At 43.8% G+C, this 57,671-nt stretch carries 36 protein-coding genes and 1 pseudogene (2 of these 37 running past the window's edge); 34 read left to right on the forward strand and 3 right to left on the reverse strand.

The genetic code is table 11. The annotated features are described in order from the left end of the window. A protein-coding gene (locus tag U0035_RS19440) for a CusA/CzcA family heavy metal efflux RND transporter (RefSeq protein ID WP_114790604.1) crosses the window boundary here: on the reverse strand, positions 1–2,481 show its 5' portion. 1,836 nt of this gene lie to the left of the window's left edge; the window shows 2,481 of its 4,317 coding nt (coding positions 1–2,481); the start codon lies at positions 2,479–2,481; the stop codon falls past the left edge of the window. Positions 2,482–2,628: 147 nt separating this feature from the next. Beyond that, positions 2,629–2,961 (reverse strand): DUF6660 family protein, encoded by a 333-nt coding sequence (locus U0035_RS19445; protein WP_114790605.1) that lies wholly within the window; start codon positions 2,959–2,961, stop codon positions 2,629–2,631. A gap of 144 nt (positions 2,962–3,105) precedes the next feature. Between U0035_RS19445 and U0035_RS19450 the strand changes: the two genes are divergently transcribed. The 6 genes and pseudogenes from U0035_RS19450 (at position 3,106) to U0035_RS19475 (ending at position 9,688) form a co-directional block, all read left to right on the forward strand. Then, positions 3,106–3,414 carry a DUF6660 family protein gene (locus U0035_RS19450; protein ID WP_162817834.1) on the forward strand — a complete coding sequence of 103 codons (309 nt, stop codon included), beginning with the start codon at positions 3,106–3,108 and terminating at the stop codon, positions 3,412–3,414. Between the two features lie 45 nt (positions 3,415–3,459). Then, the gene (locus U0035_RS19455; RefSeq protein WP_114790606.1) at positions 3,460–5,622 is read left to right on the forward strand and encodes a TonB-dependent receptor; all 2,163 of its coding nucleotides are present in this window, start codon (positions 3,460–3,462) and stop codon (positions 5,620–5,622) included. A 229-nt stretch (positions 5,623–5,851) separates the two neighbouring features. Then, positions 5,852–7,195: a hypothetical protein gene (locus U0035_RS19460; protein WP_162817835.1), complete on the forward strand. Its 1,344-nt coding sequence runs from the start codon at positions 5,852–5,854 to the stop codon at positions 7,193–7,195. Between the two features lies 1 nt (position 7,196). Further along, positions 7,197–8,972: a WG repeat-containing protein gene (locus tag U0035_RS19465; protein WP_162817836.1), complete on the forward strand. Its 1,776-nt coding sequence runs from the start codon at positions 7,197–7,199 to the stop codon at positions 8,970–8,972. A gap of 164 nt (positions 8,973–9,136) precedes the next feature. Then, positions 9,137–9,235, forward strand: a pseudogene (locus tag U0035_RS19470) (NUDIX hydrolase N-terminal domain-containing protein); the annotation flags it as partial. Positions 9,236–9,241: 6 nt separating this feature from the next. After that, positions 9,242–9,688, forward strand: coding sequence for an NUDIX domain-containing protein (locus U0035_RS19475; protein WP_262510884.1), 447 nt, complete (start codon positions 9,242–9,244; stop codon positions 9,686–9,688). Between the two features lie 89 nt (positions 9,689–9,777). On the opposite strand, the gene U0035_RS19480 is transcribed toward U0035_RS19475, so the two are convergent. Beyond that, positions 9,778–11,073 carry a glucuronyl esterase domain-containing protein gene (locus U0035_RS19480; protein WP_114790608.1) on the reverse strand — a complete coding sequence of 432 codons (1,296 nt, stop codon included), beginning with the start codon at positions 11,071–11,073 and terminating at the stop codon, positions 9,778–9,780. Positions 11,074–11,525: 452 nt separating this feature from the next. Between U0035_RS19480 and U0035_RS19485 the strand changes: the two genes are divergently transcribed. From U0035_RS19485 to U0035_RS19620, 28 genes are all read left to right on the forward strand, one after another. Beyond that, positions 11,526–13,754: a fasciclin domain-containing protein gene (locus U0035_RS19485; RefSeq protein ID WP_162817837.1), complete on the forward strand. Its 2,229-nt coding sequence runs from the start codon at positions 11,526–11,528 to the stop codon at positions 13,752–13,754. Between the two features lie 82 nt (positions 13,755–13,836). Next, on the forward strand, positions 13,837–17,103 hold the full coding sequence (locus U0035_RS19490; RefSeq protein WP_114790961.1) for a SusC/RagA family TonB-linked outer membrane protein: 3,267 nt from the start codon (positions 13,837–13,839) through the stop codon (positions 17,101–17,103). Positions 17,104–17,136: 33 nt separating this feature from the next. Beyond that, positions 17,137–18,639 carry a RagB/SusD family nutrient uptake outer membrane protein gene (locus U0035_RS19495; RefSeq protein WP_114790610.1) on the forward strand — a complete coding sequence of 501 codons (1,503 nt, stop codon included), beginning with the start codon at positions 17,137–17,139 and terminating at the stop codon, positions 18,637–18,639. Between the two features lie 160 nt (positions 18,640–18,799). After that, entirely contained in the window at positions 18,800–20,473 is a 1,674-nt protein-coding gene (locus U0035_RS19500; protein ID WP_114790611.1) for a fasciclin domain-containing protein, read from the forward strand. 38 nt (positions 20,474–20,511) lie between these two features. Beyond that, positions 20,512–21,867, forward strand: a complete 1,356-nt coding sequence (locus U0035_RS19505) for a fasciclin domain-containing protein (protein ID WP_114790612.1) — start codon at positions 20,512–20,514, stop codon at positions 21,865–21,867. A 25-nt stretch (positions 21,868–21,892) separates the two neighbouring features. Then, the gene (locus U0035_RS19510; RefSeq protein ID WP_114790613.1) at positions 21,893–25,072 is read left to right on the forward strand and encodes a SusC/RagA family TonB-linked outer membrane protein; all 3,180 of its coding nucleotides are present in this window, start codon (positions 21,893–21,895) and stop codon (positions 25,070–25,072) included. A 233-nt stretch (positions 25,073–25,305) separates the two neighbouring features. Beyond that, positions 25,306–27,090 carry a RagB/SusD family protein gene (locus tag U0035_RS19515; RefSeq protein WP_114790614.1) on the forward strand — a complete coding sequence of 595 codons (1,785 nt, stop codon included), beginning with the start codon at positions 25,306–25,308 and terminating at the stop codon, positions 27,088–27,090. 133 nt (positions 27,091–27,223) lie between these two features. After that, entirely contained in the window at positions 27,224–28,549 is a 1,326-nt protein-coding gene (locus U0035_RS19520) for a rhamnogalacturonidase (RefSeq protein WP_211316413.1), read from the forward strand. A 294-nt stretch (positions 28,550–28,843) separates the two neighbouring features. Next, positions 28,844–29,701, forward strand: coding sequence for a methylated-DNA--[protein]-cysteine S-methyltransferase (locus U0035_RS19525; protein WP_114790615.1), 858 nt, complete (start codon positions 28,844–28,846; stop codon positions 29,699–29,701). Next, a complete protein-coding gene (locus tag U0035_RS19530; RefSeq protein ID WP_114790616.1) occupies positions 29,698–30,411 on the forward strand; it encodes a 2OG-Fe(II) oxygenase in 714 nt (237 codons plus the stop codon). The genes U0035_RS19525 and U0035_RS19530 overlap by 4 nt, the downstream gene beginning before the upstream one ends. A gap of 3 nt (positions 30,412–30,414) precedes the next feature. Beyond that, positions 30,415–30,660, forward strand: coding sequence for an Ada metal-binding domain-containing protein (locus U0035_RS19535; RefSeq protein ID WP_114790617.1), 246 nt, complete (start codon positions 30,415–30,417; stop codon positions 30,658–30,660). Then, entirely contained in the window at positions 30,647–31,261 is a 615-nt protein-coding gene (locus tag U0035_RS19540; RefSeq protein WP_114790618.1) for an alpha-ketoglutarate-dependent dioxygenase AlkB family protein, read from the forward strand. The genes U0035_RS19535 and U0035_RS19540 overlap by 14 nt, the downstream gene beginning before the upstream one ends. A gap of 86 nt (positions 31,262–31,347) precedes the next feature. Beyond that, the gene (locus U0035_RS19545) at positions 31,348–32,157 is read left to right on the forward strand and encodes an alpha/beta hydrolase (protein WP_114790619.1); all 810 of its coding nucleotides are present in this window, start codon (positions 31,348–31,350) and stop codon (positions 32,155–32,157) included. 557 nt (positions 32,158–32,714) lie between these two features. Then, positions 32,715–35,717 (forward strand): glycoside hydrolase family 2 protein, encoded by a 3,003-nt coding sequence (locus tag U0035_RS19550; protein ID WP_245957694.1) that lies wholly within the window; start codon positions 32,715–32,717, stop codon positions 35,715–35,717. Between the two features lie 16 nt (positions 35,718–35,733). Further along, on the forward strand, positions 35,734–38,103 hold the full coding sequence (locus tag U0035_RS19555) for a glycosyl hydrolase 115 family protein (protein WP_114790621.1): 2,370 nt from the start codon (positions 35,734–35,736) through the stop codon (positions 38,101–38,103). Between the two features lie 256 nt (positions 38,104–38,359). Continuing rightward, the gene (locus tag U0035_RS19560; protein ID WP_114790622.1) at positions 38,360–39,349 is read left to right on the forward strand and encodes a Gfo/Idh/MocA family protein; all 990 of its coding nucleotides are present in this window, start codon (positions 38,360–38,362) and stop codon (positions 39,347–39,349) included. A gap of 30 nt (positions 39,350–39,379) precedes the next feature. After that, on the forward strand, positions 39,380–41,794 hold the full coding sequence (locus tag U0035_RS19565) for a glycoside hydrolase family 2 TIM barrel-domain containing protein (protein ID WP_114790623.1): 2,415 nt from the start codon (positions 39,380–39,382) through the stop codon (positions 41,792–41,794). 26 nt (positions 41,795–41,820) lie between these two features. Next, on the forward strand, positions 41,821–42,972 hold the full coding sequence (locus U0035_RS19570; protein ID WP_114790624.1) for a glycoside hydrolase family 27 protein: 1,152 nt from the start codon (positions 41,821–41,823) through the stop codon (positions 42,970–42,972). A 20-nt stretch (positions 42,973–42,992) separates the two neighbouring features. After that, positions 42,993–45,212 carry an alpha-L-rhamnosidase-related protein gene (locus tag U0035_RS19575; RefSeq protein WP_211316414.1) on the forward strand — a complete coding sequence of 740 codons (2,220 nt, stop codon included), beginning with the start codon at positions 42,993–42,995 and terminating at the stop codon, positions 45,210–45,212. Between the two features lie 47 nt (positions 45,213–45,259). Beyond that, positions 45,260–46,315 (forward strand): polysaccharide deacetylase family protein, encoded by a 1,056-nt coding sequence (locus tag U0035_RS19580; protein WP_245957695.1) that lies wholly within the window; start codon positions 45,260–45,262, stop codon positions 46,313–46,315. Between the two features lie 358 nt (positions 46,316–46,673). After that, on the forward strand, positions 46,674–49,427 hold the full coding sequence (locus tag U0035_RS19585) for a glycosyl hydrolase (protein WP_114790625.1): 2,754 nt from the start codon (positions 46,674–46,676) through the stop codon (positions 49,425–49,427). A 150-nt stretch (positions 49,428–49,577) separates the two neighbouring features. Further along, the gene (locus U0035_RS19590; protein ID WP_114790626.1) at positions 49,578–51,011 is read left to right on the forward strand and encodes an alpha-L-fucosidase; all 1,434 of its coding nucleotides are present in this window, start codon (positions 49,578–49,580) and stop codon (positions 51,009–51,011) included. 1 nt (position 51,012) lies between these two features. Next, on the forward strand, positions 51,013–51,936 hold the full coding sequence (locus tag U0035_RS19595) for an alpha/beta hydrolase (RefSeq protein WP_211316415.1): 924 nt from the start codon (positions 51,013–51,015) through the stop codon (positions 51,934–51,936). Between the two features lie 30 nt (positions 51,937–51,966). Then, positions 51,967–53,136 (forward strand): mannonate dehydratase, encoded by a 1,170-nt coding sequence (gene uxuA / locus U0035_RS19600; RefSeq protein WP_114790627.1) that lies wholly within the window; start codon positions 51,967–51,969, stop codon positions 53,134–53,136. A gap of 1 nt (position 53,137) precedes the next feature. Continuing rightward, positions 53,138–53,908: a sialate O-acetylesterase gene (locus U0035_RS19605; RefSeq protein WP_114790628.1), complete on the forward strand. Its 771-nt coding sequence runs from the start codon at positions 53,138–53,140 to the stop codon at positions 53,906–53,908. Positions 53,909–53,997: 89 nt separating this feature from the next. Further along, positions 53,998–54,942: an aldo/keto reductase gene (locus tag U0035_RS19610; RefSeq protein WP_114790629.1), complete on the forward strand. Its 945-nt coding sequence runs from the start codon at positions 53,998–54,000 to the stop codon at positions 54,940–54,942. Positions 54,943–55,202: 260 nt separating this feature from the next. Further along, the gene (locus tag U0035_RS19615; RefSeq protein ID WP_114790631.1) at positions 55,203–56,747 is read left to right on the forward strand and encodes an alpha-N-arabinofuranosidase; all 1,545 of its coding nucleotides are present in this window, start codon (positions 55,203–55,205) and stop codon (positions 56,745–56,747) included. A 117-nt stretch (positions 56,748–56,864) separates the two neighbouring features. Then, positions 56,865–57,671: the 5' portion of a metallophosphoesterase gene (locus tag U0035_RS19620; RefSeq protein WP_114790632.1), read on the forward strand. The gene runs 249 nt beyond the window's last position; 807 of the gene's 1,056 nt are visible here — the first part of the coding sequence; it begins with the start codon at positions 56,865–56,867; its stop codon lies off the right edge, out of view.

Here is a 57,671-nt window from a genome sequence, read left to right on the forward strand (position 1 = left end):
AAAGCCGACTACAATACGGCGTTTGCTTTCTTCACGGCTGATCTGTGCTGCTCCAAGCTTATAGCTAACTGTAGCCACCTGTGACAGAGGCACCTGTATACCTGTATTAGTGGGTACCATTAAATTACTGACATCATCAATACTGCTACGATAGGCGCTGTCCAGCCGAACCACCAGGTCAAACCGGCGCTCATTCTCATAAATTTCCCCGGCGCTTTTTCCAGCAAAAGCAGTACTCACAATATCGTTAACACCTTGTACGGTCAATCCGTAGTTGGCAATGCGGGTACGATCATATTCAATGTTGATCTGCGGCAAACCTCCTACCTTTTCCACCTGCGGAGGGGTAGCGCCTTTCACAGTCCGGATCACTTCAGCTGTTTCTTTAGCCAGCAGGGCAAGGGTATCCATGTTCTCTCCAAAAATTTTTACGGCCACATCCTGTCTTACGCCGGTCATCAGTTCGTTAAAACGCATTTGTATGGGTTGATTTTTTTCAAAAAATACACCAGGAATTACTTCCAGCTTTTCCATGATCGCGTCTGCGAGTTCGGTATAGCTTCTACCGGATTTCCATTCTTTAACCGGCTTTAAAATAATCACCAGGTCAGATGCTTCCGGTGGCATGGGATCGGTTGGGACTTCGGCTGCTCCCGTTTTACCTACCACCATTTTCACTTCTTCAAATTGCTTAATGATGCGCGATGCCTGCATAGAAGTCACTACACTTTGATTGAGCGAGCTGCCCTGGGGAAGAATGCAATGAAAGGCAAAATCGCCCTCCTGGAGTTGTGGGATAAACTCTCCTCCCATCCTGTTGAATAAGAAGATACATAGTATGAAGACCGCAACGGTAGCGCCTGTTAGCCAATACTTGATCTGAATGGCTTTTTTTAATAATGGCTGGTACCAGCTTTGTAAGCGGTCCATCATTTTGTCGCTGAAGGTCTTTTTAAGAGTTACCTTTTTGGGAAGGAACTGTGCACACATCATAGGGATATAGGTAAGTGATAGGATCAATGCACCCAGGATAGCGAAGCCTACTGTTTGCGCCATGGGGCGAAACATTTTCCCCTCTATGCCTGCCAGTGTCAATATCGGTATATAGACAATCAGGATAATGATCTCGCCAAAAGCTGCGCTGCTCCTTATTTTGGAGGCAGATTCAAATACTTCATCATCCATTTCCTGCTGCGTGAGTTTTTGAGTTGATTTTCGCAGGCCCAGATGATGTAAAGTAGCTTCCACGATAATTACGGCACCGTCAACGATCAGTCCAAAGTCAATGGCGCCCAGGCTCATAAGATTAGCACTCACGCCAAAGATATTCATCATGGCGAGGGCAAACAGCAATGATAAGGGAATGGCAGAAGCGACGATTAAGCCGGCACGCAGGTTGCCCAGGAAAAGAACCAGTACAAATATTACGATCAGGGCTCCTTCAATAAGATTTTTTTCTACGGTCTTAATGGCGCGGCCTACCAGGTCGGTCCGGTCTAAATAAGGCTCAATAATTACATCAGCGGGTAGCGATTGCTGAATCGTAGGCAGCTTCGCTTTGATACGTTTCACTACTTCATTGCTGTTTTCTCCTTTAAGCATCATCACCACACCACCCACAGCATCTACTTCGCCATTAAAGGTTAAGGCGCCATAGCGTATTGCACTGCCGTAACGGACGTCGGCAATATCTTTCACAAAAACGGGAATATTGCCGGCCGTTTTTACGGCTATGTTTTTAATGTCTTCCAGGCTGGTGGCTAAACCTATACCTCTTATGAAATAAGCATTAGGTTTTTTATCGATATAAGCTCCGCCTGTATTCTGGTTATTTTGTTCAAGCGCGGTAAATAGTTCAGGGATGCTAATACCCATCGCTTTTAACCGGTCAGGGTTTACTGCTACTTCGTATTGTTTTAACTGTCCGCCAAAGCTATTGACTTCCGCAATACCCGGCGTGCCGTATAGCTGCCGGGCAACGATCCAGTCCTGCATGGAGCGAAGGTCCCTGGCGTTGTATTTTCCTTCGCTGCCTTTTTTGGGGTGGATAATATATTGATACACTTCTCCCAGGCCTGTGCTCACAGGAGCCAACTCCGGTGTGCCAATGCCTTTTGGAATGGTCTCTTCGGCCTGCTTTAGTTTTTCATTAACGAGTTGCCTGGCGAAATAAATATCAATATTGTCTTTAAAAACAACGGTAATTACAGAGAGACCAAAACGGGAAATACTCCTGGTTTCTTCAAGGCCGGGAATGTTCGCAATACTTCTTTCAATAGGAAAGGTAACCAGCTGCTCCACTTCCTGGCCAGCCAGCGTGGGACATACGGTGATGATCTGAACCTGGTTGTTGGTAATGTCCGGTACTGCATCAACAGGAAGTTTGGAGGCGCTCCATACTCCCCATATGATCAGCAGCAGGGTCATGATGCCAACGGCAAGTTTGTTATTTATACTGAACCTGATAATTTTATCTAGCATTTTTGAATCAATTAATACGCAATAGAATGATGGGTCATCCTTTTAAAAACAAGGAAATAACCGGGTGTGCTTAACGGAAGGATATGAAACTCCCGGCTCTGATAATAATAGAGGGGAACTGTGTACCGGCACACAAAAAATTACATACTAAGCATTGATCTTAGGGGGCTGCCAGATATTGCCAAAGTAAGCGGAAATAAAAAAAGTGGAATGAACGGGATATTGTAATGTGCCCGTTAAGCCAGGCTTCAGGTCTATTGCTTTAATAGGTTGTAAAGCAAACCCGGCGATAATATTACAACAGGTGCAGGCACAAAACGGGCTGCAGATATCATTGTGATCATTTTGATGATTATGATTGGACGCCTGTTCTACCTGAGATTGCCCTGAGCTACTGTTACACTCATTCCGCGCATCACTACAAGGCAGGAGAGAAACCACCATGAGGTACAAGCTGAATACAAGTGTAAACAATTTCATTGTGGCAAAGGTATTGACATCACTTATAGGTGCAAAAAAATATATTGCATCCCTGTTTCAAAACAAAACCGAAACATAAGCGACTATTCCTCATTTGAATGAATATCGTGTATTTTTTAGATGAATTAGGTACATTTGCCAACCGTGAAACATTGGATGGGCTACATATTGGTTTTTTACCTGATGGCATCAGCGGTGATACCCTGTAGTGTTTTGGATAATTGTGAAGATGAGGTAAAAACAGCACATCAGTATGGTCCGGAAGGGAAAGAGCACGAATGTAAAAATTGTTCTCCTTTTTCCATCTGTTCGCCCCTGCAGGGTTTTTACCCGGGCAGCATTAGTTATACAGCCAACTTGCATCTTACTGTTTTTGAAATTGACTATAACCACTTTATTGCAGGATTAGTATCTGATTATTATCCAACATTGCTACAGCCGCCCCGGTGTTAATAGAATTGTGATCATTCTATTATTTAATTAACACAGCCTTTATAAATGAAAAAAATATTTCTATCGGGGATAGTCATGCTATTGGCATGCATGGTCTATGCCCAACATACTTTACACCTATCCGTAAAACATAAAGACGATCATCATCCCCTCGCAGCCGCAACCATTATATTAAACCCGGGGAACCGTTCAGCGGTGGCCGACAGTAGCGGGAACGCGATTTTCGATAATCTGCCTGAAGGAGTCTATTCAGTTACCGCAAGCCATATTGGTTTTGACGCGGCTCAGGCAACGGTGGTAATTCCCCGTACTGTTATATCGCCGCTGGAGCTCCTTTTAGATCATGATCATGGCCATGAACATGAAGAGGAAGAAGTGGTTATAAGAAGTACCCGCATCAGCAGGTCGATTGCTAATACTCCTACAAGGATTGAAGTAATCTCCGGCGAGGAGCTGGAAGAAAAAGGCAATATGAAACCAGGCGACATCAGGATGCTTCTGAATGAAAGCACAGGAATACAAACCCAGCAAACTTCCGCTACATCTTTTAATGCAGGTATTCGTATCCAGGGCCTGGATGGACGCTATACTCAAATATTGCGGGATGGTTACCCGCTTTACTCCGGATTCGCCGGTAGCCTCTCTTTATTGCAAATAGCGCCACTCGATCTCAAGCAGGTAGAAGTGATCAAAGGTTCGGCTTCGACGCTTTATGGTGGCGGCGCCATCGCTGGTTTGGTCAACCTGGTTTCTAAAACCCCGGGAGAAAACCGGGAACTTAATTTCCTGGCAAATGGAACAACCGGCGGCGGGCTCGATCTCAGCGGGTTTTACAGCGAGCGGTATGGCAAAGCAGGAGTAACTGTATTTGCTTCCCGAAACAGTAACAAAGCTTTTGATCCGGCTGGTATCGGATTAACGGCTATCCCAAAATTTGAACGATATACCATTAATCCGCGATTGTTTTTATACGGGAAAAAAACTACGGCCGACATAGGAATTACGTATATAACAGAAGACCGAACGGGGGGAAGCATGGACTATATCCAAAATGGGGGGACGGGCTTTTTTGAAAAGAACAATACGGACAGGATCACGGCCCAGTTTGGAATTGCACATAAAACAGGCAAGAATGCTACGCTGCAATTGAAAAACAGTTATAGCAGGTTCGACCGATTGATTGCAGCTCGGGGATATAGCTTCGATGGTTTACAGCAGTCTTCTTTTTCTGAACTTACCTGGAACCGATCGGGTGAAAAAGCCGATTGGGTTGTAGGCTCCAATGTATGGACCGAGGCCCTGAAAGAAAATGGCCAGTCTGAAAGTACTCTGCGCAACTACAATTTTAATACCTACGGTGTATTTATACAAAATGCCTGGACGGTATCTGATTTCTTTGTTGTGGAAACGGGGCTTAGAGGCGATTATAATACGGATTATGGCTTCGAATGGTTGCCAAGACTGTCGGCGATGTTCAAGGTAAGCCCAAAACTAACAACCCGTTTGGGCGGCGGATATGGTTATAAAACCCCGACAATATTTACCGAAGAAACTGAGCGAAGACAGTTCCGGAACCTGTTGCCAGTCAACATAAACCACTCCGCGAACGAACGTTCTACCGGTGGGAACTGGGATATCAACTATAAAACAGATATAGGTGAAGTCGGCCTTAGCTTTAATCATCTGTTCTTTTACACAAAGTTGAACCAGCCGCTGATACTTTCTGATGCCGGCGACGGGAATGTGGAATTGACTAATTCAGCAGGTTACCTGGATACAAAAGGCATGGAAACGAACCTGCGACTGACTTACGCCGATTTTAAATTGTTCCTGGGTTATACTTACACCGATGCCAATACCCATTTTAACGATAAAGAATGGTTGCCGTTAACGGCCAGGCACCGTTTGAATAATGTTTTGATGTATGAGATAGAGGAGAAGCTAAAGCTGGGGCTGGAAGCATATTATTACAGTCCGCAAAAATTAAGTGACGGGGTGCGGGGCAAATCCTACTGGGTCACTGGTTTTATGGCCGAAAAGCTTTGGGAGAAATTTTCGGTATTTATCAATTTCGAAAATTTTACGAATACCCGTCAAACCCGCTTTGATACCATTTTTACAGGTACGGTCGATAACCCTGTATTCAGGGATATTTATGCACCGGTTGACGGATTTGTAGTGAACGGAGGCATTAAGATCAGGTTATAATAAGTACTCAGGCATATAACCTCAGGCTGCCCGATAACCGGGCAGCCTTTTTAGTTTACCGGATGATGCGCCGGTGACGCGCTTTTGAATAGAACAACTTAGGCCCAAACCTTGTTCGATTGCGAATAATAAAAGGCTACTTACTAACTGTAAATACTTCCCGGCCACTTCGATAATATTTATATTTTGCGCCGGATCATCATTTTTTGAAATTAAATAGATGTTGTAAATGAAATATATAACTGTGTTGTGGCTGCTGCTTATTTCGGTGTTTGCTTTGCAGGCACAACCAGGAAAAGACCTTTTCTCCATCCGGTCGTTGAAGCAATTATCGGTTTGGAGAGACAGTTTGAACGCCACACATAATACAGGTGACTTTAATCCCGGGTATGCGCAGCTCAGTCAGGCTTTATGGAATGGTATTCCGGTACATGAAGTGCGGTTCGAAAATAATGAATTGAAAATGGAGGTGCTAGCAAAGACCCCGGGTGGTGCAAAAAGGATGATTCAGGTTGTACAGGAGCAGTACGGAGATGTTGTTAAAAAAAAGGAGGCTTGGTCGGGAACTGTCTATTCGGCAAACACGCCTGAAATAAATATTGAGCTGAGTGTAGACGCTGACAAAGACAAGCCGCTGACAGCCAATACCGGCGCTGAATTAACAATGAGTTTCAAGCCGGTTTATGAAGAGCCGTACCCTAATATTGCTAAAAAGATCATTCCCCAACCCAACGGCATGTTCTATTTTTTAAGCCTGGATTATTATGAGAACAATGTTCAGGTTTATCTGAATGATATTTGCATTTACAATGCATTAGGCCGTAGCAGGCACATCAATGAAAGAGAAATTAATTTGAATCCGTTTATTTTAGGCAGGGAGAATATAAAATTAAAAGTATTGATAACCCCAGGCCATGATGAAAAAGGGCAACCATACGCTTCTATTCAAAAAAGCTCCTTTGCTACCGCTGAACTACGAAAAGGTTTTTTTAAGAATGAGGTTTTTGAACTGGTGGAAGCCCGTGAGGTATGCAAATTTAAAGAGTATGTAACCGACACGATCAATGATGGAGAAGTGCGTTATTCTTCCTATACGGGCACTTCTCAGTACGGTGGCAGACAGCTCAGTGCTGCGTATGATTTTATCGTCGATGTGAGTTATCAAACAGATGGGTGGGCTAATGGTAAAGATTTGAGGCAGGACAAAAACCTGAAGCAGAAGGTGACAGCGCTTTATGAGAAACTGGCGAAAATTATTGAGGCACGCGATGCCGCTGCCTTAAGCGCCATCATGTATGGTGCAGGAAAGGAAGATGCAGAGGCTAATTATAATCAAAAGGCCGCGTTAATTACTGACCGGTGGACGCAGTGGATGGATATGTTGGCAAAAACCAACGTAGTAAAAATTGAAAAGGATTTTGATTTGGAAATAAGCGGGGATGGGAAACTGATTTATGCAATCCCCCGGAATCAAAAAGACATGTTACGTGCGATCGGCAAGAATACTGTCACAGGATTTACTCTCTATATGTTTGAAGATAAAAACGATGACCAACTTAAATTTATACGATAATATGAAACAGCTGCTACTATTAACCGCCATTCTACTTTTAAACGGTAATTGGGTACTGGCGCAGTTTAGTGTGAAGGATTATAAAGGCAAGCCCAATAGTGAGGTTTTGTTGGAACTTAAAAATGTGGTTGAGCAAATAAAAAGCATTGAGCGGTTCAGTGATGTTTTTGGCGAAAAAGAAGAAATGTTTTATGCTAAAGATGAACTCGAGCCGGCATTTAAGTTAGATACCACCATTGCGCTGCAAACTTTTTATGAATTCACAAATACAAAGTTCAAATTGTATCAGACGTTAAAAGAAGGAGGTTCTGAATTAAAAATGGATGACGGCGACTTTCATGGAAGTTTGTCGGGTAAAACATTCACCATAAAACTGGTTCCTAAAAGATTTTATTTTTATGACGGCACTACAGCCGATGGCGTGTCGCACATAACAATGGATTTTGCATTTGCTGAAGATATTCCCTTCAGTAAAAGAATTGACAGTATTGCCTGCGATATAATACTGGATTACGTTACCTCCTTCGACAAAGTAGAAATCAGCACTGCAAAGCCCGCGGCTACTTACAAAAATAATTTCATAAAGCTTTTAAAGGCCAACAAGAATGACCTGGAATTTATTTATAACAAAGACCTGGACTATGATTTTGTAGAAGGCCTTAATGCCAATGGTAATCCATTAGATGATAAAAGCCATAGTACAACCAATATTAAAAACAGGGGTTTTAAGATGTTTCGTGCCATAAGGGAACCTTTGGAGACAATAATAAGTGCGGCAGAAAAAGACACGGTTATGGACAGGACTGCCTTTCAGGAAAAGTATATGAGGTTGCTTGAGAAGGAATTTGTAAAGATTCCCCAAAATGATACGATGCTAAGAGTAGCTAAATATAAAGGTGCGGTAAAAGGAGCGAGGCTTTGGTTCGCTACCTCAAAAAAACAACAACAGTTAGCGCTCACCATCAAAGCTGCCGGCTTTAGTGATATCCATTTTGAAACAGGAGATACGTACGGTGTGTTACGTGATAATAATGGAAAAGAGTTAATGAAGGTGGATAAAACGATAACCGACATTACACCCTGGTTTTACCAGGATGATCAGCGTTTCTTGTACCTGGACCTGGCCGGTAAAAAAATGGAACCGTTGCCTTATTATTCTCTGCAAAAGCTGACTAATAATTATGTGGTTGCCAAAGAAGATGAAGAGGGGGCCGATATTTTGATTGATAAAAAAAATAAGCGCCTGGGAGCCTTTGAGGATATTGAAAGTTCAGGAGAAACTGTTATCGCCTTTAAAAAAGATGATGTGCTGATGATTACACCCGATGAACAGCAGGTATGGCACAAGGGTGTAGAAGAAATGTCGGAGATGGAAAACGGGTATGCAGTGATCAGGCTGAACGGTAAATATGGATTTGTAGATACTTATGGTAAAATGTCCATTCCTGCAGAATACGAGGGCGCGGTGCCCTTTGATGACATGGATGGTTACACGAAATCGGATCTGTTATTTGCTGTAAAAAAGAATGGGAAATGGGGCTTTATCAATACACTGAATAAGGTGGTTGTTCCCTTTGAATATGACGAGGTACTGCCTTTCTCTTACGGTGTGACAATGGCAATAAAAGATGGCAAGCGTGGCTTAATTAGTACATCCAATCAAATCATAGTCCCTTTTAACAATGGCTCCAGCTTCGGGCTTTCCAAAAACTTTGGCAAGCGCAGTTATTCATTGAGTACGGGCAGTTATAACTACTCCGGCAGGAAGGAGAAATAGGCAGGGCAAAAGTGAGTTTCAAACTTTCCTTGTTCCGATTGTTGATGCTGCGAGATATCTCCTGCCGAAAAATGTATTAATTTCCCCGCATGGAAAAACTTTCTCAACCCGATTGGCTGAACTTGGTAAAAGAACTCCAGTTTATTGCCTAGGCTGGACTTACTTATACCCGTGATGATTTTGATAAGGAACGGTTTGGACGTATAAGGGATATTGCCGCTGAAATGATGAGCACTGCTACGGGCCTGCCTTTTGAAAAAGTAAACAATTTGTTTTGTAATGAAGAGGGTTTTCAGACACCTAAGTTAGATACCCGGGCGGCCATCTTTCAGCAGGGAAAAATTTTGTTGGTGAAAGAGCGGGACGGACGATGGTCATTGCCCGGCGGATGGGTGGATGTGCTGGAAACTATTAAGACTAATACCGAGAAGGAAGTAAAAGAAGAAGCTGGTCTGGATGTAGAAGCAGTTCGGATTATTGCAGTGCAGGACCGTAACCATCATAATGATCCGCCTTATGCCTATAATGTATGTAAAGTTTTTATGCTTTGCGAATTGAAGGGCGGAACGTTTGTACCCAATATGGAAACTCTCGAAAGCAGTTATTTTGATTTAGAAGAATTACCGGCGCTGGCTACAGAAAAAAATAACCAGTCGCAGGTTGCCATGTGCTTTAAAGCTTACCAGGAACCGCACTGGCAGGTACTGTTTGACTAGTTGCCTTGTGTTTGCTCAATTTCGGTAAATATTATAGCCTCTGTGTTCTTGCAATTTCTTCGGAATGGCACCACATTGCTGAATTTTTTTTAGTCTTCCATTAAATGCTTTTGTATAAAGCGGATAAATATGTCGTAATCTTCAGGCAAAATGGTATGCCCGCCCTGGTGCATATAGTATCCTAATGTATTCAGCATACTGGTATCTCCCGCTATGGGGATGTCCGTTTTGTTCAGTCCTCTTTTTTGAAATAAGTGATAAACGGGTTCAGCTGCCTGCGCGGCAAGAAATTCACCTTTGGGATCGGAGAAATAATCTTCGTTACCAGTTTGCAATAACAAAGGACGCGGTGCCATTAACGCAATCAGCATATGGCTGTCCATAGGCAAATCATTGACCCGTTTCGAGAAGCTATGATAGTTGGGTGCAAACTGGTAATAATAACGACCGGCATCGGTGATCATTTGAATGGTCTCGCCGTAATTGCGACGGCTAAGAGCAGCACCGCCTTCTCCTGAAATGCTGGCAATGATCAATGCAAACCTGGTATCCCGCGCGCCAGTCCACAAGACGGTTTTCCCTAAGCGTGAGGCGCCATTAAGCGCGATGCGTTTATTGTCTATATCCTTATCAGTTTCCAGGTAATCCATGATACGGCTTAAACCCCAACTCCATGCCGATATAGCGCCCCACTCCTCGGCAGCAAAAAATTGTTGTCCGTCTTTTAAAAATTGTTTTCTTACACCGTGCATAAGCCCCCCTTTGAAATCGGGTTCGATATCTCCATAATAAAAAGTGGCGTAGCCAATACCCGCAGCTATCAACTTTTCAACGGGTACTTTTTTAGCAGCAGAGCGCGTCTGCAGTATGCGTTGGCCTTTTTCCCAGGCGTAGCCTGGCTGAAGCGACGAATCATCCACCGCCATGGCATTAGTTACAAATGAAATCCCTAACAGCATTGGTGGGGGAGCGCTAGCTTTGGCTGGCAGGTAGTAGAGCAGGAAGGCTTTTGGGCCACTGGTGTCTTTTGAAAAATAAATCGTTACCTGTTTGCGTATAGCCTTTCCGTTGAAGGCATAACCATTAGCTTCCCTGACTTTATATGAAACGGGCTGCAGTGGTTTCGGCGACTTGCCAAATTGCAGGTTTTCGAAAAGGGAAAGAATTTCAGTTCTTCTTCGCTGCACCCATTGACTGGCCGTAGTAACGCGTTGCCCGTTTTGCATCAGTAGCGGATCCGGAAGCGTGTAGCTCCCTACTGAGTCTTCATGGTAGTTTACATGAACGCCGGCAATGGTTTGAGAATAGTTGGGCTGTTGCTGGCTTTTTGCAGCAAAAGAAACGAAGAGTAAATACCACAGGCAAAAAATGAAGGCAATTTTCATACACAATCGTTAAAGGAATAAGAGATATATACCTGGATCAGGTAAACTAAAATAAGAAAAATCGGGAAAATAAGGATGGTATAACTGTACTGTCGCCGGGTTTAGTTGTTATTGTCGAACCTAGCCGATATACAACAAGATACAACAGGATGGTTGACTTTTATACAAGCATTACTTTCGGTGCGTACGATTGGGAAAGTGATTTTTTACAGGTTTTAGTAAGATCAGCTAAAAGACAGGATGCAACAGGATAGTAAAAAATAAAGCCTTTTTTATTTTCGTTATAAGACGATTAAAAATAGGAAACGATTGCAGAGAAAAACTGAGAATAACAATAAAATTTAAACAAAACAACTGGAATTAATTTCCAACCGACAAAGATTGTAGGCAGTAACAACAGCCGGTGCAATGTGCCGCGCCGTATGGTATTGCTAATGTCAAAAAACGAAAAGATGAAAAAACGGATCACTAAAAGTTTTGTTGCGTGCCTGCTGCTGTTATGTTTTACGGCTTGCAGAAAATCTACCTGGGACGAGTTTTATGGCAAGCCGGATAACCTGGCAAAGCCTATTTATACTGTTCTAAAGGAAAAGGGAAATTTCACGCATTTACTGAAAGCTATTGATAAGGCCGATTATACCCGAACACTGGACGCTGCAGGCTATTGGACATTTTTCGCACCAGACGATGCGGCTTTTTCGGAGTATTTTGCAGATAAAGGCATCAGCAGCATAGATCAGCTAAGTGCCGAAGAATGCAGGAATATTGTTACCTACTGCCTTACTTATTATGCTTATAAAAAAGAACGGATCGATGACTACCAGTCTTCTTCTGGCTGGGTAGCTGATCAGGCTTTCAGACGCCGGACAGCTAATTACAAGGGTGTATATGATGACATTGACGCTACCGGTACTACCCGCAAAGCAATTGGTAGTAACCGAAATGGGACTCTGTATCAGGATAATGACAATAATCATAAGTATATTCCTTACTTCGTCGATAATTTCATGACGGGTAAAAGCCTTAGTGCGGCTGACTACAACTATTTCTACCCCAATTCAAATTTCACTGGATTTAATGTAGCCAACGCAGCCGTTAAAGAAGCCGACATTACAGCGGAAAATGGTGTGATACATGTTATAGATAAAGTGATTGAAGCGCTTCCTAATCTGGAAGACTATTTACAAAACAATGATCAGTACAGTATATTTAATTCACTGTATCAGAAATACCTTGTTTCATATGTACCCAACCCCACAATGACTCGAACTCACCAGGTACTTAATGGAGGCAATGAACAGGTGTATACTAAATTTTATGATCCCGGATTTGCCTTCTCCCTGAACAATGAGAACTTTATTCAATCTGGCAACGATGCGCAAATCAATAGTTATAGCGTTTTCGCACCAAAAAACGATGTAATGCAGGCATATATTGATACTGCGTTGCTGAAGCACTATACTTCGCTCGATCAAATGCCCCCTTCTATTATTCAGGATTTTTTAAATGCGCATATGTGGCAGGAGGCGGTTTGGCCCAGCCAGTTCGAAAGCGCAATCAATTTTGTGGGTGAAGAGGCACGTTTTGATCCGGCTACAAATATTGTTGAAAAAAAAATACTAAGTAACGGGATGTTCTACGGGACCAACAAAGTGCAGAATGCTAATGTGTTTACGAGTGTGTATGGCAATGCCTATCTCAATCCCAACTATTCTATGATGATAACATTGCTGAACCTGGAGCTAAGAACTTCGGTATCTAATATCTATAATAACTACACCATCTTCATGATCAGTAATCAAATGTTCAATGATGCGGGTTATACGGTGGATCAGTCCATTAGTACCCTTCCCATGGATCAGTGGCGGTATACACCACCAGCTGGTTCAACCATACCAGCAAGTACGGGTGCTACTACCAGAGCTCGTTTACAACGCATATTAAATCTGCATGTGGTTCCTAATTCGGTATTAAGTAACCTTACAGGTCCTGGCATCGCTATGACCTATGGCGGCGAGTACCTCAGGTATATCAACAATACGGTTTATACAGCTGGTAATGTAGATTCTAACACAGTTGTTACTACCAATGGCTTTGAAAATGCTATTAATGGCAGAGTATATTATTCAGATCGTATCATGGAGTTTAGCGAGGAAACGGTAGGACAGGATATTGAGCTAATAGGAACACCTGAATCCTCACCTTATCATTATTTCTGGAACTTTCTCAACAACAGCACGGCTTTATGGAACAATACTACCAAACTCATCGCAGGCGTAGCTAATGGGTCCTTTTACACGGTGTTGATACCTACCAACGCTGCGATACAACAAGCGGTTAACGATGGGGTGCTACCCGGAACTGGTACGGCTCCCGATCGAGTACCCAATTTTAATCCGGATTCAGAATTGGAAAGGCAGCAGGTGGCGAGGTTTATTCAGTATCATATTTTGGAGCGCCGCACGATTGGTACTGATGGCGTCGAAAGCGGAGCAATACCAACAGTACTAAAAAACAATTTGGGAGAGCCCACTACCATTTTTGTAAACAATAGCGTTGGTAATATGCAGCTTACGGATATGCATAGCCGGCGGGCAAATACCATTTTGGCCAATAGTAACTACCTGGCTAACCGGGCGTTGATTCACAGTATTGATAATTATCTGCGATACGTGTATTAAATGCTGAAGATAGCGTGCAGCCCTAATTACAGGCTTTATGCAGCATGTTAAGACCAAACTTAAAAAAATAAAAAAAGTACTGATGAGATTTCTTGCTAAAATTATACTTCCATTCTTTGTGTTGATGGCTTGCTGCGTCCAGGTAGCAGCACAGGACGGTGCAGTGACGGTGGTGCGTGGAAAGGTAACCGATAAACGTACCAAATTACCACTCGAAGGTGCTTCGGTTTCTGAGCAGGATAAAGAGGGGCGTATCGTAACTTCTGCCTCAACAGATGTAGAGGGCAACTTTGTGTTACGTGTCAGCAATCGCAATGATTCTATCTCAGTAACCTATATCGGGTACAAAAGCTTCCTGGAGGCTATTCGGGGTCGCACCATTATCAACGCACAACTGGAGTCAGATGCTACCAGTCAGGAAGAAGTAGTGGTAATCAGTCAGCGTAGAACCAGCAATGGCCTCAACGATATCAATGAAAGAGACCTTACTACAGCTGTTGGCCGTATCAATGCTTCTCAGATGGAAGAAATGGCAGCGGCTTCAATCGATCAGGCTTTACAGGGGCGTTTGGCAGGTGTGGATATCACGGCTACCAGTGGAGATCCAGGTGCAGCGATGAATATTCGTATACGTGGTATATCGTCTTTAAGTGCTAACGGTAATCCCCTGATCGTGGTAGATGGGATGCCATACGAAACTGAAATACCGAGCGACTTTAATTTTGGAGCAGCTGACGAGCAGGGCTACGCAACTCTATTGAACATTTCCCCGGCCGATATTAATGATATTACCGTATTGAAGGATGCTGCCGCCACATCGGTTTGGGGTAGCCGTGCCGCTAACGGAGTATTGGTGATTACAACAAAAAGAGGCCGGAGAACCAAGCCTACTTTGGGATATGTGTTCCGGGGTAATACTGCATTCAGGCCTCCTGCTATACCCATGTTGAACGGTGATCAGTATTCTACGCTGATTCCGGAAGCTTTTATGAACCGGCTGGGTACTACTTTAAACCCAATTGATGTACAGGAATTTAATTATGATCCCTATAACCCTTACTGGTACCACAATTACAGCAATAATACCAATTGGGTAAATGAAATAACCCGACAGGGGTATTTGCAGGATCATACCGTGAGTTTATCTGGCGGGGGTGATAAAGCCAGGTATTTTTCTTCGATCGGGTATTTCAATCAAACCGGGTCTGTAATTGGTAATGATTTAAAAAGAATGAATGCGCGGGTGAACCTGGATTACGTGGTGTCCAATAAGCTTAAAATATTTACAAGTATTGCTTATACTTATACGGACAGAAACCGCAATTATACCTCGAACAATGAAGGGGCTATACGCAACGTGGCTTACCTTAAAATGCCCAATATGAGCGTGTTTGAATACGATGAGTTTGGCAATCTCACTACCAATTATTTTTCACCTGCTGAAAATATACAGGGGCAGTACAGCCGTATCTACAATCCTGTGGCCATGGCCAGCCAGGCAATCTATTCGGTGTTGGGTAACAGAATCGTACCGCGTTTTCAGGCAGATTATTCCATTATTAAAGGAGTGCTTCGGGCCACTTTCGATGTGCAGTTTGATATTAATAGCACCAATAACAGCAGCTTCCTACCGCAGATCGCTACCGGCCGCCCTAATACCGAAACCGTAGTAAACCGTTCTTATAGCGGCGATATCGATGTGTTTAATGTTACTACCCGAACCAGTTTAAACTATACACCTAAATTCAAGAACAAGGATCATGTATTTATGGCTTTCGCCAATCTGTTCACCAACGATGGATCGGCCAATACCCAAGAGGTAATGAAATCGAATGCCTTTTCGTCACTTCTGGTCGACGTTTCTGCCGGTGGTCGCACACAAAATGAGGAACTAAGGGCAGCTTCCCGGTTGACGCAAACAAGGTCGCTTGGCGCAGTTGTTCAAGCACAGTATAATTTAAAAGATAAGTATCTTGTCAATGCCAGCCTGCGTGGCGATGGTAGCTCCCGGTTTGGACCGGCATACCGCTATGGTTTTTTCCCAGGTGCTTCTATTCGCTGGCGGATATCCGGAGAAAAACCCTTACAAAAACTTGCTTTCTTAGATGATCTCAGCTTCAGGGCCAGTTATGCGCAGTCGGGTAATGCTCCGCGGACAGATTATTCTTTTTACAATACCTATAGTACTTATCAATGGAGCTACCAGGGCCAGAGCGCTGTGTTCCCTTCTTCTATGGAACTTAAAAACCTACGCTGGGAAACTGTACATGGTATGAATGCCGGTATCAACATCTCTTTATTTAAAGGACGCATTCGCAGCGATATCGATGTGTATCGCAACCGCACTTCCGATCTTTTCTCGCGCGGGCTACAAATTGCTTCCTATACAGGTTACAGCAGCGTGGATATGAATGTTGGGACCCTAGAAAGCAAAGGCTGGGAATTTGCCCTGTGGACGCAACCTCTTAAAACAAAGGATTGGCTGGTTGGTTTCGATTTTAATATTTCGCAGAATGAAAATGTGATCCGCGAAATATCACCACTATACCCTTCGCAACGGGGTAATCTGACCAATAACGGAACCTATCTGGCGTTATTGCAGACAAACAACCCTTTTGGATCCTTTTACGGTTATAAACATAAGGGCGTTTATAAAGACAAAGACGCTACTATTGCGCGGGATGCGAACGGCAACCCCATTGTCGGTCCCAATGGTCAAACTATCTATATGCGCTTTAGTTATCCAACGGTAGATTACATTTTCCAGCCGGGTGATGCGATGTATCAGGATATCAACTATGATGGCAATATCGATCATAAAGATGTGGTATACCTGGGTAATAATAATCCGCGTTTCTATGGTGGTTTTGGACCCAATATCAGTTGGAAAGGAACCTGGCGTTTATCGGCCTTCTTTAGCTATCGCTACGATGTAGATGTGGTGAATGGCACTAAGATGAGTACCACCAGAATGAGCAATTACGATAACCAGAGCACTGCCGTGTTACGCCGTTGGCGTGCCGAGGGTGATATAACTGATATTCCCCGCGGTATGATTGGAGGAGGATACAACTGGCTGGGTAGTGACCGCTACGTTGAGGATGCCTCTTTCCTTCGATTCAGAACAATTACATTAAGGTACACAGTTCCGCCAATGCGATTACAACGGGTAGGAATTAAATCGCTCAGCGCTTATCTCACAGGAGAAAACCTGTACACGTTTACGAACTATACCGGCCAGGATCCGGAAGTAAGCATGCCGGGCTCAGACCCGTTTAGAATAGTAACAGATAATTCCATGACCCCGCCCACCAAGAATTTCACCCTGGGTCTGGTAGTTGGATTTTAAATAAGATAGAATAACTATTGAATTAATTAGGTTATGCGAAAATATATTTTGATACGGTTTTTATTAGTGATTGCAGCGGTTTATAGCTTGAGTGGCTGTAAAAAATGGCTCGATCTGAAACCCACCGATGGTATTGTCGGCAACGAATTCTGGCAAACCAAAGAGCAGGTGGATGCGGCGGTAACCGGCATTTATTCCTCCATTCTGGCCAGTACCGGTGGTAACTCAAGAGCTTTAACAGACTTTATGTTTGTATGGGGAGAAGCGCGCGCCGATATGGTGACGCCAGGCAACAGAACCAGCCAGGATGAGCAGGATATGATCAACGTAAATATGGTACCCACTAATGGGTTTGCCGACTGGTCGGGTTTTTACAAAACCATTAATTATGCGAATGTGGTGATTGAGCTGGCGCCTGGTGTACTTGCCACGGACAATACTTTTACGCAAGAGCATCTCGACAGGTCTGTAGGACAGGCAAAGGCCCTGCGGGCGTTGATGTATTTCTACCTCGTGCGTACGTTCAGAGATGTACCCTTGAAACTGGATGCAACCATTAGTGATGACAATATTACTCCGATCCCCAAAACCGGTGCAGATACCATATTAAACCAAATTGTAGCCGATCTTAAAGAAGCAGAGCTCAAAGTGCCGCTGAGTTACGGCAATACCAGCGCCTTTGACAAAGGACGTATCACCCGCTATGCGGTAAATGCAATTCTCGCCGATGTGTACCTTTGGATGGACGATTATACATCCGCTTCCGCAGAATGTGATAAACTCATTAATGCCAATGCATTCACATTGGTACCGGGCATTAGCTTTTTAGATGATTTGTTTATAACAGGGGCCGCAACCGAAACAATTTTTGAAATACAATATGATGAACAGATACTGAATCCCTTCTTCAATATGCATACGCCATCGCAAAAACGATATGGAGCGGCACTGCACCTTCCTGAAGAAGTATTCGGAATCGATCTGGTAAATGCCGAGCCGCAATTGGACTACCGTGGCGAGGATGCTGCGTTCAGGGGTTCTGATTTTGGCATCTGGAAATATGTAGGGGCCGATCAAAATGGTAATAACTACAGGGCAATCGATCAGTCTTTTGCTCCCTGGATTTTTTACCGTTATGCAGACGCATTGCTGATGAAAGCGGAAGCTATCAATGAACTTGGGCAACCACTCGAAGCCTCGCGCCTGGTAAAAACCATTCGCGAACGCGCCAGAGCCCTGGAAATGGTACCGTTGGATAGTACCAATCAATCGGGTATGGCAACTGCGATACTGGAAGAGCGACAAAGAGAGTTTGCTTTTGAAGGCAAGCGCTGGTTTGATCTGCTACGTTTTGCCAAAAGAAACAATTACGCTGGATTGGATCTCATATTGAATGCCGCATCCATCAGTGTCCCTGTAACATTGCAGCAGGCGGCCTTCAATAAATTGCGCGATCACAACAGTCATTATATGCCGGTTTTTCTGTACGAAATGCAAACCAACCCACTGTTGGAGCAAAATCCGTATTACAGATAGCGATGCGTCGCAAACAGCCCGTTTTCACCAGGCTGTAAAAAACTATAGAGATGAAATGAGCCATAAACATTACATACACGAACGGAATGATAGTTGGGCGAAATCCCTGTCTGCCGAACAGGCAGGCGTCCGACCCCAATAAAAATTAAAACATATACGGATGAAAAAGTATAATATTATTTTACAATTTTCGTTAGTGCTGTCTCTGATCAGCCTATGGCTTACCAATTGTAAAAAAACCGATTACCCATCGGCCACAACCACAGAGGTAAACATCACCGGGTTATTAGATGCCCAGCCAGACTCTTTTTCCCTTTTCAGAGAAATACTCGAAGTAACGGGAACGGCATCTTTTCTGAATGCCTATGGAGCCTACACGGCTTTTATAGTTACCAATCAGGGCGTACAGCGCTGGATGGACTCAACCGGTGTATCATCAATAGGTTCGGCGGATGTAAACCATTTAAAAAACCTGGTAAGATTCCATTTGCTCGAGGATACGATTACCACCGGCGCCTTTACCGACGGTAAGCTTAAAACTGCAACAATGTACGGCCAGTATCTCATTACCGGTGCAGGAATTGTAAACGGCGCGGCTTCTTACACTGTAAATCGCCAGGCCAATATCATTAGTTCCAACCGGCGTATGGGCAATGGCATTGTGCATGTGATCGACCGGATGCTGTTACCTGCAGCACGCACACTGGCTCAGGAGCTGGAGTCCAATGCTGATTTTTCCATTTTCGTTCAGGCCCTGAAAGAAACCGGTTACTATGATACCTTAAATAAAGTGGAGACGGACACTTCCAAACTTTGGAAAACGGTAATTGCGGAATCGAATCAGGCCCTGGCTGATAGCGGTTATAATTCTTATGCCGATTTAAAAGCCAAATACAGTCAAACCGGAAACCCTTCCAGCCCTGGCGATAGTCTGAATATGTACATTGCCTACCATATTATGAGGGGCCTGCATTACCTGGGCGATATCATCAATTTTACCACACAGCTTACATTGTTACCTGAAGAAGTAATTAGTATAGACTTACAGGATCAGGATATCGTGCTTAATGAAAGTGAGTTTAACGGAGCGCTGGAGCGGGGGGTTAAGTTAATCCGTTCAGAAAGCGATAATTCAGCTACCAATGGGGTATGGCATAGTGTTAATGCGCATACTATGGCTAAATATCGCAGACCTCAGGCCCTTTACTGGGATGTAGCCACATTCCCGGAAATCATGAATCAGCCGGCCTATTTCCGCCGGGCCTGGTTGGGGTTTAACCGGGCGGCGGAGTCCGACAAGCCGGTAGCGAGTATTGACTGGGAATATATTTCGGCTTCCCGCACACTGAACTATGAATATGGCACTTCCGGATCTATAAATACCAACAGCGTATTTGGGGATCATGTGATGTTGCAATTTGGAAACAATCGTGCTAAATGGTGGCAGTTTACTACACCAGCTATCATCAAAGGAAGATACAAAGTATGGATCTGTTATGTAGCACAACACAGTGTAGGGGCTAATGTTTTAATAAATGGAATTCAAATGCAGCGCCCCATCAACTTCAACGAGTTTATGCCAGCCGGTACTCCCGAAGAACTGGAATCTATTGGGTGGAAAAGTTATATCACGGCCAGTGATCGCTGGCGTCATAACTCAAGGTTGGTAGGAATCGTGGATATAGCTACTACCGGAAACCAGCAGGTACGATTTGAGTGGAACGGTAGCGGGGGGCGCGAGTGCCGGATCGATATGATTCATTTCATACCGGTAGATGATAACCAGATTCTGCCCCGGTTTAACAGGGATGGATCCATGTCATTTGAGCCTTAAAAAGTGAGCATCTACAAACTAAATTGAAAAAATAATTCATGTACAGGAAAATAATACAAATATTGTTCGTGGTTACAGGGTCGGCATTACTGCTGGCAGGATGTAAAAAATGGGACGATCATAATGCGTTAACCGATGACGGACTTACCATGAATCTTGCGGAGCGTATAGCAAATAATACGGACTTGAGCAGATTTATGGAGCTTTTGCGTCAATCGGGCTATGCGGATACATTGGAGACATCCAAAATGTTTACGGTGTTTGCGCCTACGAATGCAGCGCTTGCTAATCTTTTACCTGCGATTGAAAATGATGCGGCAGCTTTAAAGCAGTTCGTAGGTAGCCATATTTCCAGCCAGGCCTACTACACTTCAGACATGGATGTTATGGCGCGTATTCCCATGTTGAACGGCAAGTACCATAACCTTACAGCTGAAAATGTAGATGGAGTGGCTATTGCCGGAAAGGATCAGCTGGCCAAAAATGGGGTATTACAGATTATCAGTGAAGCGCTGCCGGCTTTACCCAATATACAACAATTTATTGCATCTGATGAACGCATGCCTGGGAAACAAAAAGCTGCACTACTCTCTGTAGATTCTCTCTTTTCATCGAGGGTACATGATGCGGGTGTTGAGGCTAAAAATCATACACTATTTGTTTTAAGAGATGCCGCCTGGCAGGCAGAAGTGGATAAATTAATACCCTATAGCACCGTACCAGGCAATAACGATAGCACTGCAAAAGTGGCAGGATGGTTGGTTGCTAAGGATTTACTGGTGGATACCTTGTACAGTTCAGCTGCTGCTATTCCCGATACCATCGTTTCAAAGTTTGGTGTTCGGGTAGGAATAAATAAAACTGCTATTGCCGAAGCCATTACGACCAGCAACGGTGTAGTATATGTACTGAATCAACTGGATGTGCCCTTACACAACAAATTTCCGGTCGTTGTTATTGAGGCAGAAAATTATACATCAGCCAGTCATAACCGGGTGGCCAATACTTTTATAAGAGATAAAAGAGACTCCGCAACGGGTGGTATATTCAGGGATGTGCTGGTGTACAATCACGGGGTGGCTCAGTTCAATCTCCGTTACCGGCTTACCGATATTCCAGCGCTTACTTATCGTGCTTACTGGATGGCATTGAACGATAACATTAACGGTATGACGGCGCCATTTACACAAAAAATAGGAGTAGATTCTTTCAACTCTCCTTTGCCCGCATATGCTACTGTAGAAATGAACCGGTATGCCGAGCAACTGGCAGGTGAGTTTACTTTAACCAGTTATAAGCCTGTATTTAATTTGTATTTAACTGCCGCTAACAGTACCGCCACTAATAGCAATGCACTGGTATGTAACTATATCAGGCTGGTTCCGGTGTTCTAACTCGTTTATTTAGAATAAAAAGATTATGATGTATAAAAGTTTTAAGCCTGTATTAACTGTAGCGATGACTTTGTTACTGTTTGCCACAGGTAGCGCTCAGACTACAGATTCCCTAAATCAGAAAAAAGTGCCTGTAGCGCTGGAGGAAAGGGTGGTAACGGGCGTGGTAAGGGATGCCGCTACCCGATGGGGCATCAACGGCGCCCGCCTGCAGGTGCAGGGCTTTTCAGCGACCATTGCGGACAGCGTAGGACAGTACACTATAAAAGTGCCCGCACCCACTGCTATCATTTTAGTAGAGGCAGATGGCTATGATCCGCAAGTGGTTTCGGTTAAACACAGAGATCAAATTGAAGTAGTGCTGCTGTCGCGAAGCACAAAGTCTTTTAATGAAACGATGGTGACCCCAACTGGCCGGCTGGTTCGAAAATTTATAACTTCAAATGCAGAGCAGGTAATGGCCAAAGGCTGGCAGCAGCCGATGGAAACAGTGGACGCGATGTTGCAGGGCGAGGTAGCTGGTTTAAATTCCATCCGCCGCTCAGGGGGACAGGGCGCAGGCGCTAATTTGTTTTTGAACGGCATCAATTCGCTGTATGCTACCAACAGGCCGCTTATTATTGTAGACGGTATGCCTTTTGAAGCCAACGATTACGGGCAAAGCCTTGTTGCGAATAATTATACAAATCCGCTCAGTATAATCGATGTGAAAGATATCGATCGCATTACCGTATTGAAGGATGCGGCAGGTATTTATGGCGCTAAAGGATCAAACGGCACTATCATCATCACAACTGTAAGTGCCGAAGGCCGGCAGGCTACTCAAATTGATGCAGGTGTTTTTGCGAGCTTCAATGTCGCACCCCAAAACCTACCCTTATTAAATGTAAGTGATTATCGTTCGCATCTTAGCCGCATGTTGGCTACCAGTGGCATGACAGCAGAAGAAATTGCCGCTCAGCCCTTTATGGTCGACAATGTTTCTAGCCCGGACTATTACAAATATCACAATAATACCGATTGGCAACGTAAGGTTTTCAATAATAGCATGAATCAAAACGGTTATGTACGCATCACCGGCGGTGATAATATTGCCACCTACGGTCTTACCGTCGGTTATCTGAAAAACACAGGCATTATTAAAAATACCGAACTGGAGCGCTACCACACGCGCTTCAACGCCGATTTCAATTTCACAGAGAAACTGACCGGGAAAGTGAACCTTTCTTTTTCTTACAACGAACAAAACCTGAAGGACCAGGGTATCGCCGATAAAACGGGACCTTTATTTAATGCTTTAGTGAAATCACCTTTCCTTGCAGATCGGGAACGTGCCGCAGATGGCACCGAATCACCCAACCTGGAAGCCGTAGATATACTGGGCTTAAGCAACCCAGTGGTATTGACGGATCTGCTTCAGGCTTCGAATAAATATTACCGTTTTTTTGGATCTTACGGCTTCAAGTTTGAAATCAATAAATACATGGCAGCCAGCACCCTGATCGGGATTCAATTTGATAAGGTGCGCGAAACTTTTTTCGTCCCCAGCGAGGGTGTGGTGCGGGATACTCTTTGGAATGCCGTTGCCAACAATCGTATGGGATCGCAGGTAAAGCAACTGTTTTCCCTTTTTAATGACACGAAGCTCGAGTATAACAGGAACTTTAATTATAATCACTCAGTTACAGCGAGGCTGGGTATACGATACCAAAATAACCGGGCAAACCAGATAAGCGTAACTACCGCCAATTCTGCAACAGATGATCTCGTTTCTGTTCAGAATGGTTTGGCAGCTTTGCGTTTGGTTACGGGAGATATGGGCGAGTGGAACTGGATGAATGCATATCTGGGTGCTGATTACGGGTTTAAAAATAAGATATTCCTGAGCCTTAATATGGCCATGGATGGATCTTCAAGGTTTGGAGTAAAGGCTGCAAACGGTCTCTCAATAGCGGGTCGGCAGTTTCCGTTGTTTCCTTCTTTGGGGGCTGCCTGGTTGCTTTCCTCAGAAAAATTCATGTCAGCGTCTGATATTAATCTCCTTAAGTTAAGAGCTTCATACGGTATTGCAGGTAACGATGATATTGGAAACTACACCGGGCTGTTTTTATATACCGGTCAGAATTTGCTGGGTGCGCAAGGATTCGTGAGGAAAGGGATTGCCAACCCATCGCTGCAATGGGAAACTGTGCATAAGCTCAATGGTGGGGTAGATCTTGCTTTCTGGAATGAAAGAGTAACCTTTAGCCTGGATGCCTTCAGCAACCGTACTACTAATATGCTGGTGTACCGGCCTTTGCAGAGCCCTGCCGGATTTAGCACAGTGCTCACCAACGATGGCGAATTGAAAAACAACGGAGTGGAAGGAAGTTTTAATGTGCGCGTAGTGAATACGAAGGATGTGAAATGGGATTTTGGCGCTAACATTGCTACTTATAAAAACAAGATCGTAAGCGTTCCCGGTGGAGAGATTTTTACAGAGTTTGCCGGTGCTACAATTCGTACAGCGGCCGGCCAGCCAGCGAACCAGTTTTACGGTTACCAAACAAATGGTATTTTTAGCTCAAACGCCGAAGCAACATCAGCTGGCCTGTCAATGGTGAACGAAAAGGGTGGCACAACGGCATTTAAAGGCGGCGATGTGCGCTTCGTGGATATGAATGGCGATAAGCTCATCGATGAGAACGATCGTACGGTTATCGGCGATGCCAATCCGGACTTTTTTGGAGGAATCAGCAATCGACTTATATACCGCGGTTTTGAGTTAAGTGCTTTGATTACGTATTCAGTAGGCAGCGAAGTGTTTAATTATTTACGTTATCGCCTGGAATCTCAAAGTGGACCGGAAAACCAGTTACAAAGTGTATTGAATAGCTGGCGTACTGACGGGCAGCAAACTAATATGCCCAGGGCCAATTGGGGCGATCCCATGGGCAACAATCGCTTTAGCGATCGTTGGATAGAAGATGGTTCTTATCTGCGCCTGCGTTCGTTAAATCTTACGTACAATTTCAAAATGAAGCCCGGCGCACCGTTTAAAAGTATCGCTGTATCGGCTACAGGCAACAACCTGTTTACTGTTACCAAATATTTAGGGTACGATCCTGAGTTCAGTCCCTTCCCCAGTCCGCTGGCACAGGGTATTGATACGGGCATGGATCCCGTTTTCAAAAATGTGGTGCTGGGTGTAAGGTTAGGGCTGTAATTAGTGTGGATAATGGAGCATTTGTGTCAGTCGCGCGGGACAGGCCTTGAAAAAAATAACGGCTAAAAAAAATGATTGTATGAAGCTGTTAAAAAGCTGCTTAAGGAAAAGGTGGATGAATAAGTTAAAATAAAAAGCTCGCTGTCTGTGAGCGGTAAGTAGTTGACAGGAAGATCAGTGTTGGCAACCCTGACCAAGAATATAAATTGAATCGTGTTTAAAAACATATACGGATGAAAAGATTTTTTTTAAAAACAGTAGTGGTGGCGATTGCGGCGATAAACCTGTTGACGGGCTGCAAGAAAATGTTCGAAAAGCTACCCACCAACGAGCTGGAAGCTGAAAAGGCCTATGAAAATGTGTTCGATGCGGACGCCGCGGTAATGGGTATTTACGGTAAATTTATGGGCCTTGCCGAGCAGTACATTGTGTTGAACGAACTGCGCGGCGACCTATTGAATTATACGCAGAATGCCGATAAATGGTTACGCCAGGTAAGTAATCATACGGTTGAGGCAGACAATCCTTATGCAGATCCCCGGCCTTTTTATGAGCTGATCATTAATTGTAATGATGTTTTGTACAACATGAACCTGATGTACCGCGACAAAAAGCTGAGTGAGATGAACTACAACGAGCGTTACTCCGATATTGCCTGCCTGCGCAGCTTTTTATACCTGCAGTTAGGCATTCATTATGGCGATGAAGTGCGTTACGTTACCAGCCCGCTGGCAACTATAGAAGACGCAACCAACCCCGCATTGTTTCCTAAAGTACCCTTCGATGCTTTGCTGGATTCACTGATCGCGTTTACCGAACCTATTCCTTACAAAGCGCAATATTCTTCCGGTTCGAGCCTTGACATCATATTGGATGGGTATCCTACTGCCGCATTCTTCATCAACAAAAAAGTATTGCTGGGTGATTTGTATTTATGGAAAGGTAAGTTTAACATGGCAGCGACTTATTACAGAGAAGCTATGGAGGTTGCAACACCCCAAGGTGCCACTGAGAATGGCTATTCTCAATATAAAATGGGTTGGTTTGGAGGTTCGGATCCCTGGACCGATAACCGGGTTACCTTTACTTCACGTGCCAAAGAGGGAGATATGAACTCTCTGTTGTATAATTCCGGATGGCCCACTATGTTCACAGCAACTGCCGCTAGCGAGAATTATACCCGGGAGTGGGTTTGGGCTCTGCCCTTTGACAATAAATTTGCACCTGCCAACCCTTTTATAAAACTGTTCTCTCCAGTGGGTGGCGATTATCTGTTAAAGCCCTCAAAACAGGTAACGGATCTTTGGGCCAGCCAGCAAATAGGCCCAAGGGGTATTCCCGGCGCCGGCGCTCCTTACGATCCCCGTGGACTGTATAGTGTTATTAATATAAGTGGCCAACCCGTTGCCATGAAGTTTATATCCAAATACCTCAACAGAGACAGCCAGTTGCCGGTAGATGTTTTAGTAAAGAACGGAGACTGGTACCTGTTTCGTCAGACGCAATTGGTGATGCGTTTTGCTGAAGCCGCTAACCGGGCAGGCTGGCATCGTTTGGCTTATGCATTCATTAGTAACGGAATTGGTGGGGTTTTCAATAATCCTGAGAATCCGAATGTTCCGGACAAAACTCCGTGGCAAAATACACTGACGTACCCCGCTCCTTACAATTTCGATGCAAGGAACGGAGAAATACCTCGGTATCGGGGAGACTGGTACCGTCATATGGGCGTAAGAAGCCGCGCTTATATAATGCCTTTAGAAATTACGGCTACCAATGTAGCAGATAGCTTAATACAGGTTGAAGACGGGCTACTACAGGAAACCGCTTTGGAAAATGCTTTTGAAGGCACCCGCTGGGCCGACCTGCTGCGCATTGCCCGTCACCGAAATGACCCGTCGATTATTGCTGATAGAGTGTATCAGAAATTATTAAAGGATGGCGATCCGAATGCGGGAGCCGCAAGAGCTAAGCTGATGAATAGGGAGGGATGGTATTTGCCGTTTAAACTGGATTAGGAAAGATGACAGGCAACAGGTTCCGAAAGATGTTCATAATGGACCGGATGGGAAGCTTTTTATTCCTGCAGTTGCGGCTTATCATCTTAACTATTGTTTTATACTAAAACGAACTGCTTATTTTTGACCGATTATGATGAATAAAAGTATAAAACTGTTTGTTGTATTATTAATGGCTTTTAGTGCTCAGCTAACAGCCCAGGACCTTTTTCCCGATGGTACGCCCATCCCTGACTGGTTCAGGAAAAATGAATTGACTGATTTTAAAAAACTAGGTAAGCAGTATCGAATTACTGCCTATGGTGTTAAAGCAGACAGCAACCTGGTGCAAACCCAGGCTATACAGGCGGTAATTGATAAAGCTGCCGCAGCCGGCGGCGGTGTTATCATTATTCCAAAGGGAGTTTTTTTAAGTGGCAACCTGTTTTTTAAACCAGGCACGCACCTGCACCTGGAAGAGGCCGCTACGCTGAAAGCCAGTGATGATATCAGTGATTTTAAAGTGTTGACTACTCGCATTGAAGGCGAAACCTGTAAATATTTCCCGGCGCTCGTTAATGCAGATGGTGTCAACGGATTTACTATTTCCGGCAAAGGAACGCTGAATGGCAATGGCCTGCGCTATTGGAAAGCATTCTGGTTGCGTCGTAGCTGGAATCCCAAATGCACCAATAAAGATGAAATGAGGCCGCGCCTTCTGTATATATCCAATAGTAAAGATGTACAGGTATCTGGCATACGGCTGATCAATTCTCCCTTCTGGACCTCTCACTATTACAAATGCGAAAACCTGAAATTGCTAAACCTTTACATCTATGCGCCTGCTGCACCGGTTAAAGCGCCGAGCTCCGATGCCATCGATTTAGATGTCTGCAAAAATGTATTGATCAAAAATTGCTACATGTCGGTGAATGATGATGCCGTAGCGCTAAAAGGTGGTAAAGGCCCGCAGGCAGATAAAGACCCTGAGAACGGTGGTAATTTTAATGTAATTATTGAAGACAATGTTTTTGGTTTCTGTCATGGCGCACTTACCTTCGGCAGCGAATCTGTTCATAACCGCAATATCATTTTACGTCGCATCAAAATAGATCACGCGCAAAGATTATTATGGTTGAAAATGCGCCCGGACACACCGCAGCTGTATGAATATGTAACGGTGGAGGATATCAAAGGTAGTGTAACCAATATGCTTTATATCCAGCCCTGGACTCAGTTCTTCGATCTGAAAGGGGAGAAGGATATCAAAATGTCTTACGCCCATCATATCACTATGAAGAACCTGAAGCTGGATTGTGATAATGTATTTAATGTGAGCAACTCAGAGCAATATAAACTGACCAATTTTTCATTTAAAGTTTGGAAGGTAAAAGCAGCTAAAAATCCTGCCATACACCAAAACTATATCGATACCTTCACCCTGGAAAATGTGGTGGTGAACGGCAAAAATGTTCAGTAAATTTTTTGTTGACGAAGATATACTGCTGATAATCGATTGTTCTATGACTAGGTTGATGCCGATGCGATCATTAGGTAATATTATTAAAATAGCCAGACTAATCACAAAGTTGGCGACCTGGCATATTTACTGCTACCTAAAGTAGTGAGCGTGTCCGGTTGTTGCTGCTCTTGCCGCTGTTTTTCATGTACAAAATAGAAGTATCGGAGAGATATTATTTATTGCATATTTAGCATAATCCGGATTTTACATCTGTCGGCAAGTATAGATATTTGCATTATAAAAGACAGGAATATGGACACACAGGCTAATATCAACTTTAAAAGAATAGCGGACGCAATCGATTATATTAAGGCCAATTTCAAGTCGCAACCTAATTTGGATGAAGTCGCAAAAAGTATCCACTTAAGTCCGGCGCATTTTCAAAGGCTGTTTACAGAATGGGCGGGCACCAGTCCGAAAAAGTTCTTACAATATATCAGTATTGAGCATGCCAAGAAAATGCTTCAACAAGACCAGGTAAGTTTGTTCGACGCAGCCTTCGAAACGGGGTTGTCCAGCACCAGCCGCTTACACGATCTTTTTGTGAATATAGAAGGGATGACACCTGCTGAATATAAAAACGGTGGAAAGAGTCTGCACATCTTGTACAGTTTTGCAGAAAGCCCTTTTGGTCCTTTAATTGTGGCCTCAACACCCAAAGGTGTTTGTTATATGGCATTCGAAAATGATGAAGAAAAAGCATTAAGGGATCTCGTTGCAAAATTTCCTAATGCGGTTTTTGAAAGAAAATTAGACCTGCTGCAACAAAATGCCTTATTCATTTTCCAGGATGACTGGAGCAAACTTAGCCAGGTTAAATTGCACCTGAAAGGAACGGCTTTTCAAATAAAAGTCTGGGAAAGTTTATTAAAGATCCCAATGGGAAGACTGTCCACCTACGGTAGCCTTGCGGCTGCGATGGGTAGCCCGAATGCTTCAAGAGCGGTAGGTACTGCAATAGGAAGTAATCCTGTAGCTTTTTTAATTCCCTGTCATCGCGTCATTCAGTCAACCGGTACTTTTGGTGGCTATATGTGGGGGCCAACGCGAAAAGCTGCCATTATCGGCTGGGAAGGTGCACACACTCAATCCAATATTGCAACACTATGAAAACAATTGAGCAGAAAATAGCAGCGACGGAATGGCCGGCGGTTACAGAAGCCATGCATCACAAGGGGTATTCGATCATTCCCAGGCTGTTGTCGGATGAGCAATGTGAGGAGTTGAAAGCCAGCTACGATCGCCCTGATCTGTATCGCAAAACGGTGGTGATGGAACGTTATCGTTTTGGACTGGGTGAGTATAAGTATTTTAACTACCCGTTGCCCGGGTTGATTGAGACAATAAGAACAACCATTTATCCTCATTTGGCAACAATTGCCAATTCATGGTTTAAGGCTTTGAATATGGATATACAGTTTCCGTTACAGCATGTTGAACTATTGAAGCAATGCCATATCAACAACCAGGAAAAGGCCACTGTTTTAATTTTAAAGTATGGCGCAGGCGGTTTTAACACGCTGCATCAGGATCTGTACAGCGATATCTATTTTCCCATACAGGTGGTTTTGATGCTGAACGAGCCTGGAACTGATTTTACCGGTGGTGAATTGGTATTAACACAGCAGGTTCCAAGAGCGCAGTCCAAAGCAATCGTTCTTCAGCCGGGAAAAGGCGATGCAGTGATCTTTACCACTAATTTTAAACCAGAGAAAGGGGCAAAGGGCTATTACCGGGTGAATATGAAACATGGTGTAAGCGAAGTGAAATCCGGGAAAAGGCATACGCTGGGTATTATTTTTCATGATGCATCAAGTTAAGGTATGATACGGCATGCAGCCATTTCAGATAGTGCCCTGAGAAGCTGGATACGCAGTGGAAAGATAAGCTGGGGCGGCCATCAGCAACTGAAAATATATGGTGTATTAAACTGTACTACCGGCAAAAAAATGAAAAGAACGAACAGGGTATTCTTTGCATCTGAACAGGAAGCCCTGCGAAATGGTTACCGGCCCTGCGGACATTGCATGAGAGCGGCCTACAAAAAATGGAAATATGGATCTCTTTAATCAAACAACCAATAAGGATAAGAACTGGCTTCCGTTCGATGGAACGGTTAATTATTATGGAAAACTATTGTCGAAAATAGAGGCAGATTTTTACCTGGAAAGGCTGTTAAATACCATTGAATGGCGAAACGATGAAGCCGTTATTTTTGGCAAAAAGATTATCACCAAAAGAAAAGTGGCCTGGTATGGCAACAAACCCTACGAGTATACCTACTCTAATACAACCAAGCGGGCCTTGCCCTGGACCGAAGAGTTGATGGCATTAAAAGCTTTGATTGAAAAAGAAACCGGCGAAACTTTTAATTCCTGCCTGCTCAATTTGTATCATAACGGAGAGGAAGGAATGGCCTGGCACAGCGATGCAGAAACGGATCTGAAAAAGGATGGCGCCATAGCATCCTTTAGTTTGGGGGCAGAAAGAAAATTTGCTTTCAAGCATAAACAAACCAAAGAGAAAATAGAAATGGTGTTAGAGCATGGCAGCTTGTTGATCATGAAAGATACCACGCAAACCTTTTGGTGGCACCGCTTGCCACCCAGTAAAAAAATAACCAGGCCCCGGGTTAATCTCACATTCAGAACCATTGTAAGCAGTGAATAAAAGCTATCAGATCAGTACTCAGTAAATAATTTTAAATATGATTTAATTTTTGTATGTTTATTCGGTTTGAGTAAACTAATGGAAATATGAAATCTGTTTATTATTGTTTGTTGTTATCGTTAGTGGTTCTCGCAGCTTGTTCCGATACTTCCGCCCAGCCGGATCCTGTACCGGTGCATGAGACCTTTTTTATAGAATCAAAAAATGTAAAAGAAAAAAGAACCATCAATGTATGGACACCGCCCGGCTATTCGGTGGTAACTGACTCTTTCGCTGTTGTATACATGCCCGATGGCGGAGTGAAAGAAGACTTCCCACATATAGCAAATACACTGGCCGAATTGATTGCTGCCCAAAAAATTCCGGCAGTGATACTGGTCGGTATAGAAAACACACAACGCCGCAGAGATATGTCGGGACCTACACAGATAAAAAAGGATAAAGAGATCGCTCCCGTAGTCGGAGGTTCGGCCGCATTCAGAACTTTCGTAAAAGACGAACTTTTTCGGGAAGTTGATAAACGATATCGTACTACCGGCAAAAAAACTATTATAGGGGAGTCTTTGGCCGGGCTATTTGTTGTGGAAACCTTTTTTCAGCATCCCGAACTATTTGATGGATATATAGCAATAGATCCATCCTTGTGGTGGAATGATCATCAGTTGGTAAAAAATGCAAAGAACTATTTGTCAACCATGCCCGAAAGTAAGCGGCTTTGGTTTGCCGGATCACAGGCAAAAGATATTTCCCGTTATACCCAACAGCTATCAGGCATATTGGAAACCACCGGGGTTAAGGATCTTCAATGGCACTATTCAGATGAGCCAAAAGAACAGCATCAGACCATCTTTAGGGCGGTTAAAGAAAAAGCGTTGATATGGACCCTGAGTAAATGATCGAACGTAGGGGAGATATCTTATGAACAGCAAACCGAAGATATTACAATTGCAGTTGAGCAGCATGAAGCTTTAGAGAAACCTGTTTTTACAAGTAGATTTTACTTCAATACCGACGAGCTAGACGCCTTGTTGCAATCTTTAAAAGACAAGGTGAAAGTATGCTACCCTATTGACGATTTCGAGTGGGAATGCGCGAATCGGCATTTTATGATAATAATGATTACCTGCGGCAATCTGGACAGGGTATCGCTACCTTAAAATAGTTTCGCATCTTGCCAGGTAGCAATTATTTAAAGTTGAAGGTTTCCTGATCTCCTCCCTGTCCGCTATTTACTTTAAGATCTGTATCAATTGCTTATTTCCGGTTAAAATGTATCGTTCAAACTAATGATTTCAAACGATTGAAAATACAAGTCGATTGAAGAATCGGATAAAAAGGGGAGTAGGAGCAGGTAAGGACAGGATGCAGCAGGATAATAAATAATCAAACTCTTCTATTTTCGTTTCAGTCATTATAAAGGCAACCAATACAAAAAACGATTGAAACGAATAGTATGAAAGTCTTACACTCCAAGAGACGGAACCTGGAAATAATATTCAGTAGTGTTTTCTGTTTAATGCTGATGCTGTGCAGTAATGCTGTCATGGCAAAGGACCCGGTACCACAACGTAAATACAATTTCAATAGCGACTGGCTTTTCAAATTGGGAGATACTCCTGAAGCCAAAGAGACGAGCTATAAAGATGAAGAGTGGAAACGGGTTACACTGCCGGCTGCCTGGAATGAAGATGATGCTTTTAAAAAGGATATTGTGGACCTGTCAACAGGTATCGTTTGGTACCGAAAACATTTTAAATTGCCGGTTTCGGCGAAAGGACTAAAAATCTTTATTGAGTTTGAAGGTATACGCCAGGCTGGCGACTTCTTTGTAAACGGCAAGGCTGTTGGCTTTCATGAGAATGGGGTAACTGCTTTTGGTTTTGATATCACCGACCTGGTGCATTTTGATGGACAGGATAATATCATTGCAGCGCGTATTGATAATGACTGGAACTATCGCGAAAGAGCTACCAACAGTAAGTACCAGTGGGAGGACAGGAATTTTAATGCCAACTACGGGGGTATTATCCGTAATGTGTTCCTGCACGTTACACCCCGATTGTATCAAACCTTATCACTCTATTCCAATCTCAAAACAACGGGTGTTTATATTTATGCCAATGACTTTGACATCAAAGAAAAAGCGGCAACCATCAATGCTTCTTCAGAAGTTAAAAATGAAACACAACAGGCACAGCAGGTAGGGTATAAGGTAGAGTTGTTTGACCTGGATGGGAAATTAGTTAAATCCTTTACGGGTGACAGGACAGCTATACAGCCGGGTGAAACCAAAACCCTGGGCGCTAAGGCTCGTGTAGCAGGACTTAACTTCTGGAGCTGGGGATACGGCTATTTGTATGAAGTGAAAACATCCTTACTGATCAACGATCAGCCGGTAGATGTAGTAACTACTAAAACAGGTTTCCGGAAAACTGCTTTTAAAGATGGCATGATCTATCTCAATGACCGGGTGATAATGGTGCATGGCTATGCGCAAAGAACTTCCAACGAATGGCCTGCTTTAGGTACTTCTGTTCCTGCCTGGATGAGCGATTATAGTAACGGGCTAATGGTTGAAAGTGGTGGAAACCTGGTACGCTGGATGCATATTTCACCTTCCAAACAAGACGTGGAAAGCTGCGACAGGGTGGGGCTGATACAGGCTATGCCTGCGGGCGATGCGGAAAAAGATGTGGAAGGTACGCGATGGGATCAGCGCGTGGCGGTTATGCATGATGCTATTATTTACAATCGTAATAACCCGAGTATTATTTTTTACGAATGTGGTAATGAAAGCATCAGCGAGCCACACATGGCGCAAATGAAAGCGCTGCGTGATCGCCTGGATCCTTTTGGTGGCAGAGCTATTGGCAGTCGTGAAATGCTGGATAGCAAGGTTGCCGAATATGGCGGTGAAATGTTATATACCAACAAAAGTGCGCATATACCCATGTGGGCGATGGAGTATTCCCGTGATGAAGGCTCCCGTAAATACTGGGACGAATGGACGCCGCCTTTTCATAAGGATGGCGAAGGGCCCTTACATAACGGACAAAGTGCTGCCACTTACAACAGGAATATGGAGAGCCATGCCCTGGAAAATGTAAAACGCTGGTACGAGTTCTGGAAAGAACGTCCGGGTACGGGTAAAAGAGTTAGCAGCGGGGGCGTTAACATTGTTTGGTCAGAGACCAACACGCATCATCGTGGGGAGGAGAACTATCGGCGCAGTGGTGAAGTAGATGCTATGCGTATTAAAAAGCAAAACTATTATGCACATGAAGTGATGTGGGATGGCTGGGTAGTGCCTGAAAGCTATCGTGCGCATATTGTAGGGCATTGGAATTACAAGCCGGGAATAACCAAAGATATGTACGTAATTTCCTCCGCAGCAAAGGTTGAACTGAAGGTGAACGGTAAATCATTAGGTTATGGCACATTGAGCGATGGATTCATTTTTACTTTTAAAAATGTAGAATGGAAACCGGGGATCATTACGGCAATAGGATACGATAAGAATAATAAACAGGTATGTACCACACAAATAGAAACTGCCGGTGCACCGGTAGCCTTAAAGCTCACAGAAATAAGGCGCCCCACGCCCTTCCTGGCTGATGGTAATGACGTTTCTATTGTTGAAGTAGAAGTAGTAGATGCTAAGGGCAGACGTTGTCCGACAGCTTTGAACATGATTCATTATACATTAGATGGCCCGGGTGAATGGCGTGGCGGTATGGCTATGGGACCAGATAATTATGTATTAGCTAAAACTTTCCCGGTAGAAGGGGGTGTGAACCGGTTTATGATCCGCTCTACCACTACTCCGGGAGCTATCAGGGTAAAAGCCAAAGCGGATGGATTGAAAGAGGCTTCTATACAATTAACAACCCGTTCCGTGAAAACAGAAAATGGATTGAGTCAAATAATACCCGGGGCCGGATTGCCATCTGTGCTCACCCGCGGCGCTACGCCTGCTACACCTTCTTATGCGGTGAGCCGTAAGGCATTGAGTGTGAAATCGGCAATTGCAGGTGCTAACACTGAAAAAGCTGGCCAGAGCTATGATGATAATGAATTAAGTGATTGGGTAAACGATGGTAAGCTGTCCACTGCCTGGATCGAGTATGAACTCGAGCAAGCGGCAATAGTAGATGAGATCGCATTGAAATTAAATAATTTCCGTTCCAGAACCTACCCTTTAATTATTACAGTTGATGGAAAAGAAGCGTTCAATGGTACTACTAGGCCTACACTCGGATACTACACCATCCATTGTAAGCCGGTTAAAGGTAAAAAGATCCGCATCGGGCTGTCTACCAACGCGGCTACTGGTCTGGGCTTCGGCGAAGTGGAAGTAGGCGGTAAAAAGCTGGATGATGGCGTAGCCCGGGACGATGCCAAAGCCAAAGGAGCTTTGAGTATTATTGAAGCAGAATTTTATGAGCGTATCAAATAACGAACTTTAACAGATCATGAAATTGCCGATAAAAAAACTGGTGGTGTTTTTTACATCCCTCATAGTGGGTTGCCTTCAGGCACATGCAGATTTTGTTTTTCAGCAGAATAGAAATCTATCTGTGTCACTCGATAAGCAGGAAGCCACGGTAGTTCATACAGCTTTGGGTATACTGAAGAAAGATTATACCAAAGTTTTCGGCGGCAAAATCGTAGAAGTTGCCAGCCCGCCTATTTTTATAGGCACTTTGGGCCGAAACAGTGTAGCTGAAAAGCATGTCTCCGCTAAACTGCTGAGTGATCTGCGTTTGCATAACGAAGGCTTTATTATAGAGGTGAAAAATGACAGGTTATATATAGTTGGTTCTGATAAAAGGGGGACGGCTTACGGCATATTAGAACTATCGAGGATAATCGGCGTTTCGCCCTGGGAATGGTGGGCCGATTCACCGGTAGCTCAAAAGAATATATTGAGTTTGAAAAACGGGTATAATCGCCTGGAATATCCATCGGTAAAATACCGGGGCATCTTCTTTAACGATGAAGACTGGGGCTTGTTACCCTGGAGCAGTACCAACTTTGAACCAGGTCTTCCCAGGGTAGGAAAAACTAAAGGTGCTATTGGTCCCAAAACATACGCGAAGGTTTTTGAATTATTATTGCGATTAAGGGCCAATACGATCTGGCCGGCCATGCATGAGGTAACTGTTCCTTTTTATTTTATCAAAGGGAACAAAGAGGTGGCCGATCAATATGGAATTATTATCGGTACTTCCCATTGCGAACCCCTGATGAGAAATAGTGTGAACGAATGGGACATAGCAGGTAAAGGTGATTATAACTATGTGACAAACAAGGATGCGATGTTGGCCTATTGGACAGAAAGACTAAAAGAGCTGAAGGGGGCAGACAATATCTATACCATCGGTTTAAGGGGTAAGCACGACGGCATGATGCAGGGAGTAAAGACTTTGATAGAGCATAAAAGGGTACTGTCACAGGTGATTAAAGATGAAAGAGATCTTTTGAAAACTTATGTAAATCCGGATCTGAAAAAAGTACCGCAGGTGTTTATACCTTATAAAGAAGTGTTAGATGTATATAATGATGGGATGGAAGTGCCTGAAGATGTAACACTGATCTGGTGTGATGATAATTATGGATACCTGAAACATTTTCCGACGGAAAAAGAAAGAGCCCGTAAAGGTGGTAATGGCGTGTATTATCATATATCTTATTGGGGACGCCCGCATGATTATCTCTGGCTGGCTACTAACCATCCGGCCCAGTTATATACTCAAATGCAACAGGCGTATGACAAAGGTGCTAAAGATATATGGATCTTAAATGTGGGCGATTTAAAGCCCGGCGAATATTTAACAGAATTGTTTTTAGATATGGCCTGGAATATCAACGCAATAAAGAATGATATCAACGGGCTGGATCAGCACCTGAAAAACTGGTTAAGCCGGGAGTTTGGATCTGTTCATGCCAAAGCCCTGCTGGATGTAATGAATGAATATTATCGCCTGGCTTATATTCGCAAGCCGGAGTTTGTGGGTGGAACCCGCACAGAAGAGAAGGATCCGAAATATAAAATAGTAGCAGATCTGCCCTGGAGCGAGACAGAGATCCTCGAGCGATTAAATGCCTATAAAGCGCTTTCTGCAAAGGTTGTAGCGCTTTCAGGGAAGATATCCATAACTCAAAAAGATGCCTGGTTTCAGTTGGTAGAGTATCCCGTGCTGGCCGTTGCTGAAATGAACAAAAAAATATTGTATGGACAATTAGCCAGGCATGGTAAATTAGATTGGACAGAGAGCGATAAGGCTTATGCTCGGATAGAACAGCTTACTCAACAATATAACGCAGTGAGTAATGGAAAGTGGAAGGGGATGATGGATTTTAAACCCCGTAACCTCGCTGTTTTTGAGAGGCTGCCTCATACCAAAGCTGAAGCTGGTCTGGCATCTCATAATCCCCCTAAATTTTTGTGGAACGGAATAGCTTATACTTCTTATTCGGGCAATAAACCGGTTGCTCATGGTTTAGGCTACCAGCGGGGCGCGGTTACAGTGCCTGTGGGCACAACGCTAAGCTATGGTTTTGATGCTGGTGATACAGATTCGTTAAGCATTCAAATGGCATTAGCACCTAATCATCCAGTTGAAGGAAAGGCTATTCGTTATGCGATACGCGTTAATGACGGACCGGAGCAAATAGTCAACTACGCCACTGAAGGCCGAAGCGAAGAATGGAAAGAGAATGTATTGCGTAACCAGGCAATCCGCAACACCAGTCATCTATTGAACAAAAAAGGGAAACAAACGATATACATCAGGGCTTTGGATGAAGGAGTTATAGTGGATCAGGTAAAGGTTTGGTGAAGAGAATGATATTCATTGTTAATGTCTCAAAATGCCTCAATATTTTATAACAAAGAATTTGAAGAGGGGAACCATTAAGTAGTTAAGGTAATTAAAATCGGGTAATCTGAAGTTGTTAACTGTAAACCTTAATGTCTCTAAATGTCTTAATGTTTTATAATATGAATCTTGAGAAGAAAGTGGAACCATTAAGAAGCTAAGAGTATTAATACGTTGAGTAGTTTTGTGAAATTATTAATGATTTTAAAAACAAAAAATGACACAACAAATAAAATGGGGAATCATAGGTTGCGGTGATGTTACCGAAGTAAAGAGCGGACCGGCATTCAATAAAGTACCTGATTCTAAGCTGGTAGCTGTGATGCGCCGCAATGCAGACAAAGCTGCAGATTATGCACGCAGGCATGGTGTGCCTAAATGGTATGCCGATGCTGATGAACTCATTAATGATCCTGATGTAAATGCGATATATATTGCTACGCCACCGAGTACCCATGCAGGCTATACATTAGCAGCTTTGCAGGCCGGAAAACCCGTATATGTAGAAAAGCCAATGGCGCTGAATGCGGCTGAAGCGAGGCAAATGTTTGACTATGCAACGGAGAAGAATGTAAAACTTTGCGTGGCACATTATCGTCGCCTGCAACCGATGTTCTTAAAAATAAAATCGTTGATTGATACTAAGGTGATCGGCGACATACGTTTTGTACAATTGCAACTTTTGCAAAGTTCCTCGGCCAAACTTATAGCCCGTTCAGAAGAGAACTGGCGAACCGATCCCGCTTTATCGGGAGGCGGTCTTTTTCATGATCTCGCTCCTCACCAGATTGATTTGATGCTATACCTGTTTGGAGCAATAGAACAATATAGAGGGGAGGCGTTTAATCAAGCCAATGTTTCAGCGGCTGATGACCTGGTTAATGGCTCCCTGCTTTTTGCCAACGGCGTAGTGTTTAATGGCCTGTGGTGCTTTACCGTGAATGAATCGGATACTGCGGATATATGCACTATCTATGGCTCCGAAGGAAATATAAGTTTCGGCTTTTTCGGCCAAAATGTTTCGGTAACCATCAACGGTCAAACCGAACTATTAGAGTTCCCGCCCCTGCAGCATGTAGAGCAGCCTATGATCGAAAAGGTGGTGACCTACTTTCTTGGCCATAGCGAAAATCCCTGCGACGGAGCTGTGGGCACCGAAGTTATGGAGATCATAGACGCTTTTGCCGGAACAACGACCTCTGGATAAAACAGTTTTATAGGAGTTTAAAAAATACATATGTACAGGAAATCTTTGTGGGCACTCTGCATAGCTTTAGTCTGCAGCCTGCCTCTTATTGCCCGGGAAAATACTTCAGAACCCCGTTTGAAGCAGTTATTTAATTTTGGATGGAAATTTCATCTGGGTGATATAACCGAAGCGCAGGTTGCGGCTTTTAATGATGCACAATGGCAGGAGCTTGATTTGCCGCACGATTTTCAAATTAATCAACCCTGGCTGGAATCAGGCGGTGGGGCCCGCGGATTTAAAGCGATGGGCATTGGCTGGTATCGTAAAACCTTCAAAGCAGATCCGGCCTGGAAAGGGAAAAAAGTGTTAATCGATTTTGAGGGCATTATGGTTACGGGCGATGTATGGTTGAATGGCGAGAAGATCGGTGGAACAGATTATGGCTACCTGGGCTTTGAGTCAGATATCAGTAAGTTGTTAAAATACGATGCGGATAATGTCATAGCGGTTCGCGCCTCTACGGGTGATAAAGGCGGCTCCCGCTGGTATACAGGTGGGGGATTGTTCAGAGATGTTCATCTTATTGTCAAAAATGAGGTTTCGGTTGCCCGGCATGGCGTATTCGTCACTACTCCTCAAATTACAGAGCAGTCTGCCCGGGTAAAAGTGCAGGTAGAGCTGGAAGGTATTCGCAATAAAGAATATCAACTGGAGATTCAAACAGCTATTCTTTCTCCCGACGGAAAACAGGTTGCTACAACCAAAACATCAGCTCCGCAACGCAACAAATTGAAAACAGTTGAAGTACCCCTTCCGGTTATGAGCATCGCTACTCCTCAGTTATGGTCCTGCGAAACCCCTCATTTGTACACGGCCGTTGTTACGCTGGTTATGAATGGTAAGCCGGTAGATCGTATTGCTGAAAAATTTGGTATTCGTACGGTTGAGTTTGATAAGGCCTATGGCTTTAAGCTAAATGGTAAAAAAGTATTCCTGAAAGGTATTGCAAATCACCACGACCTGGGTGCGGTGGGTGCTGCTGCTCATGAAACCGCTATTGCCCGCCAGATGGATCTTTTAAAGAAGTTTGGATACAACCATATCCGAACTTCCCATAATCCATATTCAGAGGCGTTTTTAAGACTGGCTGATGAGAAGGGGATTTTAATAGTGGATGAACTCTACGATAAATGGAGCAATAAAGATTACTGGCCGGGACGCAAACCCTGGACAGAGCTCTGGCCGGGCAACCTGACAGAATGGATCAAACGTGATCGCAATCATCCTTCAGTGATTCTCTGGTCTTTCGGTAACGAACTGCAAATGCGCGAAGACCTTGCCGGGTACCCTACAGGCGACTGGGGCGTAACTACCTACCGCATGATGAATGTCTTGGCTAGACGTTACGACTCCACTAGGAAAACAACGGTAGCTATGTTCCCGGCCAGGGCTGGCGGCGTTGGCAAAAATGATAAGGATTTTAATACGAATATCGTTCCGCCGGAACTGGCAACTGTAACCGATGTGGCCAGCTTCAATTACCGTTGGTATAACTATGCCGACTACCTGAAGCATGCGCCTGACATGAATATTTACCAAAGTGAAGCCACTACTAATGAGCTGCTGGCACCCTATTTTGGTATGAACAGGGATAAAATGGTAGGATTAGCATATTGGGGCGCTATTGAATATTGGGGAGAATCTAACGGGTGGCCGAAGAAGGGCTGGGCATATTCATTTTTTAATCATGCCCTGGAACCCTTACCACAAGCCTATCTGGTTAAATCTGCATTCAGCGAAGATCCACAGGTGTATATCGGCGTAATGGACAGTGAAAAAGAAAATATCGAATGGAATGATATTACAGTGGGGCATCTGCCGCTATCTGCTCATTGGAATCGTGCTGCCGGCAGCAAGCAAAACCTGTTTACGTTTACCAATGCCGAGGAAGTGGAGTTATTGCTAAACGGGAAGTCGTTGGGCGTTCAGAAAAATGATACCAGTGATGTTGCTAAACGGAATATGATCTATTGGCAGCAAGTGCCATACCAGGCTGGTAAAATAATTGCTATTGCACGCACCAATGGAAAAGAGATCGCCCGCCATGAGCTTGTCACGACAGGCGCTGCAGTAGCTTTAAAAATCGAAACAGAGAACGCAAGCTGGAAGGCAGACGGAATGGATTTGCAGTATGTAAAAGTATATGCCATTGACAGTAAAGGGCGGCAGGTACCAACCCTAAGCGGCCCTGAAGTGAGCTTTCAGTTGAGCGGTGCTGCCAATCTGGTTGCGGTGGACAACGGGGATCATCATAGCGATGAACTATTTAATACTAATAAAAGAAAATTACATAATGGTTTTGCCCAGGGTATTCTCCGGTCGCAACAAACTGCTGGTGAGGTAACGATCAAAGTTGCGACTCCCGGGTTAAATCCTGCTGCATTAAAGATCATAACCAGGTAGGTCTTATCCCATTAATTCAAAAGTGTATGAAATACTTTTTTTCTTTTCTGCTGGCTATGGGAATGGTAGCTGGCTATGCGCAACCACAGCCCCCTATCATGGGCTGGAGCAGCTGGAATCATTTTCATATCAACATTGATGAAAAAATGATCCGGCAACAGGCTGATGCGATGAAATCCTCTGGTTTGTACAAAGCCGGCTATCGCTTTATTAACATAGACGACGGTTATTTTGGTGGCCGCGATGCTTCAGGTAAATTGTTGGAAGATAAGAAGAAATTTCCTTCAGGTATGGGCGCTTTGGCGGCCTATATCCACAGCAAAGGTTTGAAGGCGGGTATTTATACAGATGCGGGAAAGAATACCTGTGGTTCTATTTATGATAAAGACCCCAATGGCTTTGGGGTGGGTATCTACGGCTATGTGAAAGAAGATTGTGACCTGTTCTTTAAAGAATGGAAATATGATTTTTTAAAAGTTGACTGGTGCGGAGGCGAACGGATGAAACTGGTTGAGGAGACGGAGTATACAAAGATCATCAATGCCGTAAAAGCTATCAATAAGGAGATAGTTTTTAACGTATGCCGTTGGAAATTTCCCGGAGAATGGGCCATGCAAAAAGCAAACTCATGGAGGATCTCGGGCGATATCAGACCCCACTTCTCTTCCATCTTAAAGATCATTGATATGAATGCGGATCTTTGGAAATACGCGTCAGCAGGTCATTACAACGATATGGATATGTTGCAGGTAGGGCGCGGGATGAGCTACGAAGAAGATAAGGCGCATTTTTCAATGTGGTGCATGATGAATTCTCCATTGTTAGCAGGAAACGATCTGCGCGATATGAGTCAGCAAACAATAGATATTTTAACCAATAAAGATCTCATTGCCATTAACCAGGATATCCAACAGGTGCAGGCCCGGCGTATTTTAAAACGAGGCGATACTGAAGTGTGGCAGAAACAACTGGAAGGTGAAGCCCGGCTGGCTATCGCCATTTTAAATCGTAGTGGTGAGAAACAATTATTTAAGGTGGATGCAAAGTCTTTAGGTCTGTCAGAAACCAGTGTGGTCAGAGATTTGTGGCAACAAGAAGATCTGGGTAAGTTTGGAAAAAAAGAAAGAACCTTTAGCCTGCCTGCTCATGGCATTGTAGTATTAAGGTCGGGTAAATGATAATATTAAAATGCAGACAAATGATCCAGCCCTTTCATCTTTTACCCGGCATGACTTATTTCAGTAAAATAGCATTGATCCTGATTGCTTTCGGGATAAGTTTGGGGGTTACTGCACAGGAAAAAGCATTTAGCCCTTTACTGGATCCGGCGGTGATGCGTATCAATGAAACCGATAAAACAAACGGGGGGCTTTTTCTTTGGTATCCCGGACAGTTGAGCGCTCACTTACAACAGCGCCGGTTAAAAGAATCACAGGAGCGTTGTGTAAACGTAGGGTATCCCGGTAAATTCTATGCGCCTGTTTTTAGAACTGTTTTTAGAAAAGATGTCAATGTTCAGGCTTCAGCTACCATTTCCTGGGTGAGTACAGGCGCTGTAAAACTGGTAGTAAACGGAAAAGAATACCCTGCCCCGAATCAAACAGCCCGTTTGCCGAAAGGTAAATTGAGCCTGGCATTTGAAGTAGTAGCTACTGATGATCTCCCGGCTGTAAAAATCTTCTTCGACGGGCAGCCGCAAACAACGGGTTGGCAGGCGAGCCTCGATGGTACTAGCTGGAACCTGGCTGAAACGTCACCGGTCTTTGGAAGTGTGAAAAATAGCCCATTGCAGGATCCGGAACTGCTGCTCGATATAAAGCCGGTATCTGTGCTTCCTTTGCGAAATGCGGAAGTAATAAATGACAGGATCATCATCAGGAAAAACGGCTATGTGCTGATCGATTTTTTTCACCTGGAAATGGGCTCGGTTTCATTTAAAGTCAAAGGCACAGGCCGTATTACAGCTTATGCAGGAGAGAGCACTGAAGAAACGCTCAATGAGGATACTACCGTTTTTGAACAACGGGCTATTCCTGCTTACAGCTTATCCGGTGAAAATCAAACAATAAGCCTCCCTGAAAGGGCAGTGCGATACATCAAAATCTTTAGTGATGCACATTGTGAACTGTCTGATGTAAACTTCACAGCTAAGGTCTGGCCGGTTGATTTTCAAATGAGCTTCCGCTGCGATGATGAGCGAATTAATAAGATATGGGATGCTTCTGTTGCCTCATTGCATACCAGCACACATGGGTTTTACCTGGATGGTATTAAGAGGGATTACCTGCCCTGGTCCATGGATGCCGTATTAAGCACTTTCGGCGGCGATTATGTTTTTTGCGATCAACAGGTTTCTTTAAACAGCCTTTCAGTGGCTTTACTACCTTTTAATCCGCAAAAAACAGATCTGGGAATACCCGATTATCCTTTGCACGCGTTAATTGGATTTGATCAGCATTTTAAACGGTATGGCAATTTTCAAACTATTCTTTCTTATCGCGACAGGATAGAACAATTGCTTGACTTTTACGAAACGATACAGGATGAACGTGGATTTATATCAGCTAATGTAGGTGTGAGCTGGGGGTTTGTACCGGGTTGGGCTACAAAGCGTGGTCCGGATAGAAAAGGCACTCCTGCCTACGCCCAAATGATGCTGTACAGAAATTATAAAATAGGGGCCGGATTCGCCCGGCAGTGGGGCGACTCAAAAAAAGCCCGTCATTATAATGAAAGAGCTGAATCTTTAAAGCAAAACATTGTCAGGCATTTTTGGGATGAAGAGCAAGGGCTGTTTTTTAATGGTTATACAGCAAAGGGAGAATTGGATAAAGGTATTTCCCATCACGCCCAGTATTGGGCTATCCTGGCGGGCCTGTTTCCGGAGAACAGATATGATCACCTGTTTACAATATTGCCTCAAATAGCTTATTATAAAGGCTATGTCAGTTACGAAAAAGGCTATGAGTTTATGGCCTATGCCAAAGCACGCAAGGTGACGGAGATGTGGGATTTTTTGTTTGATGTTTTTGGAGATTGGCTGGAACAGGGGCATTCCCGTTTCCCCGAAAATTTTTCCTACAAAAAGACAAAAAAAGAACAATTGGTTTTTTATAACCGGCCTTATGGTTTGAGCCTTTGTCACGGTGCAAATGGAGTGCCGGGTATTGTAGGAGTCTTAAACGGCATCATAGGGTTTAGCCAGTCTGAAACAGATCCCTCGCATTATATAATCAACCCCGATTTAATGCATCTGGCAACTGTAAAAGCAGTGTTCCCTGTCAAAGAAGGTAAGATCAAAATCGAATTCCGGAAGAACCAAAAGACCCGGATAGAAATACCATCAGGCTGTAAAGTGACTTTCAGATATGGCGGAAAGTTAAACAGTTTGACGAAGCCGGGATCCTATCAATTATAAGATTCTTTACTTCAAATAATTGAATGGTTTAAAACATGAAATTTTAAATGAGAAATCAAAAAATAGGAAAGCTGCTGTTGTTGCTGGTCCTGATTAGTAACTATGATAAATCTTTGGCTCATCAGGCAAAAAGGGAGCCGGTGCATATGTTTGTTGAGGCAGGTCTATCAAATACAGGAGAAAGTGCAGGAAAACTACCGGATTTGTCAGACACAGTTTTTCGCATAGCTCGCTATAGGAGTGATAAAACCTGTGCTATTAGCTACACTTTCGACGACGGTTTGAAAGAACATTATACCTGGGTAGTACCACAACTAAAACAGCTGGGTTTAAAAGGCACTTTCTGGATCAATGGGAGTAAGATCAACGATCCGGATGATCCCGGTAAAGATACTACCCGTATGACCTGGGCTGAGCTAAAGGAGATGGCAGCAGCCGGGCACGAGATATCCAACCACGGATGGGCCCATAAAAATTTTGGCAGGTTTAGCCTTGATGAGACCAGGGAAGATATTGAAAAGAACGACAGCGCCATACTCAATAATATTGGTATTCCTTCACAAACCTTTTGTTACCCCAACAATACCAAAACACCGGAAGGTGTAAAGCTAGCCTCGGAGAACCGTGTAGGCACCCGGTTAGAGCAGCGCTCTGTAGGTGGAAAATCTACTCATGCAAATCTGGAGAAATGGGTAAGCGATCTGTTACGTGATCAGGGTTGGGGTATTACTATGACTCATGGCATTCATTACGGATACGATCATTTTTCAGATCCTGTCATTTTATGGGAGCATTTGAAACAAGTGAAGGATAGAGAAGATCAGATATGGGTAGGCACCTTTAAAGAAGTAATGGCTTATACAAAGGAAAGAGACGCCATCCGGTATGTAATAAGAACAAAAAAAAATGGGATAGTAGTGGAGCCCGAACTCGCACTTGATAAAGCCCTTTTTACACAACTGCTTACTGGTGTTATCGAAGGAAAGTTTAAAAAAATCAGGATCAGCCAGGGAAAAAACAAACTGAATCACCGGATTCTCAAAAACAAAGTACTTTTTGATTTTGACCCTTTTGGAGGAGTAATCGATATTTCATTTATGTAGCATCCTTCCCGGCTTTCTTACAGGCATTGACCGCCTTTATCAGCAATGATCCCTGTCCCCAGTGCCTTGATTCGTGTCTGCACGGATTATAAATATTGCTATCAGGATGAAGCAGGATGGTTGTTAGCAAGATGACCTTATCTTTAAGGCTTCTTCAATAAAACGATCATATGCCTGATGAAGATTACTGCTTCGCCATTGCTACTCATCACTTTAGCCAGATGCAGGCCAACGCTATTCGGGCGAACTCGCATGATTGGATATCACCGGGTTTAAGACACAGAAAAATAAAAGCAATACGATTGCGGTTTTATAACTTTTAGGAAAAAAAGCTCTTTTAGATATATAAAATAATTGGATGAAAAAATTACTGTTTTCCTGTTTAATGATTTTGGGAATAAGCCAGTTGATGGCCCAGGCTCAATGGCCTGCCATTACACAACAGGCAAAGCCCTGGACCCGTTGGTGGTGGATGGGAAGCGCTGTTGATGAAAAGAATATCAGCAACCTGTTGAAACAATATGGTCAATCCGGGTTGGGCGGTGTAGAAATCGTACCCATCTACGGGGCTAAAGGATACGAAAATCGTTACATCAAGTATTTGTCTCCCCAATGGATGCAGATGTTGGATCATACGGTAAGCCAGGCCAATGCTTTAAATATGGGGGTTTATATATCGGTAGGCACCGGCTGGCCCATCGGCGGATCGCATGTTACCCAAGAAGATGCTGCGTCCAAAGCCCTTGTGCAGCAATACGACCTGAAAGCCAATACAACATTGCAGGATTTGATAGTAGTAAATGATCCTAAACAAAAAGAGGGTGCTGTTTTAAGCGTGTTGATGGGATATAACAATGCAGGACAGGCCACGGAGCTAACCAATAAAGTAGACGCTGCAGGCAAACTAAATTTTAAACCCAACGAGGATTTAAAGTTATTGGCTTTGTTCAATGGTAAAACACGTCAGGCTGTAAAAAGAGCAGCGCCGGGTGGGGAAGGTTTCACTATTGATCATTTCTCAAAATCAGCTACGGTCAACTATTTTAAGGCATTTGATGCGGCTTTTGGCAATAGCTCACATGGCGTAAAAGGATTTTTTAATGATAGCTATGAAGTATATGGTGCTAACTGGACACCCGAATTTTTTAACGAATTCAGCAAACGCAGGGGCTATGATTTGAAACAATATATTAACGCACTTTTTTCGGATGCAAAAGATGATCGTACCGCCCGCATCAAATCAGATTACCGTGAAACCATGGCTGACCTCATGCGGGAGAACTTCTCAACCGTATATACCAAATGGACCCACCAGCGTAAGGCGCTTTCTATCAACCAGGCGCATGGCTCACCCGGCAACCTGCTTGATCTGTATGGCGCTTTTGACGTACCTGAAACAGAAACCTTTGGCAGCAGCTATTTTCCTGTCAAAGGATTAAGAAGGGATAGCGCAGATATCAGGAATGTAGATCCTGATCCCAATATGTTGAAATTTGCTTCATCAGCTGCCCATGCTTATGGCAAGCCATTAACGAGCTGCGAAACCTTTACCTGGCTCAGCGAGCATTTTAAAACTTCCTGGAGCCAATGCAAGCCCGAAGTAGACCAGGTTTTTCTTTCCGGAATTAACCATGTATTTTATCACGGTACTACCTATAGTCCTGCTGACGCAAAATGGCCGGGCTGGTTATTTTACGCTTCTGTAAATTTTGTGCCCAACAATAGCTTATGGCCCCATTTAAAAGGATTGAATGATTACATAGCCCGCTGCCAGTCGGTACTACAGGCTGGTATGCCAGATAATGAACTGGCCATCTACTGGCCCATATATGATATATGGCATAATGCCAAAGGCATGGATAAACCATTGTCCGTGCATCATGTAGACGACTGGTTACACCCGACAGCTTTTTACAAAAACCTGGTATCGCTGCAGAACGAAGGTTATGCGCTGGATTTCGTCTCCGATAAAATGTTGGAACAGGCTAAGGCTGGCGGAACGCAATTCAGCATTTCGCCCAAAGGTGGCCGTCATAAAGTATTGCTGATTCCGGCAGCTGACAAAATGCCGGTAGCAACTTTTAAGAATATCGTCAGACTGGCGCATGAGGGCGCATCTGTTGTCATACAGCAATTTCCGCAGGATGTGCCGGGTTATAAAGATGTGGAGCTACAGAGGGCAGAACTGAAGCGCCTGGTCGCCGAATTGAGATTGTCGGCAAGTAATAAACTGCAGGTAGCCTCAGTTGGAAAAGGCAAGATCATTGTAGGTGATATGCACGAAGCTTTAGCCTATTTGAAAATAGCCCGGGAAACCATTGCAGATGAGGGCCTGAAATTTATCCGTAGAAAAACGACTGATGCCCGCTATTATTTTATAGTGAATAATACAGCAGGTGATTTTGATAAAACAATTTTCCTGGAAAATACTGCAGCAACAGTTGTGATAATGGATCCAGTGAATGGCACAGTGAACAAAGTTGTACATCAAAAAAATAGCACTGCAACGGGTTTCAGGCTGCAGCTAAAGTCAGGTGCATCGATAATTGTAAAGCTAACCGATAAGAAAGAAACAGCCGCTGCTTATAGGTATTCAGAACCTGCAGGAGAAGCCATTTCGCTGCAAAATAGTAAATGGACATTAAGCTTTAAAGAAGGCGGACCCGAATTGCCTGCAGCACGACAGATGACGGGCATTAAACCATGGACTGATTTTACAAACGATCCCCGCACACAGGCTTTTTCCGGGACTGGTGTTTATACAACTTCTTTTGTTCTGAAAAATAAAGCAGCAGATTACCTGCTGCAACTGGACGAATTATATGAGTCGGCAAGGATCATTGTTAATGGTAAAGATGCAGGCCTGATCTGGAGTTTGCCTTTTGAAAAAAGAATAGGGCAATACTTAAAGCCTGGCAATAATACCATCAGTGTTGAAGTGTGTAACCTGATGGCCAATCGTATCCGTGATATGGATCAGAAGGGAGAAGTGTGGCGCAATTATCATGAGATCAATTTTGTGAATATTAATTATAAAGATTTTAATGCCGGTAAATGGAATGTACAGCCGTCGGGATTAGGAGGTACTGTTCAATTAGTGCCGCTCAAATAGGTAGCAGGTAAATCCTGAAACGGATATCATGGTAAGCTTGTCGCGAGGAATCCTTTGGAGACGAACCCTGCTTATGACCGAAATATTCCCATGTATAGATTGTGGTATCTGCATCAATTATTGATCTGAAAAAGCTAAACAAAAGGATGCATGAAAAATAAAGAGCTTAAAAAGATATCCCTTTCGCTAATATGGCTGGTCAATTATCTTCCCTCCAATAGCCAGTCTGCCAAACCTTATGAGCCTACCTGGGAGTCGGTAGGTAATCATAATTCTGTCCCCGAGTGGATACGGGATGCCAAGTTCGGTATCTATTGCCACTGGGGTGTATACAGCGTACCGGCTTACGATAATGAGCAATACTATTATTACATGCACCAGGATTCATCCTACGATAAAATGGGTACCTGGCGCAGGCAGGAAGCCCTGTACGGGCCGTTGTCGAAATTTGGCTATCATGACTTCATTCCCATGTTTAAGGCCGATAAATTTGATGCGAACGAATGGGCGCAAGTGTTTAAAGAGAGTGGCGCCCGTTTTGCCGGAACCGTTGCCGAGCACCATGATGGGTTTTCGATGTGGGATAGTAAGTACACCTCTTTTAATGCCAAAAATATGGGACCCAAAAGGGATGTAGTCGGTGAATTGGCTACTGCTATTAAGTCCCGCAATATGAAATTCTTTGCTTCTTTACATCATCCTACCAATTATACCTATCTCAAAGTAAAGCCGCATTGGGCTGCCGCCGATCCTAAATATAAAAAGATGTACGGTTCGCAGATGAAGCATGACGAATGGCTGCAGATGTGGCAGGATAAGAGCAATGAAGTGGTCAATAAATATCATCCGGACATTATGTATTTTGATATCGGGCTTGACCAGATCCCCGATCCATATAAACTCAACTATATAGCCAACTATTTTAATGAGGGACGTAAGCATAACCAGGAGGTGATCATCACTTACAAGAATAAAGAATTGCCTGCTAATGTAGGTATGCTCGATCATGAGAATAGCAATCCCGATAAAATAGAAGCTACTCCCTGGCTTTGCGATTATGCCATTGGCACGGGCTATCATTATTCCTGGGGCTATGTAAAAGGTATGCAGATCAAAACCGCAAAAGACATTATTCATAAACTTGTTGAAGTGGTGAGTAATAACGGGCAGATGTTATTAAACCTTTCTCCCATGGCCGATGGCAGCTTTCCACAGGATCAGAAAGATGTGGTGGCTAATGTGGGCGTTTGGTTATGGTCTTATGGCGAATCGGTATATGGCACCCGGCCTTATTCCGTTGCAACAGAAACCACGGCACAGGGGTACAGGGTTTACTATACAAAAAACAATAAAACCTTATATGCGATCTTTTTAGACTGGCCCCGCAATGGAGAATACGTTCAATTGAAAGAACTGGGACTAGCTGATACGAAATCAGCGGTAAAATCGGTAACGGTATTGGGTTTAAAAGAACCGGCTACCTGTAGCTTTACACAAACGAATGAGCAGCTATTGATCACCATACCTCACAAAACGCGTATCCCTTCTGACATAGCACAGGTATTAAAAATCGAACTGGAATAAAATGAATAAAAGTATAATGAAAATGTTGTTGGTTCTTTTAGGAATTCAGTCAGCAATTGGTCTGCAGGCTCAGGAGAAGATCGTACTCTGGCCGAAAGACAAAATGCCTAATAGCAAAGGGCTGCAAACAAAAGACAGCATTATAAAAGAATATTTATTTACAACCACCAAGCCGCGGATGTATGCATACCCCGCTGCTAAAGAAAAAAATACCGGTGCAGCTATTTTAATAGTACCTGGAGGCGGATATTTAAGATTACCTGCTGATTATTCAAAAAATGCGACAGCCTTATATTACCAGTCAAAAGGTATTAATGTATTTGTACTTTGCCATCGTTTACCCGGCTCGCCCGATTTGATCAGCCCCGAAAAAGCGCCCCTGCAGGATGCACAAAGAGCCATGCGTATCATACATGCCAATGCTGCTCAATGGGGAATCGATACCAGCCGGATCGGGGTAGGAGGTACTTCTGCAGGCGGCCATGTGGCATCAGGCCTGGGAACTCATATGGAAGATATAAGCGCTATTGGCGATGAATTGGATGGATACTCTTTTCGACCTGATTTTATGGTATTGGTTTCTGCTGTTATTTCTTTTAGAGATGGCATTGCGCATAAGGGCAGCCGCGACCGGCTGATCGGGTCTACACCGCCCCAGACGCTGGTTACATTGTATTCTAATGAGAATAGGGTGACCAAAGCAACACCACCCACCTTGCTGATCCATGGCAACGATGATCGAACCGTTTCTTCCTTAAATAGTGTGGTATTTTACCAGGCGCTGAAAAATTCGGGCATCTCATCATCCTTACACATATTCCCTTACGGCGGTCACGGTTATACCGTAAATAAAAATCCTGGCTCCGCTAATATGTGGCCGGAAATTACTTTGGAGTGGCTAAGAGAAATGAAATACATACAATAGTTATCTTAGCGGATCAAAAAAGTATAAGGAATGCAATTATTTGAACAAACATGGCGCTGGTATGGTCCTAACGACCCGGTTTCACTATGGGATGTAAAACAGGCAGGTGCCACCGGCGTAGTAACAGCTTTACATCATATTAAGAACGGAGAAATATGGACAATAGAGGAAATTCAAAAGAGAAAATCAGAAATTGAAGCCGTAGGCCTTACCTGGTCGGTGGTAGAAAGCGTGCCGGTTCATGAACATATCAAAACGCAGGAAGGGGAATATAAAAAATATATCGATCATTATAAACAAAGCATCCGTAATCTGGCAGCATGTGGTATACACATCGTAACTTACAATTTTATGCCGGTGCTGGATTGGACGCGTACTGATTTAGCCTATACAATGCCGGACGGGTCTAAAGCACTACGGTTTGAAAGGGCTGCTTTTATAGCTTTTGATGTGTTCCTGTTAAAACGTCCCGGCGCAGAAAAAGAATACACGGAAGATGAATTGACTAAAGCGAAGCTGAGACTGGAGGGTATGAGTGAAGAAGAAAAGAGCATGCTGGTAGCAAATATGATTGCAGGCTTGCCCGGTGCGGAAGAAAGTTTTACCCTGGAGGCCTTTCAAAAACAATTAGATCGCTATAGCAACACCGACGCAGAACGCCTGCGTTCGAATCTGATCTATTTCTTATCTGAAGTAGCAGCCGTGGCTGACGAAGTAGGCGTGAAACTGGCTATTCACCCGGATGATCCTCCCTATGCGATCCTCGGCCTGCCCCGGATCATGAGCACAGAAGCTGATTTTCAGAAACTGGTAGCCGCAGTTCCTAATGCATCTAACGGGCTTTGTTATTGCACGGGTTCTTTTGGAGTGATCCCTCAAAATGATTTGCCTGCTATGCTACGTAACCTGGGCGATAGGGTTAATTTCGTCCACCTGCGATCTACCCAGCGGAATGAAGAAGGGGACTTTTACGAGGCCAATCACCTCGAAGGTGATGCCAATATGTACGCGGTGATGAAAGAGCTGGTGCTGCTACAACAAAAAAGACAAATATCCTTACCGGTTCGTCCCGACCATGGGCACCAGATGGTAGATGACCTGCGCAAAAAAACGAATCCGGGTTATTCCTGTATTGGCCGTTTACGTGGCTTGGCTGAGCTAAGAGGCCTGGAAATGGGTATTGCAAATTCTATATTGTAGGATGAAATCAATTTTGAATATATATAGTTGTATCCTATGCTGCCTGTTAACTATCGGTTCATCGGCGCAAACGGACAAACCCGATAGCAGCATTCATTTGTATCTTTTAGTGGGGCAATCGAATATGGCGGGGCGGGGTAAACCCGATGCGCAAAGCAGGTTAACTAATCCAAAGGTCCTGATGTTGGACGCTACGAATAACTGGGTTCCGGCAACCGACCCCGTTCATTTTGATAAACCCAAAATGGCAGGGGTGGGGCCAGCTATTAGCTTTGCCAATGAGATGTTGAAGGATGAAAAGGATATTACCATAGGCCTGATTCCCTGTGCCTGGGGCGGGTCGCCCATAAGAGTGTGGAGTCCCGGAGCTGCCTATTTTAACGCGCATCCTTACGATGATGCTATACGACGTACAAAAATAGCCATGCAAAAAGGAGTGTTGAAGGGTATTATATGGCACCAGGGAGAAGCTGATAATGATTCCCTCCGTTCAAAAAAATACCTGCGGGAGCTGGTACTGCTGGTACAGCGGTTTCGCAAGGACCTCTCCAATGATCAGCTGCCTTTTGTAGCAGGAGAAATCGGCTATTTTAATAAACGGCACTTTATAAATCCGGTGATCAATCAATTGCCCCGGGAACTATCACATACATCCGTCGTATCGGCTGAAGGCCTGGTAGATAAGGGCGATCATTTACATTTTGATACGCAATCAGCCCGCGAGATGGGAAAGCGGTACGCCCGGGCAATGAAGCGATTGCAGGTAAAATGATCTGGCGTTGATGATAACAGGCTACATTTATTGCAACTTTTTTATGGGATGATTGTTTTTTATAGCACATATTCTATAAAATAAAATACATGAATAAAGTAAGAATTTCAAATACAGACCTGGAGATCGCGCCGTTAAATTTTGGTGGTAATGTATTTGGCTGGACTTTGAATGAAGAGCAGTCTTTTGGTATACTGGATGCTTTTGTTGATAAGGGCTATAATTTTATTGATACGGCCGACACCTATGCCTGGTGGGTAAACGGTACCGGCGGTCAGTCTGAAACGATCATTGGTAACTGGATAAAAGCCCGTAATAACCGTGATAAAATTGTATTGGCAACCAAAGTGGGTTCAGAAACCAAAGAACACGGTTATGATATTAGCAAAGCGCATATTTTAAAGTCGGTAGATGAATCCCTGCAACGTTTGCAAACCGATTATATCGACTTGTACTACACGCATTTTGACGATAACAAAACCCCGGTAGAAGAAACCTTATCGGCTTATGATGAAATGATTAAAGCCGGGAAAGTGAGATATATAGCGGCTTCCAATTTATCGCCTGAAAGACTGATGGCCTCATTTGAAGCTGCCGAAAAAAATAACCTGCCACGTTACGTAGCCCTGCAACCGCATTATAACCTGGTGGAAAGGGAAAAGTATGAGCAACAATATGCTTCCCTGGCGCAACAATATAACTTATCAGTATTTCCTTACTGGTCTTTAGCAGCCGGCTTTTTAACCGGTAAATACCGTAGTGAAGCCGATTTCAGTAAAAGTACCCGTGGCGCCGGTGCTGCCAAATACCTGAATGAAAAAGGGTTGGCTGTATTGAGAGCATTAGACCAGGTAGCTGCTGCTCATAACAGTACCCCTGCGACGGTAGCGTTGGCCTGGTTGCTGGCACAGCCTAATATAGATGCACCTATTGTAAGCGCCACCAGTAACCATCAGCTGGAAGCTTTGTTTGCCGCTCCTGAATTAACACTTTCCTGGGAAGACCTGGATGCATTAAATAAAGCAAGTCAATAATCTGACAGAAAAAATTTTATATAAGCCCGGGGAACCAGGCTTTTTTTATGAGTGGTGGTCTGCACCCTATAACAACCGGTATTATTTATAGAATGGCCTCCGGCCGGTTTGATACACATCACGGCGCAGCAACGGACAGTATCTCCACTGACCGGGCGGGGAATCGAAACCATTTTGAATAATAATCCTGATATATGTTTGTAATAACCGATTATTTTTCTATTTTTAATTGTACGATTAACAATTAAAAATCAATTGCCATGAAGAAAATGACGCTGGCGCTGCTTACAGCAGTTTTAGGAGCCGGAGTAAATGCACAGGTAGTAACTACTACTTTAAATACCTACGAAGCGAAAACAACCATCAGCAAACATATATACGGGCATTTTGCCGAACACCTGGGGCGGTGTATCTATGACGGTTTTTGGGTAGATGAGAAAATGGATGTAAAAAAGCAGGGGCGCATCAGGTTGGATGTGGTAGAAGCATTGAAAAAAATTAAGATACCCAACCTGCGCTGGCCGGGTGGGTGCTTTGCTGACGAATATCATTGGAGAGATGGTATTGGTAAGCCGGCTGACAGACCGAAGATGGTGAACACGAACTGGGGGGGTGTTTCGGAAGATAATAGCTTTGGTACCCACGAGTTTCTGGAATTATGCGGCTTGTTGAACACAGAACCTTATGTAGCAGGTAATGTGGGTAGCGGTACAGTAGAAGAAATGGCTAAATGGGTGGAATATTTAAATTCCCCTGCACAAAGTACCATGACGGAGCTAAGGAGGCAGAATGGCCGTCAACAGCCCTGGAAAGTGACTTACTGGGGGGTGGGTAATGAGAGTTGGGGCTGTGGGGGAAATATGACGCCGGAGTATTATGCCGACCTCTATAAAAGATACGCTACTTATGCCCGTAACTATCCGGGTGCTCCCCTGAAAAAAATAGCCAGCGGTGCCAATTCCGACGACTATAGGTGGACTGAAGTGTTGATGAAGAATATTCCGCGTAACCAGATGTGGGGTGTGACTCTGCATTATTATACATTGCCCACAGGAAACTGGAGCGGCAGTAAGGGTTCTGCAACCGCCTTTAACGAACAGGAATATTTTAAAACTATGAAAAACTGCCTGCATATGGAAGAACTGGTGCAGAAGCATTCGGCTATTATGGATAAATACGATAAGGAAAAACGCGTGGCGCTGGTGGTGGACGAATGGGGTATCTGGACGGATGTAGAGCCGGGTACTAATCCGGGTTTCCTGTACCAGCAAAATAGTTTGAGAGATGCATTGATTGCCGGAACCACCTTGAATATATTCAACAATCATGCAGATCGGGTAAAAATGGCCAACCTCGCGCAAACCGTAAACGTGTTACAATCCATTGTATTAACAAAAGGAAAAGAAATGTTGCTGACGCCTACTTATCATGTATTCGACCTGTTTATGGGGCATATGGATGCCAAACTGGTACCCATGAATTTTACTACACCGGATTATACGAATGGTAATGAGAAAATTCCTGCGGTAAACGCTTCCGCTTCGCTCGATTCCAATGGTAAAATGCATATTACACTGGTTAATATTGATGCAGGGAAAGACATCGCATTGAATATATCGCTAAAGGGAAAGAGCTACAAAAAAGTAAACGGAAGAATATTGACTTCCAGAAGTTTTACAGATATTAATACATTTGACAACAAAAACAAAGTCATTCCGGCAGCTTTCAATGGCGCAACAATCGGCAAAGGCTCTTTAAATATTAAATTGCCCAGGTTGAGCGTGGTTAGTATTGAGTTGGAGTAAGGCCATTCCTGTAAGCTAATCAAACGTTTGAAATAATAATTTATTAACAGTAAAACCGGAAATAGATCGATTATCGTTATTATTGTTGCCGCCATTTAAATTTTATACCCAAACGTTATGAACAAGAAGTTTTTTCTGTTATTCTTTATAGCAGGTATTTTCAGTTGCAAAACAGCGTCGGTACTTACAGATTATGGCATTGAGAAGGGAGATGAGTATGCGTCCATTGCTGTGTTGCCCGATACCCAGTATTATACGGCATTGCGCCATGGCGGCAAAATGAGTATGTTTCAGAACCAGATAGACTGGCTGATTAAAAATTATAAAAAAGAAAAAATAGCATATATCATTCATTTGGGTGATATTACCGATCACAATGCGCCGGTGGAATGGGAACGGGCCACATCGGCTATGTATCGGCTGGATGCTACTAACGTACCTTATGGCCTGGCGGTAGGCAATCATGATCAAACACCTAACGGAACACCTGCTGCAGGTAGTGACACCACCCAATATACCAGGTACTTTGGGAAAACTCATTTTGCTAACAAGCCCTGGTATGGAGGAGCGCTGGGTAACAACAATAACAGTGATACACATTTCGACCTGTTTACTGCCAACGGCGATAAATATCTCGTAATGTATTTTGCCTTTAATCAGCCCGATTATAAGGGCTATAATGAAGCTTACGAGAAGCAAATGCTGCACTGGGCCGATAGTGTTTTAACTGCGCAGGCCGACAGAAAAGCGATTTTAGTATGTCATAGCATGTTGGGGAAACCTAAAGGAACCTCCAGTGGTGATAAGCCCGGAGCGGGGGATAACAGCCTGCAAAGTAACTTTACCAAACAGGGTAAGGGTATTTATGAAATGGCCAAAAGTCACGGCAACGTATTTCTAATGCTGGGAGGACATATAGCCGGA

Origin of the sequence: Niabella yanshanensis, assembly GCF_034424215.1 — a bacterium.
Lineage (GTDB): Bacteria > Bacteroidota > Bacteroidia > Chitinophagales > Chitinophagaceae > Niabella > Niabella yanshanensis.

Coding starts and splice junctions, on each gene's coding strand:
- U0035_RS19445 (WP_114790605.1), bottom strand. CDS start 2,961: ATGAAATTGTTTACACTTGTATTCAGCTTGTACCTCATGGTGGTTTCT.
- U0035_RS19455 (WP_114790606.1), top strand. CDS start 3,460: ATGAAAAAAATATTTCTATCGGGGATAGTCATGCTATTGGCATGCATG.
- U0035_RS19460 (WP_162817835.1), top strand. CDS start 5,852: ATGAAATATATAACTGTGTTGTGGCTGCTGCTTATTTCGGTGTTTGCT.
- U0035_RS19465 (WP_162817836.1), top strand. CDS start 7,197: ATGAAACAGCTGCTACTATTAACCGCCATTCTACTTTTAAACGGTAAT.
- U0035_RS19480 (WP_114790608.1), bottom strand. CDS start 11,073: ATGAAAATTGCCTTCATTTTTTGCCTGTGGTATTTACTCTTCGTTTCT.
- U0035_RS19485 (WP_162817837.1), top strand. CDS start 11,526: ATGAAAAAACGGATCACTAAAAGTTTTGTTGCGTGCCTGCTGCTGTTA.
- U0035_RS19490 (WP_114790961.1), top strand. CDS start 13,837: ATGAGATTTCTTGCTAAAATTATACTTCCATTCTTTGTGTTGATGGCT.
- U0035_RS19495 (WP_114790610.1), top strand. CDS start 17,137: ATGCGAAAATATATTTTGATACGGTTTTTATTAGTGATTGCAGCGGTT.
- U0035_RS19500 (WP_114790611.1), top strand. CDS start 18,800: ATGAAAAAGTATAATATTATTTTACAATTTTCGTTAGTGCTGTCTCTG.
- U0035_RS19505 (WP_114790612.1), top strand. CDS start 20,512: ATGTACAGGAAAATAATACAAATATTGTTCGTGGTTACAGGGTCGGCA.
- U0035_RS19510 (WP_114790613.1), top strand. CDS start 21,893: ATGATGTATAAAAGTTTTAAGCCTGTATTAACTGTAGCGATGACTTTG.
- U0035_RS19515 (WP_114790614.1), top strand. CDS start 25,306: ATGAAAAGATTTTTTTTAAAAACAGTAGTGGTGGCGATTGCGGCGATA.
- U0035_RS19520 (WP_211316413.1), top strand. CDS start 27,224: ATGATGAATAAAAGTATAAAACTGTTTGTTGTATTATTAATGGCTTTT.
- U0035_RS19525 (WP_114790615.1), top strand. CDS start 28,844: ATGGACACACAGGCTAATATCAACTTTAAAAGAATAGCGGACGCAATC.
- U0035_RS19530 (WP_114790616.1), top strand. CDS start 29,698: ATGAAAACAATTGAGCAGAAAATAGCAGCGACGGAATGGCCGGCGGTT.
- U0035_RS19535 (WP_114790617.1), top strand. CDS start 30,415: ATGATACGGCATGCAGCCATTTCAGATAGTGCCCTGAGAAGCTGGATA.
- U0035_RS19540 (WP_114790618.1), top strand. CDS start 30,647: ATGGATCTCTTTAATCAAACAACCAATAAGGATAAGAACTGGCTTCCG.
- U0035_RS19545 (WP_114790619.1), top strand. CDS start 31,348: ATGAAATCTGTTTATTATTGTTTGTTGTTATCGTTAGTGGTTCTCGCA.
- U0035_RS19550 (WP_245957694.1), top strand. CDS start 32,715: ATGAAAGTCTTACACTCCAAGAGACGGAACCTGGAAATAATATTCAGT.
- U0035_RS19555 (WP_114790621.1), top strand. CDS start 35,734: ATGAAATTGCCGATAAAAAAACTGGTGGTGTTTTTTACATCCCTCATA.
- U0035_RS19560 (WP_114790622.1), top strand. CDS start 38,360: ATGACACAACAAATAAAATGGGGAATCATAGGTTGCGGTGATGTTACC.
- U0035_RS19565 (WP_114790623.1), top strand. CDS start 39,380: ATGTACAGGAAATCTTTGTGGGCACTCTGCATAGCTTTAGTCTGCAGC.
- U0035_RS19570 (WP_114790624.1), top strand. CDS start 41,821: ATGAAATACTTTTTTTCTTTTCTGCTGGCTATGGGAATGGTAGCTGGC.
- U0035_RS19575 (WP_211316414.1), top strand. CDS start 42,993: ATGATCCAGCCCTTTCATCTTTTACCCGGCATGACTTATTTCAGTAAA.
- U0035_RS19580 (WP_245957695.1), top strand. CDS start 45,260: ATGAGAAATCAAAAAATAGGAAAGCTGCTGTTGTTGCTGGTCCTGATT.
- U0035_RS19585 (WP_114790625.1), top strand. CDS start 46,674: ATGAAAAAATTACTGTTTTCCTGTTTAATGATTTTGGGAATAAGCCAG.
- U0035_RS19590 (WP_114790626.1), top strand. CDS start 49,578: ATGAAAAATAAAGAGCTTAAAAAGATATCCCTTTCGCTAATATGGCTG.
- U0035_RS19595 (WP_211316415.1), top strand. CDS start 51,013: ATGAATAAAAGTATAATGAAAATGTTGTTGGTTCTTTTAGGAATTCAG.
- uxuA (WP_114790627.1), top strand. CDS start 51,967: ATGCAATTATTTGAACAAACATGGCGCTGGTATGGTCCTAACGACCCG.
- U0035_RS19605 (WP_114790628.1), top strand. CDS start 53,138: ATGAAATCAATTTTGAATATATATAGTTGTATCCTATGCTGCCTGTTA.
- U0035_RS19610 (WP_114790629.1), top strand. CDS start 53,998: ATGAATAAAGTAAGAATTTCAAATACAGACCTGGAGATCGCGCCGTTA.
- U0035_RS19615 (WP_114790631.1), top strand. CDS start 55,203: ATGAAGAAAATGACGCTGGCGCTGCTTACAGCAGTTTTAGGAGCCGGA.